We start from the raw sequence: 57,671 nt of genomic DNA on the forward strand, positions 1-57,671 counted from the left end.
AGAACGTCTTGCACTTCCCTCATACCGCATATCCAGCAGCTTTTTATCTTTATCTTTTTCAATTAGAACTTTTCCGCATGATTCACACAAAACGGTACCATGCGGATTGTGGTGACCGCATTCACAAATAACTTCTTTCATTGTAAAAACTCCCCATACACCCTTATGGTTTAATCTCTTCCATGTACCCCTTAATCATTGCTTCCGTCATTCCGCTTTCAAGTCTCTTGATAACGATTCCATCCTTATCAACTAAAAACGTTGTAGGCAGCGGACCAATTCCGTAAGCTTCCATTACTTCCCCTTTATCGATTACAATTGGAAAATCCAGATTATATCTTGAAGTGAATTTATTGACGGCAAAATCCGATTCGTTAATATTCACTGCAAGCACCTGTACCCCTTGCTCCTTAAATTGCTTATATTGGTTGTTCATATATGGCATTTCTTTCTCGCAAGGCTTGCACCATGTCCCCCAGAAGTTGAGGAATACCCCCTGTCCCTCATAATCGGAGAGCTGATGCTTATTTCCTTCCATATCTGTTAGTACAAAGTCAGGAGCCTTCTCATTAATAGCCACTTTTCTAATATCATCACTGCTGAAATTTGCATACAATGTATACGCTACTGCAGCTCCGAGCAGGAGCAGGATCACCGTTCGTATCACAAGCCGTTTTTTCTTCATCGTTTGCCCTCCCCATTCAACACAAAAAAACAGAGCGTTAAGGAAACATTTTGTATCTGATCACAAATACTCAGTAAAGCAATTTGTACATAATTATAACATTTTTTAGCATATAGACGTTGTTAACAATGTGAAGTAAATGTGACATTTACACAAAATCATTTCAATATTTTCTATTTTTTCCCTTTGTTTGCTAGTGTTCTAAGCTGTTTCACTTCATGAGCAGTTAACTCTCTTCCATCCCCAGGAGAAAGTCCTTCTAAAGTTAATGCAGCATATCGTTCTCTTTTTAATTTCAGGACATTATGGCCAATTGCTTCGAACATTCTGCGCACTTGACGATTCTTTCCTTCATGAATGACTAATTCAATGATCGAAGTTTGTTTCTTCTTGTCCATTGATAACAGCTTTGTTTTGGCTGGTGCTGTTTTCCCATCTTCTAGCCGAATGCCTTTTTGCAGACTTCTTAAACTCTCTTTTGATGGAATGCCTTTCACCTTTGCCACATATACCTTTTCAATCTCATTTCTTGGGTGCATTAACAAGTTGGCGAATTCTCCGTCATTTGTTAAGAGCAGCAAACCTGAAGTTTCATAATCTAATCGGCCAACAGGGTAGATTCGCTGTTCGATTTGCTGAAAATAATCTGTTACTACTTTTCTGCCTTTATCATCTGATACCGCGGAGAGAACTCCTCTTGGTTTATAAAATAAGAAATAAACAGGCTGCTCCCGTTCAATCGGGATGCCATCAACTTCTACTTTATCATTAGAGCCAACCTTAACTCCCAGCTCTTTGACGACTTGACCATTTACTCTCACATGCCCCTCGCTAATTAATTGTTCTGCTTTACGCCTTGACGCAATGCCAGCATGGGCTATTACTTTTTGCAATCTTTCCATTTTGTCACCTCATATATTTCGACAATACATTTTCTATCCTTATGAATTATGCCATATTCCAGCTTCTTTTCAAAGTAAGCTATACGATAAACTGTAAAAACTCGCAGAAAATTAGCATATGACGATGAAAATATGCTAATTTAAGCTCCATTTCACTATTTTAAAAATAATAAGAAACCCGGCCCATTAAACAGATTTAAACACCTGCTAATGGATCGGGTTTTTTGTTTTATATTATATAGTAATAATCATTTAAGCAAAAAGCAGGGTTACAACAATGATCGCTGCTCCAATACCGACAAGGTCAGCCAGCAGTCCAACCTTTAATGCATCTCCCATTTTCTTAATCCCAACAGCACCAAAATAGACTGTCAGCACATAAAAAGTAGTATCTGTACTCCCCTGCAGCACAGATGCAAGTCTTCCAATAAAGGAATCTGGTCCATATGAAGCAATTAAATCACTCGTCATTCCGAGTGCTGCCGTTCCGGAAATTGGCCGAATGATGGCTAGAGGTACAATCTCAGCTGGAATTCCTACTGCTTCTAATGCCGGTTTAATAAAGCCCATCATATATTCAAGGGCGCCAGAAGCTCTAAATACAGATATCGCTACAAGCATTCCAACTAGAAAGGGAATAATTGATACCGCAATTTTTATTCCTTCTTTACCGCCCTCAGTAAAGCTTTCATAGGTTGGAACTTTTTTTATCGTACCGTAGATAAGTATGATGCCAATTAAAACGGGTATAAACCACAAAGATATAAGTGAGACAATTTGCATACAACCTCATCCTTTTCGAGTTCTTCTATAATAAAAATAGCGGTCTATTAAAATAGCACCAAGAGCAGAGCAAAAGGTTGCAATCAGCGTTGGTCCGACTATATCGGTAGGATTGGCAGAATCATAATTCATTCGGATGGCAATGACCGTCGTTGGAATGAGGGTAATGCTTGAAGTATTTATTGCTAAAAATGTAATCATCGACCGGCTTGCATAATCTTTTCCGCCATTTAGCCTTTTCAATTCTTCCATCGCTTTAATGCCTAGCGGTGTAGCTGCATTGCCTAAGCCGAATAAATTGGCCATCATATTGGATAAAATATAGCCCATTGCAGGATGATCGTTAGGTACCTCAGGGAATAGCCTTTTGACAATCGGCTTAAACAAGTTTGCCAGCTTTTTCAATAGACCAGCATCCTCAGCAATTCTCATCATTCCGAGCCAAAAGACGAGAATGCTGATCAAACCAATACATAAAGTCACTGCCTCTTTCGCTCCATTAAAGACAGCTTCATTCACTTCACTCATTGTTCCATTGAACATCGCAAACACAATTCCAATCAACGTTAATAGAACCCAAATGATATTAACCATCTTGCTTCACACCCACAATAAAAGAGAATATACTGCGGAATTTATCAAAGAATGATTTTTCTTCTAATTCTTGTTCTTTTTCAAAATAAATGGGCATCGTTTTTATTTGTTCATTATTCAAATAGACAATGGCTTTCCCGACCACATCGGGTATGTCAGCACTTTCTTCCCAACCATCTTTAGGAGTGATTAATTGATACTCCACCTTAAAATTCTCTTTTTCCTCTGCTGTTGCTGGATAGCTATAATGACCTTTTAAATAAATTTTATTTTTATAAATTCCTTCATCTGCCTCTTCAATACTTCCTTCCGATAATATTTCTACCGGTTCGTATGTTTTAAAGGCTGTTTCATACATTTGAATATGGTCATTCCAGTCATCTGGACCATTGAGTGTAACAGCAATAAGCTCTAGCCCATCCTTCTCTGCTGTAGTCACTAAAGTCCGTTTAGCTCTTTTCGTATAGCCCGTTTTCCCTCCAGTTGTATGATCATACAGTTGTGTTAATAAGCGATTTTTATTATTCCAGACACGATCCCAGCTTTCATTTGGATTTGGTGCTTTATGTACCTTTGTTCCAGAGATCTTTTTATACATCTCATTTTCCATTGCATACCGAGTCAGGATTGCCATATCATATGCCGTTGAATAATGATTTTCATGATCATCGAGCCCGTGAGGATTTTCAAAATGAGTATTTATCATCCCAATTTCCTCTGCCTTCTGATTCATTAAAAAAACAAAACCTTCTAAACTGCCGCCTATATGCTCAGCAATCGCAACGGCCGCATCATTGCCGGAGCGGAGCATTAGCCCATAAACTAAATCTTCAAGCTTTATCTTTTCACCTTCCTGCAAATAGATGGAAGAACCTTCTGCCCTAATCGCATTTCCGCTTACCTTAACCGTCTCATCAAGCTTGTCAGATTCTACTGCAAGAATCGCGGTCATTATTTTGGTAATGCTGGCAATTCTTCGTTTCGTATTTGCCTCTTTTCCATATAGAACCCTTCCAGACTCTTGTTCCATTAAGATCGCGCTGCTGGCACTGACTGAAATGGCAGCGTCTGCTTTATGCGGGACATTCACCAAAAGAAATGTCAAAGTAATCGATAAAATGACGAGCTTTTTAAAGAGTTTCATTGCCAATCCCCGTTTCACATTATTGTTTGTACAAGTTTATGCAAAATGAAGATGGATATGCCTTGAATTGGAACAAGATGTTTTACATCGTCTTAAAAAAACAAAAAGAGCCTGAGACAAAACAAAAATGAATCTTTCTAAAACACGAATTTTCAATATCTTGGTTTGGGTATTTAAACAAGTCCGTTCCACCTGCGCTGCAGACCCTCGCTTTCCGTGGGGAGGAAGCTGAGCCTCCTCGTCGCGCGCTCCTGCGGGGTCTCACCCTTTCCTCTATTGTCCACAGGAGTCGAGTGTCCTCCGCTCCATTTCACTCATGTTAATAAAATATATTTTATAATCATAAAAAAAACCGAATGAATAGAAAGATGACTTCCTAACCATTCGGTTCTATGAGAGTGTTAAATACTTATGTCCCAGACTCTTCTTCAATTTGTTATTAATATGGCTTCCACTTTAATTCAGAAGCTTTTAAGTATCGGTCTTCAACGTCTTTCCAGTTGACTATATTCCACCATTGATCCACATAGTCTGCTTTCTTATTTTTATATTGTAAATAATAAGCATGCTCCCAAACATCTAGTGCAAGCAAGGGAATTGTGTCCCATTGAGTTAAGATCATATGTCTCTCTGATTGAAGGATTTCCAAGTGGCGCGACCTCGGTGACCATACTAGTATCGCCCAGCCTACGCCTTCTACCTGTTTTGCTGCTTCAGAGAATTGCTTTTTAAATTGATCAAAGCTGCCAAAGTATTTGTCTATTTCTTTTAAGAGTGAGCCAGCAGGTTTTCCTCCGCCATCAGGAGACATGTTATTCCAGAATATCGTATGCAAATAATGACCAGATCCATGAAAGGCCAGCTCTCTAGACCAATGCTTTATTAGTGAAAAGTCATTTGTTGTTCTCGCCTTCTCTAATTCTTTTTCTGCTTTGTTCAAGCCATCTACATAAGATTGATGATGCTTATCATGATGCAATCTCATAATTTCTTCTGAGATATAGGGCTCTAGGCTGTTATAAGCATATGGCAGCGGAGGCAGGGCATGTTTTCCTGCTGAAATAAAGGGCTCTTGAGTTGAGAATATATTGCCTAAGCTTGAACGCTCCCGAAAATAATTTTCCATATCCTCCTGCAAGCCCTCTACTTGTTCATGAATACCGTTGATTTCTTGCGCATTTAATGGCTGATTCATTCTGTTCATAATTTCAGTGAAACTGTCCAGCTTTTGCCATAGCTCGTTATTGCGATCCACATTTTCTGATTCCAGAAATTTCTTCATTTCATCATTCCATTTAAAAACATCCTGCACGTATTCATTCATTTTGCTCATCTGAACCTTCCTTTCTTTTCAATGACCTCCTACAATCGTATGAAAGATTGCTTGGCCGCTAGAATGAGAAAATGTCCTGATGAGCAAAAGAACTGACTATTAACCTAACCATCCATTTTGATAAGCTAGCATTCCAAAAATAGCGCCTATGATTGCCCATACAAACATAAGCGGTTTTCTATTTCTGACTGTCATCCACAGCACTCCATTCTTCATTTTGCTCATATATTTCTGGATAAAAAAAAGCCGAAAACAACTTTATATGATGGTTTCGGCTGGTTGTCTTGATTATATTCAGGATTTATCTTGATTGGATCATTTTTGTTCTATAATCCGTCTCATAGTATTCTAGTTCTTCTCTAATATGCTGAAAATCAGATTCTAGTCCTTGGAAAAGGTTTTGCACACTATGCGGCACTGGTTCATGAAAACGGATTGAATTTTTTCCAGTGTAAGCAGATCGGCTGTTCTCGAACCAAGTATCATTTTTAGGAGAGAAAAATTCTTCTACACATTGATGATAAATGCGATAAAGCGTCTTTTCTGCAGCTCCCTTCTGGAAGGGTTCACCTAAAATAATGATATTACAAGCATCTAAGCCTTCTTCACAATAAACGAGCAGCTTTCTTATATTAGAAAGAACCTGTTTATAATAATCCTTGTTGCCTTGCTCTTCCGATAATAACCCTGAAACGGTCGTTTCGTTCAGGAAATCTTCAAATACAGATACAGTATTCCCTAGGAAATTTTTAACATCCTCCATTTGCGTCTTAACAATGGCATTTCCCAATACTTACACCTCCAAATGATCAAACAGCACTCTTTTTTTATATTAGCTTATGACAAATTTCCAATTTCGGACATGTAATTGTCCTGAACAATGACGATTTTCCTGCTTGTCCTTCTCTACACTTTGCTAAATAGGATCGTCCCTCCTAGTCTCAATCTGAAGGATCGTACTTCCTATTTAATTTTACCACAAACAAGCTTTAAATGTTTCAGAAAAGTCAATTATCAATCGTTTCCTGGAATTTTTCAAAAAATAAATCTGCTTCGTCCAACAATGATTCATCCTCAACGTCATCTGGGAGCTGAGGAAGCTCATCAATGTGATTAAGGCCAAAATAATCCAGGAATTCTTTTGTAGTGCCATACAAATAGGCACGTCCTGTTCCTTCAGCTCTGCCTACTTCTTTAATCAGCACTTTAGAGGTTAGTGTCTGCAGGGGACGCTCTGTTTTAACTCCGCGGATTTCTTCTATCTCAGCTCTCGTAATGGGCTGTTTATAAGCAATGATGGCTAATGTTTCTAAAGCAGCCTGCGAGAGGGATGCGGTTGAAGGAGATTCGACCAGTTTTTTTAAGTATACGGCATTTTCCTTTTTTGTAGCGAGCTGATATGTTCCTGCCATTTCAACAAGCATAATACCTCTTGAAGTTTGCTCATCATATTCCTGCTTAAGCTTTTCAACGGTTTCAATTGCCTGCAATTCATCAATCTCAAGCACGTTCATAATTTGCTTTATCGATAAACCTTCATCTCCTGCAGCAAAAAGAAGACTTTCTAAGATGCCTTTCCAATTAATTAATTCCATTTACTGCTTCTCCTTCCGTTGCTTCTATAAATATTTCAGAAAAATTCCCCGCTTGACTTACAGCAATCTCCTGCCTTTTCATTAGCTCTAATACTGCTAAAAAGGTAACAACAAGATGCTCCTTGTCCTCTTTTGGGAATAAGCTGTAGAAGGTTGTACGGCCGCGAGAATTTTTAATAAATGAAATGATTTCTTCCATTCTTGTTTCAATGGGTATTTCCTGTCGGGTAATCTTTGTTGAGAGCGGCTTTTGCAGTTTTTTTCTTCGTAATAGCTTCTGAAAGGCTCCCAGCATGTCATATAAAGAAACATTTAGATCTTTTAAATCATTCTGCTCGCTTTCCGCATATACCGCAAGGTCGCTCGGAGGCTTGGTGTAAATCATGCCTCTTTCCTGTTCCATCTCTTTTAACTCTTCGGCTGCTTCTTTATACTTCTTATATTCTATTAATCTTTCAACAAGTTCATCCCGGGGATCGTCTTCCATTTCCAGTCCGTACTCATCCTCAAGCTCATCTTCTTCATGTTTAGGCAAGAGCATTTTGCTCTTAATTGCCAGAAGTGTCGCAGCCATTACTAAATATTCACTTGCCACATCAAGCTGCAGCTCCTTCATCGTGTGGATATATAGTAAATATTGTTCCGTTATCTTTGACACTGGAATATCATAAATATCAATTTCCAATCGATTGATTAAGTGCAGCAGCAAGTCCAATGGACCTTCAAAAGCATCTATCTTAACATTATATTGCATCATTCGTACCACCAAAATTTCTTCAAGAATCAAATAGAGAATTATTATGCATGAATATCCATTATGCCATATGATTGTCCTAATGGGTATTTTAATATCATAAGTATGAACAGATATGTCTTTTCTGTATTGACAGCAGAACCTAGTCACAAACAGATTTTCTATATTAGTATATAGGATTCATTGCGGTTATCCAATGCTAAAATTAGGTATGTATTTGTCTTTTTATGATAAAATAATTCAAATAAAGAAAAACTGTTTAAATTGCACGTCAGGATTTATGAAGGAGTGATGACTTGTACCCACTCGAATATATAAAATTTATCGTTCACTTTCACGGAGACCGTGATTATTTTGAATGTCATGAAATTTTAGAGGAATATTGGAAACAAACAGAGGATTACCATAAAAACTCTATTTGGGTCGGCTTTATTTTATTTGCCGTTTCCTGTTATCATCATCGCCGTTTAAACTATCACGGAGCAGAACGGACATTAAAAAAAGCGCTTGATATTTTTTATAACAAAAAAGAGAAAATAACTGGCCTTGGTCTGCAAACGAATGTTTTTCTTGCGGATTTACAGAAGAAGTATACAGAGATCGAAAATAGACAGCCGTATGAAAGCTATAATATGCCTATTAAGGATCCTGTTCTTATTCAGAGAGCGATGGAGGAGTGTACTTCATTAGGATTAGCGTGGTGCTGTGCAAGTGATTTAACAAACCTGGATTTAATCCACCGCCATTCAAGAAGAGACCGCAGTGAGGTAATTGCGGAAAGAGATGCCGCCTTACAGAATAAAAGGTAAACCTTCACTCGTATATGCTGCGGTCCTTACTCAGGATTGGTGGATACAGTTAAAGAAATGAACACATAGAAAAGGCAGTGATTATACACTGCCTTTTCCTGTTTCATTCGTTTGGCATCTATGCAAAAAAGCTTCCGTTTCTTCCGATGGTGTCATAATCTTCTCTGGATACATGTCCTGCAGAGCTTTGATCATCGCTTTTCCGATTCCCTGCTGCCTATGTGATGGATTAACAGATACATGAAGCAGTTCCATTGTATCTTCAGTAAAGGATAGACCTACAAGCCCAATAATATCCTCTTCTTCTTTCCACAAAAAAAGCTGCATATGCCGCTCTGTTTCATATAATTTCATAGTTTGCTGCAATTTTTTTAAATCTTTTTCATTAGGCATAAAAGATAAAAGGCCCATTGCAATCTTTTCAAATGTTTTTTTATATCGAATTAACATAATTATCCCTCATTAAATTTGTTTAAAGTCGGGCTTGATCAGTCAAGTGGAGAAATTAAAGTATAAGGATGAAACCCATTTTTCTATTTTCCCCATCTGAACAGCATTATAAACTGTTTGCATCATTATATGTAAGATAGTCTGTATGTTTCTTATATGCTATTGTTCTTCGGTATGCACGTTAGCCAAGAACGATAAAAAACCAATAATATAAACCCCAGAGCAGACCAAACATCAGAATGACGGTAAAAAGGATCCAATTGCTTTTTTTCATATACACCATACTCCTGCAAATCTGTAGTGAATGGAAACTATGATTCATTGTACACCATCTGCTCTGATTTTTCCATGTGCTTTTTAGCCGTGCAATTGAAGTCTCACAAAAATTAACAAAAGCTGCCGGTTCCGGCAGCTTTGCTGAAAAAGTATTTATAGGTTCATGTGATTCATTTTACGCTAAAGACATTAATTCTTGATTTTCGTTTGAATAGATAAATCTAAACGAATTAAGTCATCTAATGTTTCACGGCGGACGACTAGCTGAGCTTCACCATTTTCCACAAAGACAACTGGCGGGCGCGGCAGACGATTATAATTATTGGCCATTGAATAGCCATAAGCACCTGTACAAAAAACGGCCAGCACATCATTGTCATCACTCTCAGGCAAAGGCAAATCCCAAATGAGCATATCCCCGGATTCACAGCATTTCCCGGCAATTGAAACGACCTCATTTGCTTTTTCCAGAGGTCTTCCAGCCAAAACTGCTTCATACTTCGCCTGATAAAGAGCTGGTCTGATGTTATCGCTCATCCCTCCATCAACCGCCAAATACTTTCTTACTTCTGGCACTTCTTTACGTGATCCAATTTTATAAAGAGTTGTCCCTGCATCTCCAACAAGAGAGCGGCCAGGTTCAATCCAAATTTCGGGCATTTTCATGTTATAGTGCTGTGCAAGATTTTTCACTTCTGTAATGATATCTTCCACATATTGTGACGCAGCAATCGGCTCATCCTCATTCGTATAACGAATGCCAAATCCGCCGCCTAAATTTAAAACAGCAGGTTCAAACGATAAACGCTGTTTCCACTCATTTAGTTTTTCAAAGATTTTCTGAGCAGCTAAAATAAATCCAGTTGTCTCAAAAATCTGTGACCCGATATGACAATGGATGCCAAGCACTTCAAATGCTTGAGAATTTAAAGCATTCTGCAGAGCAGCTTCTGCTTGTCCATTTTGCAGATCAAAGCCAAATTTAGAATCTTCCTGGCCAGTTAAAATATAATCATGTGTATGTGCTTCAATTCCAGGTGTAACGCGCAATAAAATGTTAGCCTTCTGCTTTTTTTCTCCGCATATACGCTCTAATAATTGAAGTTCATAGGAGTTATCAACAACTATACAGCCGATTCCTTTTTCTAGAGCCATTTCCAGCTCTTCACGGCTTTTATTATTGCCATGGAAGTGAATGCGTTCCACTGGAAAATCTGCAGCCAAAGCTGTATACAGTTCACCTGCTGAAACGACATCAAGTGATAATCCCTCTTCTTCTACAAGCTGAACCATCGCAATCGTAGAAAAGGCTTTACTTGCATAGGCGACTTGTGCTTTTACGCCAAGCTTGTCAAACGTTTCCTTAAAGCCTCTTGCACGTTCTCTGATTAATGCAACATCATATACATAAAGCGGCGTTCCAAATTGACTTACTAAGTCAAGTGTATCTACTCCGCCAATTTGCAAGTGCCCTTTTTCATTTACCTGTGCTGTGCCATTAAAATACATCCACCCAATACCCCCAAAAGAAAAGCGCACGCACCATGCTCAGTCCATCTAACCATAAATGGCAACGTTGAACGTTGCTGTTTTTTAACCATTTATGACTTACGTGCATCCTAAGCGCTGGTGCTGAACTCTTTTATAAGCATAATAAAATATTCTGTATCCTTTAACGCTTTATTCAGTTGAAAATACTTTAACACAATTCAATCAATCCCGCAACGGAGCATGGGTGGCACACTATTTAACAGGCTGCTTATAACGATTTTTCGCATGTACAATACTTGGTCTGATCTTAGAACCCGGAACAGCTCTTCGGATAAGAATATGAACAAACGCACCAGGATTAAATGGTATAAACGGCCATAAATAAGGAACATTTAAAGATTTTATGCTCGCAAGCCAAAGAATAAAGGCCGTGGTGCCAATTACTAATCCAGGAGTATGGAAGATTGCAACGAGAATTAAAATTCCAAGTCTGACTAACTTATTGGCAATGCTTAGCTCATAGCTTGGGGTTGCAAATGTGCCAATTGCTGCCAAAGCAACATAAAGAATGACTTCCGGTACAAATAACCCAACATCTATTGCAATCTGACCGATTAAAACAGCCGCTATTAAACCCATTGCTGTCGATAAAGGGGTTGGCGTATGAATGGCTGCAATTCTTAAAAACTCAATCCCGACATCTGCTATAAAGAGCTGAATGATGACTGGAATATTTGTTTTTTCATTTGGTCCTATAAACGCTATAGCTTCAGGCAAAAGCGAAGGTTCTAATACAAATAAGAACCAAAGCGGCAATAAAAGAAGTGATGATAGTAGTCCTAAAAACCGAATCCACCTTACAAACGTACCGACTGCCGGTGACTGTCTATACTCCTCTGCATGCTGCAGATGGTGAAAGTAAGTTGTTGGTGTAATAATGACACTTGGGGATGTATCAACAAAAATGACAACATGCCCTTCCAGAAGATGTGTTGCAGATACGTCTGCACGCTCTGTATAACGGACCAGCGGAAACGGGTTATATCCTTGTTTTAACAAGAATTCTTCAATGGTTTTATCTGCCATTGTAATCCCGTCAATGTCAATCGCTTCAATTTCTTTTCTAATAATATCAATTAGATCCTGATCTGCTACATCTTTTATATAGCCAATGGCTACATCTGTTTTGGAGCGTTCTCCTACTTTAAGCATTTCAAAACGTAGACGTTCGTCTCGAATCCTTCTTCTCGTTAATGCTGTATTGATAATTATATTTTCTACATAGCCATCCCTTGAACCGCGCACCACTTTCTCTGTGTCCGGTTCTTGCGGTGTACGGCCTGGATAACTTCTGACATCAACGACTAAAGCTGTGTCTTCTCCTTCCATGACAACAACAATTAGACCGGATAGAACTTGATCAACAAGTTCATCAAGCGTCTTAATCTTATCCACAGATTGATGAACAAGGCGGTTTTCGATGACGCTGAACAATTTGGTTGAAAGTTTCTCATGGTCATTTATAGCCACTAATTCTTCAACAATCTCAATGATAAATTGGGTGTCTGTCAATCCATTAACGTAGTAAAAATGAACATCTTTGCGCAGAACCTTTAATTTTCGGACTCCCAGATCAAAACTCTCACCCAGTCCAACTCTATTTTTCATATAAGTTTCAATTTCGTTTACCGATATAGGGATGGGTTTCATATTATCCTTCTTTGCTGCTGTCATATTTTCCGCTCCTTTCCAGTATTAGCTTGATGGCTTTAATGGTAATAGGTGAACCAACTGTAAAGTGATCCATTTTCCCCATTTTTCCTATATCTCCAATACCAACGACAATTGGCAGATCCAATTCATCCAAGCAATATACCGTATCTCCTGTGATTCTGCCTTCCTCCATCTCTGGAATGCCATATTTATCTACACCATAGTGTGTAAGCTCTCCAAAGCGATCAATACAGACATCGACATGTGTCCATTCTTCATGCCTTGTTTTAGAGGCAACCGCAATGGCTCCTAATACCTGTATGCTTTCATGATGCGCCACGTATTTCATTGCATGTTCACCTGCCCCCTCACCAACAAACCCGCTATCATCAAACATGACAAGCACTGGATCACACTTTGCCTTATGAATGAGCTTTACAAGTTGAGGGCCGCTCAATACAGAGGGATTTCCTTGAGAAGAAGTTATACATCTGCAGCCAATTTCCTGTGCAGCAAGTTCAACCGCCTTACGGGCATAAACATCTCCATCTGTTATGAGAATGACATTTCGCTTTTCACTCATATCCAAAATCGATCCTTCCTTTTGTCATTCAATCTTTTTTCTACTTTCCTATAAAATAAAACCATTGGTAGAGGCTGCCGGCGATTTTGCCGAAAACAAGGGCCATCAGCAGAATAACAATCTGGCCATCAATGCCAATTCTTTTAGCTAAAATAGGCAGTACGTTCAGAACCTCTGTTAAAGCTGCAGCAAGCATGCCTACAAAAATGCCTGATGATGCACCAAGAGGGATTAATAACCATGGCGGAAAAGCAAAAGCAATATCCCAAAGAGTCGCAGCCGAACCCGAAATAACTCCTAATACTACCGACCATTCATAGTAACGGATCATTTTCATTGTTTTTGTGAGCTGTGTCAGGCGGGGAATAATCCCCAGTACTGTCAGAAAGGCCACAAATCCTGCTCCTACAGCCAAGCCGCTTGCAATTCCTAAGAAGATCACCGCGATGATCTTAATCGTCATCAATGTTTTTCATGCTCTCCTTGTTTTCATTCATAGCCACATAGTTATCTAAATCAAGCTGATAATTAAACATCTCTACCTCAAGCGGGCTTGGCTCCTCATTGAGGCGCTTCTTGAATAAATGATTAAAAAAGATAATCATCCCCGCTCCAAGGCCAATTGAATACGGCACTTGAAATACGAGCGGCTTTTCGTCTTCAATTCCAGTAATGATGGTGAAAATCTTCAGATGAACTTCTCTCATACTTACATCCTCATGAAAATTCATGATCGTTAAGGCAGCTCCAAAGAACAATAGGAGCCATACTAAAACAAATAACGACATGGACGTTTTTCTTTTTTTTCTGGCCACTTCTACAATCACCTGTGAAGGACCAATTGTTTGAATTTCAAGCATCTGAAATTGGTTTTTTATAAGTTTGATGACCTTCATGATGTCGATAATAATGATGTTATTATCTTCTTCAATGACCTGATGCATTTTTAATCTGCGCAATACAGAAAATAGTTCTTCATCCGCAATGATCTGCGCGATGTCCTCTAAGTGGATCGCCGTATTCGGCCTGACTTGGAGCCGATGGCGCAAACGAATATACACTGTGTGTTCCATTCTTTTCACTTCCCACGCGAGTGATTTCCTTACATATAGTATGAGTTGCAGGTATTATCTTCATGAAAGGCAATAATTTCATGAATTACCATTATGTTGAGACACGATAAAAAAACCGTATGGATTTACAAATCCATACGGTCCTTCATCTGCTGCAATATTTTCTTTTCCAGCCTGGAGACTTGTACTTGGGATATTCCGAGTCTTTCGGCTACTTCTGATTGAGTTTGATCCTTATAATAACGAAGATACACAATCAGCCTTTCGCGTTCATCCAGTTCTCTAATCGCTTCCTTTAAAGCAATCTTATCGAACCATTTGCCCTCATTGCCATCATCTATTTGGTCAAGCAATGTGATTGGATCTCCATCATTTTCATAAACCGTTTCATGAATAGACGATGGAATCCGGCTTGCTTCCTGTGCGAGAATGACATCCTCAGACGGAATATCCAGGTACTCTGAAATTTCCGAAACGGTTGGAATTCGTCCTAATGTTTTCGATAGTTCGTCTTTCGCTTTTCGGATTTTATTGCCGAGTTCCTTCAAGGATCGACTTACTTTAACGGTCCCATCATCACGAATAAACCGCTGAATCTCCCCAATAATCATTGGAACAGCATAAGTAGAGAACTTTACATCATAGCTCAAATCAAATTTATCTACAGACTTAAGCAATCCGATGCACCCGATTTGGAATAAATCATCAGGTTCATAGCCCCGATTTAAGAAACGCTGCACGACAGACCAGACGAGTCTCATATTCTTCTGAACAATTGTATCCCGGGCACTCTGATCACCGCTCTGGCTTTGCTGAATTAGTTCCTTGACTTCATGATCCTTTAAATACGTTTGGCCCTTACCTGATTTTACTTCCACATCCATAGCAAGACTCCCTTAATTACATAGCATTTTACTATTTGATAAATGCTTTTTTAAGCGGATTTCTGTGCCTTCCCCTGGGTGTGATACAACCGCTATTTCATCCATGAAATTCTCCATTATGGTAAAGCCCATGCCAGAACGTTCAAGCTCTGGCTTTGTCGTATAAAGCGGCTGTCTCGCTTCATCGACATCGCTAATGCCTAATCCTTCATCTCTAATCGATAGATCAACCAATCCATCTTCTATCGTGACAGAAATGTACACAAGACCATTCGGGTCATTCTCATAGCCATGAATAATAGAATTCGTAACAGCTTCTGATACAACTGTTTTAATTTCAGTAAGCTCATCCATCGTTGGATCAAGCTGAGCAATAAAAGCAGCCACCGTTACACGAGCAAAAGACTCGTTCTGGCTTAAAGCGCTGAATTGAATGTGCATTTCATTTTTCATGTTTAGGCAACCCCCAATCTTTGCAATGCATATTCTTCTGTCGGTTCCAAACGAATGATTTTGAATAAACCGGACATATCGAATAATCTTTGCACAGCTGGGGAGATGGCACAAACAACCATTTCTCCGTGTACTTGTTTTATTTGTTTGTATCTTCCAAGTATGACTCCCAGCCCCGAGCTATCCATAAATGAGAGATGCTCTAGGTTAAGAATGATATGACGGATATGAAATTCCTCAATTGCGGCTGTTGCTTGCTCACGCAATTCGTCTGCTGAATGGTGATCAAGCTCCCCGCTTAATCGAATGCATAAAATTTCATTTTTCACTTCCAGGTTAATGTTAAGACTCACTATTCATAGCCTCCTTATGTGGTATGAAGCCGCTAAATGAAATCGCAGCAGCATTCGGATGCAGAGTGCTTTAAACTGAAGCAGGCTCCTTTATCCGCCTTTAGTGAGTCAATTTCTATATTTCACTTCCGATATCCTTCAAGAAGACAAAACTAGTGTGCTTTCGCCAAAATTAGAAGGAAGCTTGGAACACTTCGACATATTCCTGCCTTCTTTATTCACCAGATTTTGTGAACATACCCATAGATCGTTTAAATAGTGTCCACCAGCTTGCATCAGCACTATCCTCTTTGGCGACAAGTTTGCTTTCTACAATCTGTTTGCCATCCTTTTCAAAAATGATCTTGCCGACTTCATCTCCTTTTTTCACCGGAGCCTTAATGTCTTCTGACAGCTCTATCTTCTGCTTAACGTTATCTATACTTTCTCCCTTTTTTGTTAACAGAGAAATAGGTTCACTCGTCACTGCATCGACAAATTTGTGCTCGCCTTTGCTAACCTTTACCTTGCCTAATGTATGATCTCTTTCAAACACTGAATGTGTTTTATATTGACTAAAAGCATAATCGAGCATTTTCGTTACTTGCGCGTTGCGGTCTTTAGAAGTTGGAGCTCCAAACACTACCGCAATCACACGCATTCCATCTACTTCAGCGGTTGCCGTTAAACAATATTTTGCTTCATTCGTAAACCCTGTTTTTAATCCATCAACACCAGGATAGAAACGAACAAGTTTATTCGTATTAACAAGCCAGAATTTTTTATCTGTACCTTCACGCAAATAGGATTCGTATGTTCCCGTAAAACTTGTTATATCTTCATATTTCAGCAGCTCTTTTGCCATTACTGACATATCATGTGCTGTACTGTAATGACCTTCTTCCGGCAAACCTGTTGGATTTTTAAAGAATGTATCTTTTAAACCAAGCTCCTTTGCCTTACTGTTCATCATTTCAACAAATTCATCCTCTGAACCGGCAAGCCGCTCTGCCATTGCCACGGATGCATCATTCCCAGATCCGATTGCAATGCCTTTAAGCATTTCCTTTGTTGTCATTTCTTCACCAGGCTCAAGAAAAATCTGCGATCCTCCCATAGATGCCGCATACTCACTCGTACGAATCTTCTCATCCCATGTAAGCTTGCCTTCATCAATTGCTTCCATAATCAGAAGCATTGTCATCACTTTTGTCATGCTGGCTGGCGGCAGCTGTTCTTTACTATTGTTTTCGTATAAGATCGTTCCTGTATCTCTTTCTATCAAAATGGCTGATTTTACTCCCTCAGCTAATTCTGCTTTCTGCTCTTCAGCGAATGCTGAAGGTAAGAAGCTTGTAAGCATAAGAAAAGAAAGCATCATTAATAAGACAATTTTCTTCATCATATAAACCCCTCCAAAAAATGACACCAGCATAGACTGATGATCGTTTCGTTTGCTACCATCATTTCCATTTGAGGAAAATCTATACCATTCCGGTAAAAATATTCATGAGGAGGAAGAGCACTTAGGAGAAACCTTGATAGGGAAAGATAGAGGCTATAAGAGACTAAGTTAGTGGGAGAGCGTTAGTGATTTGTAGCCTTTTGGGTTTGGGGGAAAGAACAAAACTAGAGTTTATAAATTTAAGGGGGGATTTATTATGGTTGAGCTGGGATAACTAGTAGTCTAAGTTTAGTTAATAGATGAAAAGGGACTCTATTAGCCAGTTTTTGGATTATCCTGGTGTGATTAGAGCATTTCCAGGACACCTTTTTCCATATAAAGGATTATACTGTCGTGTTTAGTGCCGGAACACACCTCTTTTATCCATTTTTTGGATTATTCTGTCGTGATTAGAGCATTTCCACGACACTATTTTCCATATATAGGATTTCATGGTCGCGTTTAGCTCCGAAACACACCTCTATTATCCATTTTTTGGATTATTCTGTCGTGATTAGAGCATTTCCATGACACTATTTTCCATATATAGGATTTTACTGTCGTGTTTAGCTCCGAAACACACCTCTGTTATCCATTTTTTGGATTATTCTGTCATGATTAGAGCATTTCCACGACACTATTTTCCATATATAGGATTTCACTGTCGCGTTTAGCTCCGAAACACACCTCTTTTATCCATTTTTTGGATTATTCTGTCGTAATTAGAGCATTTCCACGACACCTTTTTCCATATATAGGATTTTACTGTCGCGTTTAGCTCCGAAACACACCTCTATTATCCAGTTATTGGATTATTCTGTTGTGATTAGAGCAGAAACACGCATCAATTTACATATACTAGTATAACCAGTCCTATTCCCCCCGCAAATGCGTACATTATTACCCAAGATCTGTCCACTTTGCCCTACAGTCAGACCAAATAGTCTCCAAGATATATTTAAATGAAAAAAAGCTGCCATATATATCTCGGCAGCTCTTTCGTATATAGTAATTCATTTTTTTATTTCGTGATTTCACCATGAATTAAAACTGGTGCACTTACTTTTTCGCTTGTCAGCATGATATTTGCATATAATTTCTCTTTAACTTCGCTGACATCTTCAAAATTGCTATAGATGGTTACGAGTGAATCTCCTCTTTTCACTTCGTCTCCGATTTTTTTGCGCAGCATTAATCCAACTGCAAGGTCGATGGTGGATTCTTTTGTTGCACGCCCTGCCCCAAGAAGCATGGCTGCTGTTCCAATTTCATCAGCCACAATTTCTGACACAAAGCCATCTTCTTTTGCTTCAAGTTCAAATTGATATTTTGCTTGAGGCATTTTTTCTGGCTGATCCACAACAGACGCATCTCCGCCTTGAGAGCTTAAGAATGTTTTAAAGGTTTCAAGTGCACTGCCATCATTTATTACTTGCTGCAGCTTTTCACGTGCTTCCTCTACAGTTGCAGCTTTTTTCGCTAAAACAACCATATGGCTGCCAAGGGTTAGGCATAGCTCTGTTAAATCTTCCGGGCCTTCCCCTTTTAGCGTATCAATCGCTTCTTTCACTTCAAGCGCATTTCCGATGGCAAAACCAAGAGGCTGGCTCATGTCTGAAATAACAGCCATTGTGTTCCGGCCCACATTGTTTCCAATGCGAACCATTGCGCTCGCTAATTCTTTGGAATCCTCCAGCGTTTTCATAAAAGCACCAGCGCCTGTTTTTACATCAAGAACGATCGCATCAGCACCTGCTGCAATTTTTTTGCTCATAATGCTGCTGGCAATGAGCGGAATGCTGTCAACTGTAGCCGTAACATCGCGCAATGCATACAGCTTTTTATCTGCAGGCGTTAAGTTTCCGCTTTGGCCGATTACAGCAATTTTATTTTCATTCACAAGCTTAATAAATTCTTCATTTTCAATTTCTACATGAAATCCTTCAACAGCTTCCAATTTATCAATGGTGCCGCCCGTATGCCCTAATCCGCGTCCAGACATTTTTGCAACAGGCACGCCAACTGCCGCTACAAGCGGTCCTAAAACAAGTGTCGTTGTATCACCAACACCGCCTGTTGAGTGCTTATCTACTTTGATGCCTTCAATTTTCTTCAGGTCGATTTGATCCCCGGATTCTACCATAGCCATCGTCAAGTCAGCACGTTCGTTTTCTGTCATTCCTTTGAAGAAAATCGCCATTGTCAAAGCACTCACCTGATAATCAGGAATTGATCCATTTGTATACCCATTTACAAAGAATTGAATTTCTTCTTTTGCTAATTCAATCCCGTCACGCTTTTTTTCAATTATGTCAACCATTCTCATTGTGTGAATCCGCCCTTCTATTCTAAAAGTGCAAGCACCACTGCAAGGTTCATTAAATGGCGCTTTTAACCTAGTTTGCTTACGCCATATTTTTAACTAAAGCTTTTACATATTGAAGGAAATCTTTTTTCACTTTTTCTGTTGTTTCAATTACTTCTTCATGGTTAAGCGGCTGATCTAAGATCCCAGCAGCCATGTTGCTGATGCAGGAAATGCCAAGCACCTTTAATCCGGCATGGCGAGCAACAATAACCTCTGGTACTGTTGACATACCAACTGCATCTCCGCCTAATACCCGAAGCAATCTAACCTCTGCAGGTGTTTCATATGTAGGGCCCGTATTGCCGACGTAAACTCCTTCTTTTACATTGATGTTCAGCTGCTGTGCAATCTCTTTTGCTGCCTTACGAAGATCTTTTGCATATGCTTCTGACATATCAGGGAACCTTACGCCAAGCTTCGAATCATTCGGTCCGATCAGCGGGTTGCTTCCCATATTATTAATATGATCTGAAATCAGCATCAAATCGCCTGGTGTAAAGGATTCGTTAACACCGCCAGCTGCATTAGTAACAATGAGGATTTCAACCCCAAGCTCCTTCATCACGCGTACAGGAAATGTTACTTTATCAAAAGAATAGCCTTCATAATAATGAAAACGTCCTTGCATGGCAACGACATCCACACCATTTAGATCGCCGAAAACAAGCTGTCCTGCATGACCTTCAACCGTTGACACAGGAAAATCTGGAATTTCGTTATAAGGGATTTTAACTGGTTCAATAATTTCGTCTGCTAATACTCCTAAACCAGAGCCTAAAATTAATCCGATTTTAGGAACCTTCGAGTATTTTTCTTTTAAAAATGAGGCTGCGTTTACAATTTTGTTTACATCCATGATTTAATCTCCTTCGGTTCTATATTTAAAATAGGATAGTGAATAGATCTTTCCTTCTGTGAGAAAAACTCTCCTCTATTTAACTGTACGTTCTTCTATAAGCTCTTATTTTAATTCCTGCAGGAAGCTTTTCCCGAATGCCGGAAGTTTCACATTGAAATTTTCCGCAACAGTTGCACCAATGTCGGCAAATGTTTCTCTGATCGCCAATTCTTTTCCTCCTGTCATCCCTTTTGAGTAGACAAGCAATGGCACATATTCTCTTGTATGATCTGTACCGTGATGCACAGGATCATTTCCATGGTCAGCTGTTACAATAAGAAGGTCATCCTCATTCAGCTTCGCAAATACTTCATCTAAACGGGCATCATATTCCTCTAAAGCCTCACCATAGCCGATTGGATCTCTTCTGTGTCCAAATAATGCATCAAAATCGACAAGGTTTAAGAAGCTTAGACCTGTAAAGTCCATGTCCAATGTTTGAACAAGCTTATCCATTCCGTCCATGTTGGAAATGGTTCTTAATGATTCTGTAACACCTTCGCCATCATAAATATCTGAGATTTTACCAATGGCAATGACATCATATCCACCATCTTTTAACTCGTTCATCACTGTGCGATCAAACGGCTTTAATGCATAGTCATGACGGTTGGATGTTCGTTTAAAGGCACCAGGCTCACCGAGAAATGGGCGTGCAATAACACGTCCGACCATATACTTTTCATCTAATGTTAATTCTCTTGCTATTTCACAGATATTGTATTGTTCTTCGATAGGAATGATCTCTTCATGTGCTGCAATCTGCAATACAGAGTCTGCTGAAGTATAGACAATAAGTGCGCCGGTTTTCATATGTTCTTCGCCAAGTTCATCCAAAATTTCTGTTCCGCTTGCCGGTTTGTTGCCAATTACTTTTCTGCCTGTGCGATCTTCAAGTTCATCAATAAGCTCAGGCGGAAAACCGTCTGGAAACACTTTAAAAGGTGTTTGGATATTTAACCCCATGATCTCCCAGTGTCCTGTCATGGTGTCTTTTCCATTGGATGCCTCTTGCATTTTCGTATAGTAAGCAAGCGGTTTTTCCGCTTTCTGAATTCCTTTGATCTCACTGATATTGCTCAGTCCTAATTTCCCCATGTTTGGCATTTTCAAGCCGTTCATTTTTTCAGCTATATGGCCTAATGTGTCAGAACCCTTATCGCCAAATCTTTCTGCATCAGGAGCTTCCCCAATACCAACTGAGTCCATTACAACTAGAAAAATTCTTTTATATGTATGATTTGTCATTATTGTTCCTCCTATAAAATTGAATACCCTTACAAAATCAATTCTATTAATGTATATCTTTATTGCTTATATTACCCTTTTCAATTTGAAATACACATTTTCATACGTCAGAAGTCTGACATCTCTATTGTAACGAATAATCATAAAAAAACAAGAAAAAGCTGCCTTTTTTTCCGGGCAGCATTGTAAAACTTTTATTAAGCTCTTGGATGAAATTGGCTATAAACGTCCTTAAGCCTCGTTTTGGTAACATGTGTATAAATTTGCGTTGTGGATATGTCAGCATGGCCAAGCATTTCCTGAACAGCTCTAAGGTCCGCTCCATTTTCTAACAGGTGGGTTGCAAACGAATGCCTTAGTGTATGAGGAGTTAACTCTTTCTGGATTCCGGCTTCTTGCGCCAATCCCTTTAAGATCTTCCAGAATCCTTGTCTGGACAGCCTCCTGCCATGATGATTTAAAAATAAGGCATCGTCGCGATGCTTTTTGGATTGAAAGACGGGTCTTCCCTTTTGCAGATAGTCATCAAGTGCTTTAGCTGCAGTACGTCCGAGCGGAATAATTCTCTCTTTATTCCCTTTTCCGATGCATCTGACAAATCCCATCGTCAAATGTACGTCTTCTTGGTTAAGATTAATTAATTCACTGACACGGATTCCTGTTGCATATAAAAGCTCCAGCATGGCCTTATCACGCAGCCCATAATGGTTGTTTGTTTTCGGCGAATCCAAAAGTGTTTCAACATCTGCCATATTTAATACCTTTGGCAGAGACTTTTCCTGCTGCGGCGATTCAATATGAACGGACGGATCATGCTCCACTGCTCTTTCACGCAATAAAAATTGATGAAATGCTCGAATCGAGGCAATATGCCGTGCTAATGTTTTAGAAGATTTTCCTTCTTTTTTAAGCGAACCTAAAAACTGGATAATTTGTGCACGCTGCACATCATGCCAAGAAGTCAATTTCTCATTTTCTTTTAAAAAGCGAATATAAAACTTTAAGTCTCTTTCATATGATACAATCGTATTTTCTGCAAGACCCTTTTCCACTGTCAAATAGTGCACAAAGTCCTTTAACTGATCTTCCATTCTTTCATTACTCCCCATTTAGATAGAAAAGAAATAACCTATCCAAGAAATTGCTGTCATGATTTTCTCCGCTTGCCGAAACTTTGACAGCCGCTCCATCGGGCTCATCATAGCGATGATAGTCCTGATATTCTTCATTTAACCACATTATTCCGTAATAGAAAAGAATTGTGCAGCCTGTAAACAGCACAAATACTTTTGTTGTCTGAAAAATCATTTTTAATCCCGATCTCATATATAAATCCTCCAACCCTGTTGCATATTAGTAAAAGATATGCCAAATTGGACAAGAAATATACCTAAGGAAGGAATTCCATTCATTTATTTTAGAAAATGTTCCCCACGAGCTTCAGAATAGGAGATACAATAAAAAATCAATACAAAAAAACCCTTTCTATAGGAAGAAAAGGTTTTAGAATTATTCTTCTGTTTTTGTTTCATCTTCACTGTCCTTGTCCTGACAGCGATAGCAAATACCATGAAATGTTAAACGATGATCTTTGATTTTAAAGTTCCAGCGTCTCTCGACCACTTCTTCTACATCTTCAAGCAGATCCTCTTGAATTTCATCAACTGCACCACATTCTATGCATACTAAATGGTGATGGAAATGCGCAGCTCCTTCTTGACGCAAATCATATCTGGATACGCCATCACCAAAGTTAATTTTGTCCACTATTTTTAATTCTGTTAGTAGTTCAAGTGTTCTATATACAGTTGCTAAACCAATTTCAGGCGACTTCTCTTTTACAAGGAGGTAGACATCTTCCGCACTTAAATGATCCTCTTCATGTTCCAGCAGTACACTTACAGTAGCCTCACGCTGTGGAGTAAGCTTATAACTGGATGAATGCAACTGTTTTTTTATTCTATCAATTCTGCTTTCCATACCGAAAGTCCCTCCCTTGCCGCTAACATTCTCATTATAACAGATCACCCGATAGTGTCAAAATAAAATAATTACAAATAACTTTTTAGAATGATTATTATGTAATATATGTGAACAAAACGAGGAGGATCTTCCAGCAGGTCAGAGTTCCCTTAGGTACTGATAAGAAAAAACCAAGATTACGATTGTATCTTGGTTTTTTCTTTCTATTATTTCTATTGTATTGATTGTATAACCGATTTCATTAATGGCGGTGATATAAATGCTTCAACTCCAGCTGCGGCTGCTATAAAAACTAAAGCGATGGCAAACGATGCAGCATACCGTCCGAATAAAGGAAGCATGGGGTCGCCCATTCTTTTCATAAATTGCTTTTTTATCATTTTTAATGAAAAAGCAACGGCAAGTGTGGCAGCAATAATGAACACCGGGATGATGACTAAGTTTTGCGGCAGGATGGAAACAAAGGACAAGAGGAATCCGTCCCATGCCATCTGATTGACTAGGAAACCAACAGTAAAGCCTACAACCATTCCCTTTATAAATAACATAACCAGAATAACAGGCAAGCCGATAATTGAAATGCCCAAAAGCCAAATCAATCCTATATATTTAGCATTATGAAGCAAGCTTTGTTTAAACAAATCATTAGATGTAGCAACTTCTTCGGCTGAAACCTGTCCGAAAAATTGCGATAAGTAATAAAATAAATCTTCTTTTTGAGTAAAACTTAGGCTATTGACAACAATAGCTCCAAATATAACACCCATGAAAAACAAGACAATCACAAATAAATAGATCGAGGAATGCTCACGAAAATGGGTTGCGGCGACGTTCTGGTACATTTTTTTCTTCATTGCTAATCCTCCTGTACATATTCAGTTACTCCATTGTATGCCTGTCCTCACAGTGTCATGACTATTTCATTTAATTTCCAGAAAGTTATTGAAGATCAGCCCAATAGCGCCTATAATATTATCAATTTACTTAGGAGGGATACTCCATGAATCCTATACTATTTGATTTTCCGGAAAAAATTGAAACAGAACGGCTGCTGATTCGTCCGTGTCTGCCTGGTGATGGGCAGATCGTCCATGAAGCAATACAACATTCATTAGAGGAGTTGAAGCAATGGCTGCCCTTCGCTCATAAACAGCAAACACTTGAACAGACAGAAGAGAATATCCGCAATGCCTATGCTCTCTTTATTCAGCGCCAAGATATTAGGTTGCATATATTCAGAAAAGAGGATCAACATTCATTGGTGCAACAGGATTGCACCGTATATCGTGGGAAGCTGGCAGATTTGAAATTGGCTATTGGTGCGATACCCGTTGGACCAAAAGGGGGTATCTGACTGAAGCCGTACAAGGACTTACCGCTTTTGCGTTTGAGGAGCTTCATGCAAACCGGGTGGAAATTCGCTGCGACACACTGAACACAGCCAGCAGGAAGATTCCTGAGCGGCTCGGCTTTATGCTTGAAGGCATTCTCCGCAAAGACTCGATGAGTGCAGATGGAACACAATTGCGTGATACATGTGTGTTTGCGAAGGTAAAAGAGTAGAAGACTGCGAGGTTGCGAGGAATAATAGTTCGCATGACTAAAACAAAAAAATTCCGGCTGCTTTCCGCGCCGGAATTTTCATTCTGAGATTTTCCCGTATTTTCCGCCGCCGCCTGCAGCAAGCGACAGCTTTCCACTCCGTGCCTTTGCGATCAGATTTGCTATTTTTTCCGGGATGACTTGTCCCAGCTGCTCCTCTGACACATGATGCAGCACATTCATTTCTGTTCCAAAATGGTTCAAAAGTTTTTCAAGCATTTTCGGCCCTAATCCTGGTACAAACTCAAGCGGGATCTGATGAATATATGGTGGTCTGTCTGCTTTACCCGTTTCGGCTGTTTTCAGTTCTAGGATCCGCTCGGCCACACCTTTTACAAATGCATGGTGTCCGCAATTTGAACAAGTATCCTGTGCGTTTTGCCACCGTGTTGAACAGGAAGCACATACGGTTTCATGATACTTTCCAAGCAATGGATCCAAGCCGTAGTTAGCGGCAATTTTCCGCCCTTCCTCCCTATGGAGAGCCTTTTTCAATTCTTGAAAAGATGGATGCTGCAGATAAAGGGTTTGATACTCGCGTGCAATTTTACTTAATGAATGAGCATCAGAGTTCGTTAAAAAAGAGTAACGATGCAGTTCTCCTATTTGGTCTGCCATTTGCGTATTTGAACTCAAACCAAGTTCAATTCCATCAATTAAATTCGGATCAAATACTTCTGTTAAGCTTTTGTGAACCCCTTTTCCGAATAGACTTTTAAAAGGCGTAAACACATGAGCTGGCACAAATAAACCGCCAAGATCCTTTACTTTTTGCTGCAGTACTTTTCCGTCAGCATAAATTCTCTGTGAGCTGAGTGTAATATTCTTTAAATGCTGTGATAACCAATGCGAAAAACTCTTCATTTCCATTATTCCAGGAAAATAACATAAAACATGAATAGGGCCTTTACAGTTTTCATCATAAATTTCTATTTCAGAGCCAGGAATGATGGTTAAATCACCATAATCTAATCCGCCTTCTTTTGTTTCAGCCATCTCCCCAGCAGCAATCAGCATCTTCATCTCTTGAATGACTTCCGGTGAATGACAATCAATAATACCGATCATATTCAGCCCTTTTTCATCACGGGCATGATCAATGATATTTGAAAAGGTCAGCGATTTTGAGCCTGTAATTTTGACTGGCTTCCCTGTATAGGTTCTTCCGATGTGAATATGCAAGTCGGCATAATAATTTCTCATTTCGATGTTTTCAGCGCCTCTTGAAGTTTTAAATATAATACAGCATAAGCCGTTTTGGCATCATAGATTCTCTGCTCATCCACAAGCTGCTCTGCTTCTGCAAGTGTTAATTCCATCAGATTCACAAATTCATCTTCATCTAGTTCTGCACTATTTTCTTTTTGGCTAAGACCTTTCGCTATGTATAAATGAACAATTTCATCCGCGAATCCCGGTGAAGTATAGAAAGAGGTTAATAGGGACCATTCCGCCGCTTCATATCCTGTTTCTTCCTCCAGTTCTCTTTTCGCACATTCTTGTGGATCTTCTCCCTGTTCAAGCTTGCCTGCCGGAATTTCTACAATCGTTTTTTCAAGTGCTTTGCGATATTGCTCAACCATGATGATTTTCTGTTCATCTGTCACTGCTAAAATAGCAACCGCACCAGGGTGCTTAATTAGTTCTCTTTTCGCGTGCTTTCCATTTGGAAGTTCAACATCATCAACTTGCAGACTGATGATTCTCCCTTTAAAAATAGATTCCGATTTTATTGTTTTTTCTTCAAGACTGCTCATTTCCTGCCACTCCCTTTTATGTACATTACCTGCTCTATTTTATCATACCCATTTTTTAAATGAAGTGTTATGATTTGGCGTCTTGGATTGTCTCCGTTAAAATAAAAGAAAAAACTGGTGGTGGAATGATGGAGAAGAGACAAATTGGCACTTCTGAGCTTCATGCGAGTGTGTTGGGTTTAGGCTGCATGTCACTGGGCACAGATCTGAACATAGGGAAGAACATTATTGAAGCAGCTCTTGATGCCGGCATTAATTATTTTGATACAGCAGATTTATATGATTTTGGCGAAAATGAAAAGATTGTCGGCCAAGCTTTGAAGCCGGTTCGCGATAAAGTGATCATTGCGACAAAAGCAGGCAACCGCTGGAATGAAAACAAAGATGGCTGGAGCTGGGATCCTTCCAAAAAACACATAAAGGAAGCAGTCAAACATAGTCTGCAGAGGCTTCAGACAGATTATATTGATTTGTATCAGCTGCATGGCGGTACAATCGAAGACAATATAGAGGAAACGATTGAAGCATTTGAGGAGCTTGTAACGGAAGGCTATATCCGCTATTATGGCATCTCTTCCATTCGCCCAAATGTGATTCGCGAATATGCGGAAAAATCAAATATCGTCTCGGTTATGATGCAATACAGCATGCTTGACCGCCGTCCAAAGGAGCAGGCGTTTCCGCTTTTAGAGCAGAAAAAAATAAGTGTAGTTACACGCGGTCCGCTTGCAAAAGGAATCTTAAACGGCAATCTGGCCAAAGCACAAAAAAACGGCTATTTAAGCTACAGCTATGAAGATTTGCAGCAGCTAATCCCAAGCCTTGAAGAGAAGCTTGGCGATCGCTCTCCAGGTGAAATCGCTATGCAATTTAATCTGGCACAGCCTGCAGTCGCTTCTGTCATTGCTGGAGCAAGCTCGGTTGAACAAGTTCAGCAAAATGCTGCCGCAGTCCGCAAACCGGCCCTATCACTGGAAGAATTGAAAGTGATTCAACAACTAACAACCAGTACCGGATATTCGGAACACAGATAATAAAAAAAGGTCATCTTAGCAAATTAAGATGACCTTTTTCTATAAGATTTTTACTTGTATTCACGCCAATTCATATTGCTTTCCCCAAGCAGCTCCTCAAAGCTTTTATTCTTTTCGCGCTGTTTACGTTCTTCTTTTTTGCGGCGCTCTTCTTCTTCCCGTTTTTGATCGGCTTCTGCTTTAAGTTCCTGCTTTTTATTTTTCAGCTGATCCATTAAGCTTTCGTTTAACATATCTCCGAGCGTAACGGGCTTATCTTCTTGTTTACGGGCCGGCTGCTGTTTTCTCTTCATTGCTTGAATCCTCCGCTTAATTTTTTGCTCATTATAGCAAAAAACTTGTCTCTTGGCGATGTTAAAATCTGAATTAAAAAGCTTCGGTTTTAACAGAGTCATCTACATGTAGCTCCGCTTCTGTTGCCTGTACAACCTCTTCAACTGTATAGCCTTTTGCCACTTCGGCGAGTTTTAAGCCTGTTTCAGTCACATCAATCACGGCCATTTCGGTGATGATTCGGTTGACGACCTGCTTTCCCGTCAGCGGCAGCGTGCATTTTTTCAGGATTTTCGATTCTCCGTTTTTATTCACATGATCCATTATGACAATGATGTTATTGGCTCCATGCACTAAATCCATCGCACCGCCCATACCTTTAATCATTTTTCCGGGGATCATCCAATTGGCAAGATCGCCTTCCTGTGATACCTCCATTCCGCCGAGTATGGCAATATCGACATGTCCGCCGCGGATCATGGCAAATGATTCGGCACTATCAAAATAAGAAGACCCAGGGATTGCGGTGACGGTTTCTTTACCTGCATTGATTAGATCCGCATCCTCTCCGCCTGCTTGCGGATATGGGCCGATTCCAAGTAAACCGTTCTCGGATTGAAGAACCACTTGTTTATTTTCTCCGATATAATTTGCCACTAATGTCGGCATTCCGATCCCTAAGTTTACATAATAGCCGTCTTTAATTTCCTTTTCTGCCCTTCTTGCAATTTTTTCACGGATTGCTGCTTTATCGTTCTTCATATGTACAACTCCTTTCACTTTATTTGCTTACCGTCAAACGCTCAATCCGTTTTTCTTGGGTACCTTGGATCATTCCCTGTACATAAATGCTTGGTGTATGAATGCTATTCGGATCCAGCTCACCGATTTCCTTTAACTCTTCGACCTCCGCAATCGTTACTGTCCCTGCGGCAGCTATCATTGGGTTAAAATTGCGTGCCGTTTTCAGATAGATTAAGTTGCCCATTTTATCTCCCTGCCACGCCCGCACTAAGCTGAAATCTGCTTTCAATGCCTCTTCGAGTAAATATTCTTTGCCATTGAAGATCTTTATTTCTTTTCCTTCTGCTATCGGTGTGCCAACGCCTGCCGGTGTATAAAAAGCGGGAATGCCTGCTCCTCCTGCTCTGATTTTTTCAGCAAGCGTCCCTTGCGGCAGCAATTCTACCTGCAATTCCCCAGACAGCACCTGTCTTTCAAACTCTTTGTTTTCTCCCACATAGGAACCGATCATCTTTTTGATTTGATTGTTTTTTAACAGCAATCCAAGTCCCCAATCATCAACTCCGCAATTGTTAGAGATCACTGTTAAATCTTTTACACCCTTCTCCATTAATGCAAGGATAAGATTTTCAGGTATTCCGCATAAGCCGAAGCCTCCAACCATAATGGTGGCGCCATCGTGTATCTCTTCTACCGCTTCACTAAACGAGCTATAGATAGTTTTCATATTTTCTGCTCCTTTCTTCCTAATAAAGCAAACGCTTACATTTCATTTCTCATTTAAAAAAGATTCATGCTATATCCATATTATTACTTCGTGAAAATCTGCAAAAATCCTTTTATTTTGTCAAAATTCCTATTATTCTTGCATTTACTAAAAAGCCTGCCATACAATGGAGAAAACGCTTTCTTAAAGCGTGCAGAAATGCGCTATTTTCTATGTTAAAGACTATACTTTTTTACTTTATGAAAAAGGAGCTGAAAACATGACGGACAGTCTTCCTGCCGAAGTGACAATTATTGAAGTTGGCCCGCGGGACGGTTTGCAAAATGAGAAGGAATTTGTTCCAACAGACGTCAAAAAGGAATTTATTGCTAGATTAAAAGAGGCTGGCATTACAGAAATGGAGATCACTTCATTTGTCTCTCCAAAATGGGTGCCGCAAATGCAGGATGCTGATGACATTGCTTTCTCCTGTCTGACAGACCATACGCGGGAGATCATCCTTGTGCCAAATACAAAGGGAATCCTCAGGCTCTATCAAACATCCTGCAAGGCTGCTGCTGTATTTGTTGGAGTCAGCAATTCGTTTAATCAAAAAAACATAAACAAAACAACAGAACAAAGCATGACCGAACTTGTTCCGCTGATTTCTGAATTAAAGGAAAAGGGATATTTTGTGCGCGCCTGTATTTCCACCGCCTTTTATTGTCCATATGAGGGAAAGATCGACTTTCAGGATACGCTAAAGCTTTGCCGCCAATTTGCTGAAGCCGGCGCTGATGAGCTCAGTGTGGCAGATACAATTGGCATGGCTGTTCCTTCAGAGTCCTATCAGCTCTTTTCCATGCTGGTCAAGGAATTTCCGAATACATTATTGACTGCTCATTTTCATGATACCCGCAAAATGGCTCTCGCCAATATCTACGCTGCCCTTCAGGCAGGCATCAGCCGCTTTGATACATCTGCAGGCGGTCTTGGCGGCTGCCCGTTTGCACCTGGAGCTTCTGGAAATGCAGCCACCGAGGATGTTGTTTACATGCTCGAGCGCATGAATATTCAAACGAATATAGATTTAAATAAGCTGCTTCGTGCTGTTGACGCCGTCAAGCCCTATCTTACTCGGCCGATTGAAAGCATGTATTATAAACTTCATACTTAAACTTATTTTAAATACTTCCATGAATAAGTGCCGCACATTTTATCCATCTTAAAAGAAGACCTTATTTAGGAAGGAGCTTATGAAATGAGCCAAAAGCGCGATAAAGGAAACAGCCAAAAAGGAAAACCAAACAGCGATACAGTTAATAACACTATAGCCGCTGAAGAATTAGAAAAGGCAATTCATCCCACCAAAAGACAAAATTCACAACAGTGATTTGTTCTTTAACAAGTTAGGGCCGCTGCTTTAGCAGACGGCTTTTTTTATCATATACCTTTGTTTCTAAACCTTGCTCTTTATGAGAAAATGGAAACTCCTATGCACTTCTTCAGTTGCTTTCCAACATATTCAGCCTGGTTCCTATCAAAATTTTCATTTTTCTATCAAATAAAACTGCTTTCCTATCAAAAATTTTCGTTTTCCTATCAAACAAAACCGCTTTCCTATCAAAATTTTTCGTTTTCCTATCAAACAAAATCGCTTTCCTATCAAAATTTTTCGTTTTCCTATCAAACGACCCCTTCTTCCTATCAGGCATAAATTTATGTTAAGTTTTTTCCTTTTCTACATATCTGTTATCCCTTTGCATAAGACTATATGTGAAGAGATCACATGCCTTTATTAGTATGAATATATTGTGTAATTTTACATTTTTAGGCTAATCGATAGTTTATTTTTTCTTGGTAATGGTAAAATAAAAGAAAAAAACATTAAGGGGAAATGAATATGAGACGACTTCTCCGTTTTTTACTTTCTTTCATTCTCTTTTTGACTACTCTGGGGGTTTATTTTTCAAATCGCCTAATGTATATGAAGAAGAAGGATGAAAATTTTATTTTAAATCGTGAAAAAGAGGCTGGCCGATTTGATCCCCTTGCCTTCGAAAATCTTCCTAAAAGAGAAGTTTCCATCTCTTCCCCTTTCGGCTATCCATTAAAAACGATTATAGCTGAACCACATGACCGGAAAAAGTACATCATTATTGCACACGGAGTGACCGAAAATAAGATGAACTCGGTTAAATATATGAATATCTTTCTGAAGCGCGGCTATAATGCGGTCATTTATGACCATCGGCGCCACGGTGAATCAGGAGGAAAAACAACGAGCTATGGACATTACGAAAAGTTCGACCTTCAGGCTGTTGTTCAGTGGCTGAAAGCGGAGAAGGGACCAGATGTTCAAATCGGCATACATGGTGAATCGATGGGAGCTGCAACTATGCTGCTATACGCGGGTATGCTTGAGGACGGGGCGGACTTTTATATCGCTGATTGCCCTTTTTCCGACTTTGAGGAACAGCTTTCTCATAGACTGAAAACGGAAATGAAGCTGCTGCCGCCGAAATTGTTCATTCCGCTTGCGGATTTATTTATACGAGTGCGCCAGCGGTATTCCATAAAGGATGTCTCTCCAATATCGGTGATTGAAAATATTCAAAAGCCTATCCTTTTCATTCACAGCCAACTGGATGACTTTATCCTTCCAACAATGACTGAAGAACTCTTTCAGCGCAAACAAGGACCCAAAAAACTCTATTTGGCGACAAACGGCATCCATGCCCAATCGTATAATGAAAATAAGGAAGACTATGAGCGTGTTATTGATGAATTCTTGGATGAGTATGTCGGTGAAAAAAAAGTAAGAGATGAAGCATTTGCACAGGCAGATATATAAAAAACGGCATGAAGAGTTCCTTCATGCCGGTCTTTTTATACACTTGCTTTTTTCGTTTGATCAATCAGACTCATACGCGGGTTTAAATACTGATTAGGACTTTTCAGCTGAAAGCAGTTAGCTGCTTCAGAAAAATCAATGATGAGTTTTTCATCAAGAAAGACAATTTTAGACTTTTCTATATATATACTGCCTGAAGAAGTTATAACCTCAAGATCATCGCTATCGAGTTCGTCTACAAGCCATAATGCTGCCACACCGCTGACAACACAGCCGCATCCCTCTGTATCATATTTCAGTTTCAAAAACCCTTCTTTTCCCTCTAGTCGCTCTTTTAATTTAACGGCTGCTGTTTCTGTAATTTTAATTTCCATGAATTCTTCTCTCCTTTCATGGCTGAATACGTTATTTTAACATATTTCTTGCCGCTGCTTCTGCTATTTTGCTTTTGCCTGTTGCTTTCTGTCTCTCTTCCTTATACCATTATTGCGAGGGGGATGAGAAAGTATGCAAAAAGTACAAATTAAAGTAAATGATAATGGTTCGCTCCGCATTACTGGTGACGTGGAGTTAGTTGACGCAGAAGGAAATCCGTTTGAGACAAAGCCAGCATTTTCGCTTTGCCGCTGCGGGTTAAGCGCAAAAGCTCCGTTTTGTGACGGAAGCCATAAAGGTAAGTTTGAATCTGCCGTTCGCGCACCAAAGCCAGAAGGCTCAGAAGAATAAGATTCCACATGCATATGTTTTCAGTATTCTTTCTGAAGGCATATGCATTTTTTCATACGATCAGGCAGCTAATATCTTGTCTTAAGCTGGTCGTCCCTGGGCAAGCACCTTCCGCTTTTCTATTTGTCTAGCTCCGGCGACTAGCCGCTCGAGGTCATAAGTCAATCCGTTCAGAAGGTTAAAGAACAACCTTCCGCCCGGCTCGCCTTATGCTTGTCGCGGCTGGGCAAGCCGCCTCCGCTTTTCTAGTCATCCGCTAATCGCACGTCAACTACACTGCTTAGATCGATGCGGTGAATTTCATGAAACCGGTCAGCAATGTGAAGGCGTTTGTTCATTTCATCCCAGAAGTGGATGGTTCCCATCGTCAGCTCATACTTCTGGCGCCGATAATGCGTGATTACCACATTGCTGTTAAATTCCATCGCTTCCGCCAGCACTTCATTCAGCCTTTCCACTTCTTGTTCATCAAGCTCTTTCTTTTGTTCGTATTGATCCTCATCTGCCCAGTCACGCAGCATCTTCACATGTTCTGGCAGCATCATGGCTGTCCATTTAATTCTTCCCCGATCCCGAATCATGTCAAACACCCCTTGTCCTTGTTACATTTTATGCCCGCCTACGAGTTTTGCGCGATGCCTTGCTGTGCCAGCCTCTGTATAGGAAACCGCCCGAAGAAGAGAAGCCGATCCAAAGCGCCTGCGGATTCCATCCATTGTGTAGCCAAGCTTTTTTCTGCGCCATTCATCCAAATCAAATAAGCTCAGCTGCAATTCATGATCATCCTCAATATTGCTTAGTGACATCGTAATCTTCCGCACCGTTTTCCCTTCATAAAACTGCTGAAATAGCTCCAGACAAACATGATAAACATCCATCGTGATATTTGTCGGCCGCTCAATCGTCTTTGAACGATAAAAGCCACCTCCGAGTTCATCCTTGCTATAGCTAACTCCAAAGCTGATCGTCCGGGCTGTTTTGCGGTGTGCACGTGCCCGTCTTGTTACTTCTTCGCACATTTCCAGTATCACATTTTTAATTTCATGCTCTTCTTTATAATCTCTTAATAAAATTTGACCTTTGCCAAAGCTAATCTGCCCTTCCATAATCGGAGCCCCAATCTCAGACAAATCAACACCCCATGCATGAAAATAAAGCTGATTGCCCATAACACCAAATTTCTTCTCAAGCTTTTTCAAATCATAGCGAGCCAGCTGGCCGACTGAAAAAATCCCCATGCTGTTCAGTGTTTTTTCTACTTGGCGGCCAATTCCCCACATTTCTCTTAAAGGAGAGACATTCCAAAGCTTCGTTTGCACATCATCGTACGTCCACTCTGCTATGCCTTTTCCTTTTGCTTCGAGATCAAGGCATAGCTTTGCCATCAGCATATTGGGACCAATCCCAATTGCGGATGGAAGCTGAAATTCCCGTTCAATGTCATCCTTGATCTTTTCCGCAATGGTGATTGCGTCTCCCCATAAATGCAAGACACTGTCAACCTTCAAAAAGCTTTCATCCACACTGTACGTATGAATGTCCTCCTTTGGCACATAACGGTTAAATACACGTGTAATTTCAGTCGAAACCCGCAGGTACGTTGCCATCTTCGGCTCTTCAATCCTGATGCGCGGATCGTTCGGAACTTCAAAAAGTCTCGAACCCGTCTTGATGCCGAATTCCTTCTTGACCTTTGGAGATGCGGCAAGTACAACACTTCCCTTGCGCTCATGGTTGCCGGCAATCACAAGATAGCAGTTCAGCGGATCAAGCCCCAGCATGACAGCCGTACAGCTTGCATAAAAGCTCTTCATATCAATGCATAAGATTTGCCCTTGCGGCAATGAACGATAATCCACCATAGAGGTCCCTCCACCTTGCTTACACATATAATACTTTTTAAAACGAACACTCGTTCTGTTTATATATACCCATTATGATAAGCGAATATACGTTCGTTTTCAATGGAAATTTTACGACGAATTTCTTATATCCCCCTCTGCTGCCAGACAGAAAGCCGTTATAATAAACAAGAGGTGACACAAAGTGGAAAGACGGTATGTATATAAAATGGTGCAAAGCTGCCTTGGACAATATAACTGGGAGAAGGATTCAATTCCCTGCGAAAGCACAGAATTTGCGGAGATTTATGAGAAGGTTATGACAGTAAAAAAAGATGAACCTGAAACGGATTTGCATGATATTGTCAGCGATATTGTGTATGGATATGTAACGGGTTCGCCGTATTTTTAAGATCTGATGCATTTTAATGCGGGTGGGATTTTAAACAAAATTAGGGAAACCATGAATAAGGTTTCCCCTTCACTTATAGACTTATCTTTTTGCATCTGCCTGAATGTCTATAACAAATGTGTAGGAAACCGTTCCGTTAGCCCATTCTGCTAAGGCTTCATAGATATACTTCCCTTTACTTGAGGGCACAATTATCTGATTAGCATTTTGTTCGATTTCTTTTTCTCTTCCATTTTCATTCCATAAATAAACTGTAATAGTTGGATTTTCCTCAATCATAATCTCCACTTTTTCATTAGGGTTAACGCTAATTGGTTTCATGTGGTCTGCGATTTGATAAGGCGAGGCGTGGTCTGTTGCCACTACTTCTGTTTCTAAACCTTTTTTTCTTTCCCAGTGATAACCTCCCTCTTCCATCTGATGCTCTATCCCGTTAATGATAATTAGCCCTGTCATAGTTGGAGGAAATTCACTGTTTAAGTCTTCAGTTCCTATATCTGCAACATTATTTGAACAACCCATTATTAAAATGATAAATAATGCTAAAATCATTTTTAATCTCAAAATATCCCTCCTTTACTGATTTGACGAATGTTACTTTTTAAAGTTTCACTTATTTTTCATGCGTCTCCACTTGCAACACCAACCTAGAATGTTGATTAAATATCGAACATTCAGCGCAATGATTAAAAAATCACTTTTCTATTAAATCACGCAAGATAAAAAGCACTGCTTTGTGTGCAGTACTTTTTTCAAATTCTACTCTTCATTAATCCATAACCCATTGAATTTGATGGGCATCTATAAATTTAGTACTCTCTCTTGTCGATAGATCCAATATATAAGTATTGCCCACAGAGTCAGCAAAGATCCCTTCTAAAATGGTCCCGATTGGCGTAAAGTGTTCCATCGAACGATAGACTAAATAGTTTCCATTTGGTGAAAATCCAATAGAGTCATAGCCTGTAAATTTTTCATCATAAATTCCGTTAAATTTCTTAAGTATGCTTTCGTTTCCGTTCTCAGAAAGATAAAGGGACCCTTTTTTGGAAGCAACAGAAAGATCCTGATTCTCGTTCTGCAGATAGTCCGTGTCCATTTCCATTACATCTGCTTGGAGTACAGTCGGATTGCTTTCTCCTTCTTTTAGGGAAAACAAGCTCCAAGAGCCGTTATTCATTGCAATAAAAGTAAACGTTTCACTTATACGATCATAATAAAAATCGATAATATTATGATTAAAATCTCCGTAACCATCATTTCCTTTCCCGTTATGGCTATATACTAAGGCTTTGTGTTGTAAAGAGGCATCCGATTTAAATAATGTTAATACACCATCAACTCTTTCGGTAAAGTAAATCGTCCCTTCTAAATCAGACAATAAATCTGAATTGGCGCTGCGTGTAAAAAATTGAAAAGCATTCAAGAAAATAACCAAAATTAAAATAAGCAATAAACTTCCTAAAACCACCTTTTTCTTCACGAGTTCACCTCTTATAAATTCCAAATATCATGTCAAAATCCTTATAATCATTTTACTATAAATACTAATTTCTTCACTATATAATTCTAAATGTGAAAAGACCACATATAAATGCGGTCTTTTCAGGTGGAGTTTATGAGATCTTATTTACCTTCATGATTAGTGCTGCTTATTCGGAAGCTTTTCGCTAGCGTGCTTCTTACCTTGACGCTCTTCGTTCTTTTTGGCTTTTTCCTGTCTTTCGTGCAGTTTTTCAACAAATTCGTGTGTATTATCCATATGAAAGTCCCCCTTTTCAGAATTCATTTTTAATGTATCCTGATTAGTGAAGTTCATACAGATGCATTACTTTTTATTAAAGGCACGCCTGCCGGCTTTTTCAAATAATCCCGGAAAGAGCGCAAATATTTTACTGCCGAGATTCATCCAGCCTGGCAGATTAATTTCACGGACAGGCATTTCCATTGCGGCTACAATTCTTTGTGCAACATACTCAGGCTTCAGCATATATCTTTGGACATTTTTTACATATGTGCCCTCTGTATCAGCTGTTGCAAAAAAATCGGTTGCAATCGGTCCAGGATTAACAGCTGTGACATGGATGCCAGCTTCCGCTACTTCCATCCGCAGACTGTTTGTAAACCCTAAGACTGCGTGTTTCGTTGCAGAATAAACACTGGATTTTGGTGTCGCAATTTTGCCGGCCTGTGATGCAATATTGATAATATGCCCGCTTCTCCTTGCCCGCATGGCAGGAAGCACTGCGTTTGTGCAAGAGATCAGTCCAAAGACATTTACAGCAAACATGGTCTTTACTTCATCCATCGGCACTTCATGCGCATGGCGAAAAACGCCAAATCCAGCATTGTTTACAAGAATGTCTACATGGCCAATTTCCTTATGTATTTGCTCAAAAACAGCCTGAACTTGATCTGTATCGGAAACATCTAAAGCAAAAACAGATATAGCTGCACCATATTTCGCTTCCCAATCTGCCTTCATTTGCTCAAGCTTGCTGACAGTTCGGGCAAGTAAAACAAGACGGGCTCCCTGCTCTGCACAAAGCTCAGCCATTTTAGCGCCGATGCCGCCAGAAGCTCCTGTTATGACAATATGTTTATGTTTTAAACTCAAAAGTAAATCACCTCAATTAGCATAGTAAAGAAACAAGCCAGCAAAACCACAGGCTTAGTTAGCCAATGCACTGATTTTTTTCCTTGTGCAGCTAAATTATCCTTTCACACAAGTATAAAGAAATGCTGCTGCTTCTTTATTAATACTAATTTCCCCTAATGCTTGCAAATAGTCAAGCTGGGCAATGGTTTCGGAAAGAGTTAGGGCAAGCTCTCTTTCATAAACAGAAGGAAAAAGCCGTTTACACACTTGAAAAACCGTAAGCGCTTCCTCTTCAAGCCATTCTTTTACCGTCATAGCACGCTCATGCTGACGTCTTAGGCGTTTATCAACTAATTCATTTACATTCTCAATATTTTCACCGTGACCAGGATAGACCAATGAAATCGGCTGCTGCTTCAATTTTTCAAGAGATTCATTAAACTGAAGCTGTGGCTTGGGGCGCTCATTGCTGCCCAGAAGCGGAGGCTCTAATAATGGATTGGCTGAAATATGTGCAAGCAAGTGGTCACCGCCAATAAAAATTCCATCTTTTTCGCGGATTAAGCCAATATGGCTTTGTGCATGGCCTGGTGTTTCAATGACAGTCCAGCCTTCAAGTCCCGGAATGGAATCTCCCTCTTCCAGCACGCCTGTTAAAGAGCGGCTGCATGCAAAGCGCAATGATCTTTTTAATAAAGGAATCACCATTTTATATTTCTCAGGAATTCCAAACTCTGCAAATAATTTAAAATAAAAATCATCATGTGCCTGTAAAAATTCATCTGTGCGATTAAGCCATCTTTCATTTAAAAAGTGCCCATAGACCGGGAGTTCCTTAGGGAAATAATCAAGCAGACCTGCATGATCGGGATGGTGATGTGTCAGTATCACTTGTTCAATATCATCCGGTGTAAGACCCAGTTCCCACAGCTGGCTTTTCAAAACCTGCCATGCCTCTTCTGTCTTTGGGCCGGCATCAACTAAAGTCATCCTCTCTCCCCTAATAGCATAAACATGAACATCACCAACAGGAAAAGGTGTTGGCACTGTAAGTTTAGCCACTCCATTTTTCCATCCTATCACGATCATCACCCTTTATTATGGTTATATAATTTGGTTCATTTGGGGAACCATGCGCAGAATCTCTATGTCTTGTTTCTGGTCCAAATACATTACAACATATTTACTCTTATAAATTTTATGTATGAAATTAGTTTACCTTTCTTCCGAGTAATTGTCATTATTTTCACATAATAATAAAAGGTATGAAGTAAGCATTTACATTTAATTAACCATTTATCCCTTGACAACTTAAGTGGTTTCTTAGATAATCACTGTAAAAATCCACAATATTATAAAAATTAAACACTCCAAAACAGAAGCTAAATAAAAAACTTCTGAAGAACTTCTATAAAGAATACCTGCAGAATACACTAACACCCTAAAACTAAATAACAAAAGCAATGAATAAGACTAGTAAATGGAAAAGCGCAAAAGAGAGTGGAGCCCACCGGCTGAAAGGCTTCATTGCCCCCTTGACCATTGAACCTGCTTATGAGCTGTCAGGGAAACCTGCTACCGTGTTTCGGCGTTAACGAAATTGAGATGCTTTTTACATGCTGCATGGTAAAAAGCAAATGAAGGTGGTACCACGGAAGATCAGTCCTTTCGTCCTTTACAGGATGAAGGGACTTTTTATTTTTATCAAGCAAACGAAAGGAGCAAAAATTATGAAAAAGCTTGCTGTTGTAGGTGCTGGATCAATGGCAGAAGCCATTATCGCGGGCATTTTGGAAAGTAACCTTTTAAAGAGTTCGCAAATCTATGTAACGAATAAATGCAATCAGGAAAAGTTAGAGGAATTGAGTTCAAACTACCATGTAAAGACAGGGTATGACATGCAGCAGATCTTTACAGATGCTGACGCTATCATGTTAGCCATGAAACCAAAGGATGCGGCAGACGCAATTCGTGCGATTAAAGACCATTTAACCTCTGATACGCTGATTATCTCTGTTTTAGCAGGTGTATCCATCAGCAGCATCGAGCAGCTGGCCGAAAAAGAACTGGCTGTTATAAGAACCATGCCAAATACATCTGCTGCCATCGGAAAATCAGCAAGCGCATTGGCCATCAATGAACGGGTATCAGAGCAGCAAATGCAAAAATGCAAGAAAATCTTTGAGACCATTGGCTTCACTGCGATCGTGGAAGAAGAACAGCTGGATGCTGTTACAGGGTTATCAGGAAGCGGTCCAGCTTATGTTTATTATCTTGCTGAGGCCATGGAAAAAAGCGCAAAAGAAATTGGACTTGATGATGAAATGGCAAAAGGACTCATTATCCAAACGCTGATCGGCGCAGCCGAAATGCTGAAAAAGTCACACAAAACACCAGAAGAATTGCGCAAAGCCGTTACAAGTCCAGGAGGCACAACAGAAGCTGGCATACGGGTGCTAGAGGCAAATGAGGTGCAGCAATCGGTTATTGATTGTATTAAAACAGCTGCGGAGCGGTCAAAGCAGCTTGGTGAAAACTTTAGCAGCAAAGTAAAAGTGTAGACGGCAGAGCTGAATTTTTTCCAATTGCACGCCCTCCTGCTATACTTGGATTATTGAATGAAAAAGGAGGCAAAGCAATGAGCACAAAGCTTTTTTCACCAATTACAATTAAAAATGTCACGATGAAAAACCGGATTGTCATGGCACCAATGTGCATGTATTCAAGCCATAATGAAGACGGCAAGGTAGAAAACTGGCACCGTACTCACTATACAACGAGAGCAGTCGGCGGGGTTGGCTTAATCATTATTGAAGCAACAGCCGTAACGGCGCAAGGCAGAATTTCTCAGCAGGATTTAGGCATCTGGAATGATGAACAGGTCGAAGGATTGCGGGAGCTAACATCATTAATGAAGGAAAATGGTGCTGTTTCAGGCATTCAGCTAGCACATGCAGGCAGAAAAGCTGTCATTGATGGGGACATTATTGCTCCATCACCGCTTGCCTTTAATGATCAAATGAAGCAGCCGCTGGAAATGTCAAAAGAAGATATTGTTGAGACTGTTGACGCGTTCCGCAAGGGTGCAGAGCGCGCCAAGCAAGCTGGATTTGATGTGATTGAAATTCATGCAGCACATGGATATTTAATTAACCAGTTCCTTTCTCCTCTATCCAACAAAAGAACAGATGAATATGGCGGCAGTGCTGAAAACCGCTACCGATTCCTGAAGGAAATTATGGAAGCTGTTAATACAGTCTGGGATGGACCTCTCTTCGTCCGTATTTCCGCTTCTGATTACCATGAGGAAGGGCTGAAACCTGAAGATTATGTCACATTCTGTACATGGCTAAAAGAGCAAGGGGCAGATCTAATTGATGTCAGCTCAGGTGCAGTGGTTCCTGCAAGGATACATAGCTATCCAGGTTATCAGGTGAAATTTGCTGAAACGGTTAAAAACGGTGCAAACATTGCAACTGGAGCAGTCGGCCTAATCACGACCGGCATCCAAGCTGAAGAAATCCTGCAAAACGACCGTGCAGACATGATCTTTATTGCACGGGAATTGCTGCGCGACCCCTATTGGCCGCGTACAGCAGCCAAAGAACTTGGCGCAGAGATTGAATCGCCGAAGCAGTATGAGCGAGGCTGGCTGTAAAATAATTTATCAGTAAAATAGTTGATTACATAGATAAACGCACAGTATAACATTGCTGTGCGTTTATCTTATTTCACAAAAATGGTATTACAGTAGCTTTTTTAAGATTTCCAGGTTTTCCTCATAAAAAACAGCATTCTTCTTCATTCCGCGACGTTTGCACCAGCCGATACTATTAAACGCATCTGTAAAACGATAAAAAGGCAATACTGCCTCTAAATCAATCAAGGTTCTGACACTATTGTAGCCGTCTTTATATGCTTTGTATTTCTCAGAATCCAAACTTAAAAAATCACGGTATAGTTTAGTAAAATCAATTTCGGTGGAACCAAATCGTACACTTTCAAAATCGAGTATGCCTGAAACCTTATCATGATCTACTATAATATTAGCTGGGCGAAAGTCCATATGTATAAAGCTTGGTCCATCTGCTGAAGGAAGTTCCTGCTTCATCTTCAGAAACTTTGATATAGCTTTATTGTATAAATCCTTATCCAGCACTTCTCTTACATCCTCGGCAAAACTATTAAATTGCTTTTCAATAAAAATCGGCCAGTCTGGAAATTCATTTTTCAAACCAGTCAGCACTTTCCAAGCGGGAGGCTGTACGGAATGCATTTTGGCATGAATGACTCCCACCTGAAAGGCAACTTGTGTTGAAGCTTCCTCAGTTAATACATTCCCTTTTAATTGTGATAATAGAAAAGCGCCAGGACATTCCTCATCTCCAGACCAATAATCGAGCATTTCAGGAATAGCTACTTGACCTTTCAGAATTTCATAGGCCTCCAATTCCCGCTGAAATTTCAATTGGGTATAAGGAATTTTTATAAAAACAGTCTCTCCATTAAGCAGTGTACATTTATATACGGCCGAACTAAAAGAATCAGCAGCTTCATTAACAGACAATAGTTGCACACCAAATTGGCTGATTATTTTGTCTAACATTCAGATCACCTCTATTCCCTCAACAGGCGTACTGCTATATGGTTCTGTTTTTAAAAGTTTCGAAACAGCACCTCAGCCGCAAAAACTATAACAGCCGGCTACATTTAGATTCCTTTACCGCCCATTGTCTTTAACGTGCTGATCCTCTCCATTCCGGTAATAATTGGTTTCGCTCTGCTTATTAACGTTTGAGTTGCTTCAAGCTTTAGAGAGGCTTGATGAGCGTTTTCGCTACTCCACACTTCATACACGTATACACAATCAGGTTCGCCGTCAGCGGTGTTCACTAGATAGATTTCGCAATCATCCAAATCCCTCATGGAATCTGCTGCTTCCAGCAAAATTTCCACCATCGTATTACGCTCGCCTTCTTTTACAGTAAACTTGCCAAACAAACTGTATTTGCTCATAATGTGCCTCCTTATTTTGACTATCGCAGTTTGTTTCTCCAAACAAATCAAATATCCTTTAAAATATTTTTATCTTTTTCGTAAACTTCGTTGCTTTAATTACAATCAGTATGTTTCAGGAAACCAGATAAATCAAAAAGCGCACCAATTCTACAGAATTGGTACGCCGTAATGTGGATAAACGTATTAAATGACTCCTAGCACATCCAAAAATACAATAATAATAACGAGTGGAACAACATATCGAATAAGGATAAACCAAACCTTAAACAGGCCATGTAAAGATTTTGATCCTTGAACGACTTCGCTAGTCAAAAGATCTTTCTTCATTTTAAAAGATACAAAAATAGAGATAAGGAAAGCACCAATTGGCATAAGTATATTGCTGACAAGGAAATCAGCACCGTCAAAAATAGTTTTTCCAAAAATCATAAAGTCTGATAACACACTATAAGATAGCGCTGACGGAATACCGACAATAAAAATTGCTGCTCCCATCAACCAGGCCATTTTCCCTCTCGACTTGCCAGGGTTCTTGCTTGTGATAGCCGCGACGACGATTTCCAGCATGGAGAACGCAGAGGTAAGCGTAGCAAACAAGAATAATAGAAGGAATAAAAGTAAAAATACTTGTCCAAACATCAGTTCATTAAAGACAGACGGCAGAACTATAAACAATAATCCTGGACCTTGTGCGGGTTCGAAGCCTAACGAAAAGACCGCTGGAAAAATCGCTAAACCAGATAGAATTGAAATAAATAAATTCATCCCTACTACAGAAACAGCCGGCTGTACAAGGCTCTCTTTTTTCGATAAGTACGAACTATACGTCACCATAACCGATACCCCGACACTTAAAGAGAAGAATGATTGACCCATTGCATAGAGAACACTTTCAGACGTAATACTTGAAAAGTCTGGCTTTAAAAAGAAAGACACACCTTCCATTGCATTCTCTAATGTTAAAGAGCGTACAATCAAAATGACAAATAAAATAAATAAAGCAGGCATAAACACTTTATTCATTTTTTCAATTCCATTTTGCACTCCTCTTGAAATAACAAGAACGGTTAAGATTAGAAACAGAGCTTGAGCTCCGATCGCTGTGTATGGATTTGAAACAGCTTGATTAAACAATTCCTCATACCCATTCTCATAGCTGCTTCCCACTCCGGTCACTGCATAATACAAATATTGAACAATCCAGCCGCCAATTACACTATAAAAGGACAAAAGAAGAAAACAGGCAAACACTCCTAAATAGCCAATCCAATGCCATTTCGTATTTGGTGCAATTTGCTTATATGCTGAAATGGCTTCCTTGCCAGTGCTTCGTCCAACGATAAACTCTGCAAGCAGCAGCGGCAAACCGATTAAAACAGAAAACAATACAAATAAAAGAATAAATGCGCCTCCACCGCTCATTCCCGTTACATACGGAAGCTTCCATATCGCTCCAAGCCCGATGGCTGATCCTGCAGAAGCTAAAATAAATCCAATTCTTGATGACCATTGCTCATTTTGCTGCATGTGTGTTCCTCCTTAATTATTCCTCTATCTTTTTTAAACCTGCCTCTGGCTAGCCTAAAAGGGCCATGCTAGTGACCTAGTTGTATTTATACTTCTGAAAACACAAAAAAGCCACATGCATCATGAAAGGGACGTGCAAACTGCACGCGGTACCACCCTTTTTGAAAGCATGTGACTTTCCACTCGAAAATATAACGGTTAAAACCGCCTTGTCAGAAATAACACGCGCGTAATAGACAAGGAAAGCTCAAAGAGTGAAATTCATCTTATTTATGTGCCGGTCTTTCACCAAACGCCGGCTCTCTATAACAGGGAAATAAGACTTAATAGGATTCTTATCATCGCTTAAATCATATGGTGTTTTAAAGTATAAGTGTGATTATAGTATGGAGTGCAGTAAGAGTCAATGATAAAATTTTGAAAATATTCGATTCTTTTAATAAAAATACAAACAAGCTTGATGCCCATTTATGAATACAGATACAATAATAGGTTTATTTCAGAATCATTTTTTATAAAATATATTTGGCAATCAGCTTATCGAGCTTTCGAATATCTACTTTTTTGTTTAAATTCAATTTAAAATGCCCCGCTCTGGTCCACAGCTCAAGCTCGGCATTAAAGTCAAGCCTGCCAGCGTTTTCGGTGGAATACATGACAATTGATTTAAAAGGAATGGTATATATCTCTGTTTTCTTGCCTGTGATTCCTTGGCGATCTGCAATTATCAGCCGTTTGTTTGTGATAACGGCAACATCGCGGATGGTTTTATACGCCGTCTCTGCATATTCACCCTCAACTAATAGATGCTGGACATCTTCGGGCACCGGCACTTCTTCATGAAAGGTCCAAGCCATAATTGTATTCATTTCTGCCATAAATCAAGATCACTCCCGTAACTGTCATATTTAGGCGGCATAGGTTATTGACTATCGCTGTTCCTCCCACAGTCTGCGCAGTGCCGTTTTCTCATTCTCTACAGTAATTTCAAATACATCTGGATTGCTCATCTTCATTAGATCTTTAAAACCAATTTTTTGGTCAAAATACCGAAGCAGCAAGGTGCTTAGATTGCCATGACTAACAAGGACAATGCTGTTTACTTGCAGTTTTAAAACATGTTGAATCATCTCTTGAGCCCTTTTCATGCCAGAGGTTTGTGATTCTCCCCCTTCATACACAAGCTCAAAATCATCAAAACTCTTTTGTAATTTGTCCTGCCAATCCGGAAACATTTCGGAACTAAGCACCCGCTCTCCCAGCCTCGCATCCTCCACGATCTGCAATCCGCGTTCTTGTGCCAGTGGCTTAATCGTTTCGATTGCACGTATAAAAGGACTGCTGTAAATGATCTCAATCTGTTTATCCTTGAAAAAACTTTTAAGCAAATGAGCCTGCTCCTTGCCGCTTTCTGTAAGCTTTGCATCAAAGTGCTGACCATCTGCCTTTGCATGTCTCACAACATAAATGGTTTTCATAGGATCTGCTCCTTTTTCGCTTCGATATGGATTTCTTTAAAATCTTCAGAAATGACCGTGTTTGGGAAGAGTTCCTGAGATTCTTTTTCGAGTGTTCTCCATTCACTGCGTTCATAACGGGAACTAATATGTGTTAAACATAACATTGAGACATTAGCACGCTCGGCGATTTCGGCTGCCTGGGTGGTAGTTGAATGAAAATAGTCATATGCCAGCTGCTCTTCTCCGGCAGAAAACGTGGCTTCATGAATTAATAAATCTGCATTTTGCGCCAGCCGAACTGCTGCATCGCATTTTCTTGTATCACCCAAGATGGCGATGACTCTTCCTTTTTGATCCGGGCCAATATAATCATGTGGATTAATAAGGCGGCCATCCTCCAGCTCAACGCTCTCTTTTGCTTTAATTTTTTTATAAATCGGACCAGGCTTTATTCCGTCCTCTAACAGCTTATCCGCCAGCAATGTGCCCGGGCGATCCTTTTCCGTTACCCGGTAACCGTAGGAGGGTATTCCATGTTCCAATAGCTCTGCTTCCACTTTAAACTCATCATCTTCGAACACGGTTCCCTGCTCGATTTCAACAACGGAAAGCGGATATTTCAAATATGTTTGACTGATCGCAAGTGATATTTGTATGTATTCCTTCAAACCCTTAGGACCATATACAACGACTTCCGTTTCTCCGCCTTGAAAAGATCTGCTCGAAAGCAGTCCAGGAAGGCCGTAGATATGATCACCATGCAGATGCGTGATGAAAATCTTTTCAATTCTGCGCGGCTTTATGCTTGTATGCAGGATCTGGTGCTGTGTCGCTTCTCCACAGTCAAAAAGCCAGATGGCTCCCCTTTCCTCGAGAAGCTTTAAGGCAATGGCCGTCACATTTCGGGGCTTTGCAGGGACTCCTGCTCCAGTACCCAAGAAAAAAATGTCCAAATAAACTCCTCCCTTGTACCTTTCTTTATAATTATCATACTATAATTGCAAAGGCATTTCACGGCAGTGACACGGATAGTTCATCAGATTATGCAAAAACTAAGATCATAATGGTTGCTGTTTTTGCAAGAAAAGGCTAAAATTTTATACTTGAGTGGGTACATTATTTTAGGCTACTAAATTGTCATACATATACCACAGCCAATTTTAATGAAAAGAGGTACGGCCTAAATGAAACATACGGAAAAACCAGCCGGGTTAATTATGATTTTCGGGGCAACAGGTGACTTGGCGAAACGAAAGCTGTTTCCTTCACTATACAGGCTATATAAAAAAGGGAATCTCTCCGAGCAATTTGCAGTCGTTGGTGTTGCCCGCCGGCCGCTTACGAACGAGGAGTTTCAAGCTAGCGTCAAAACATCAGTAGAGAATGCAATAGAAGATCACAAAGATCTCGATGACTTTGTCTCTCATTTTTATTACCATTCACATGATGTGACAGATTCAAGTTCCTACCAGACATTAAAAGGAATCGCATCTGATTTAGATCGCCACTATTCGTTAGAAGGAAATCGGATCTTTTACTTGGCAATGGCTCCTGAATTTTTCGGGACAATTGCTGAGCATTTAAAAACAGATGGCCTGACAGATGTTTCTGGTTTTAAAAGACTGGTGATCGAGAAGCCGTTTGGACATGATTTAGAATCAGCCAAAGAGCTTAATGAGCGTATTCGAAAAGCATTCTCTGAGGACGAGATCTATCGGATTGACCATTATTTAGGAAAAGAAATGGTGCAAAATATTGAAGTTATCCGATTTGCTAACGCCATCTTTGAACCGCTCTGGAATAACCGTTATATTTCCAATATCCAGGTAACATCAAGCGAAGTGCTTGGGGTAGAGGAACGCGGCAGATATTATGAAACGAGCGGAGCGCTCCGCGATATGGTGCAAAACCATATGCTGCAAATGGTTGCCTTGCTGGCAATGGAGCCGCCAATTCGCCTCAATACAGATGAAATCCGTTCTGAAAAAGTAAAGGTGCTTAGAGCCATGCGCACCATTAAGGGCGACGAAGTTAAGGATGCTTTTGTGCGCGGACAATATGGAGCAGGAGAAATGGATGGAAATGCTGTCCCTGCTTACCGTAAAGAGACAATGGTAAATCCAGAGTCTAACACAGAAACATTTGTAGCAGGCAAGCTCTTAATTGATAATTTCCGCTGGGCTGGCGTCCCATTCTATATCCGAACAGGAAAAAGAATGGCTGCCAAGTCAACGAAGATTGTCATCCAGTTTAAAGATATACCAATGAATTTGTACTACGGAACAGAACAAACATTAAATCCAAATTTGCTTGTCATTCATATTCAGCCTGAAGAAGGCATTACCTTATATTTAAATGCACAAAAATCAGGACAGAACATGGAAGCAACACCTGTTAAGCTTAACTTTGCGAACAAAGGCACTGCAGGCATGAACACACCTGAGGCATATGAGCGTCTTCTTTATGACTGTATGCGCGGTGATGCCACAAACTTCACACATTGGAACGAGGTTGCCCTTTCCTGGAGCTTCGTTGATAACATTTCTGAGGTTTGGGAAAACACAAAAGCAGAAAACTTCCCGAATTATGAATCAGGCACAATGGGCCCGCGCGGAGCGGATCTCCTTCTCGAAAAAGACGGGTTCTTCTGGTGGCCAGTGACAGATTTAGATGTGGAGAATTGTTAAATTTTTTATCGGCACAATTGGAACAGCACGCTTATTTACTGAAGCGTGCTGTTTTTTTAATGCATATTTTTTCTCAGGAGATCATAGCAGCCCATTTGAAATGAAGAAACTTAAAAAAGATACGCAGATTAGTTTGCGTATCTTTTTATATCTAGAAATTAACAATTATTCAATCAAAAGAAATAAAAAAAACCCCGATAATGAACATAAATAGTTCTTATCGGGGGTCTGAGTGATTATTCCATCCAATTTGTATGGAATACTCCTTCTTTATCAACACGCTGATATGTGTGTGCACCAAAGTAGTCACGCTGTGCTTGAAGCAGGTTGGCAGGCAATGTTTCTGTGCGGTAGCTGTCATAATAAGCTAGAGCAGCCGAGAAACTTGGTACTGGAATACCGTTCTGGATTGCAACACCAATGATTTCACGAGTTGCTGATTGATAGCCTTCTACAATTTCCTTGAAGTAAGGATCAAGAAGAAGATTTTTCAAGCCAGCATCACGATCATAAGCATCCTTAATCTTTTGCAGGAATTGTGCACGGATGATACAGCCTCCGCGGAAGATCATCGCGATCTCACCATACTGCAGATCCCAGTTGTATTCTTCAGAAGCTGCACGCATTTGGGCAAATCCTTGGGCATATGAACAAATTTTGCTCATGTATAGTGCTTTTCTAACTGCTTCAATGAACGCTTTTTTATCGCCTTTAAATTCCTGTTGCTCAGGACCAGAAAGGATTTTGCTTGCATGTACACGTTCTTCTTTCATAGCAGAAATGAAACGGGCAAATACAGACTCTGTAATGATTGGAAGCGGCACACCAAGATCTAGAGCACTTTGGCTTGTCCATTTTCCTGTTCCCTTTTGACCAGCTGTATCTAAAATAACATCTACAAGCGGCTTGCCTGTTTCTTCATCTTTTTTCGTAAAAATGTCAGCTGTAATTTCGATTAAATAGCTGTCAAGTTCGCCTTTATTCCAGTCAGCAAATACTTCATGCAATTCATCCGCATTTAGACCAAGAACATTTTTTAAAAGGAAATATGCTTCAGAAATCAGCTGCATATCGCCATATTCGATCCCATTATGGACCATTTTCACATAGTGTCCCGCACCATCTGGACCGATGTATGTTGTACAAGGCTCTCCGTTTACTTTAGCAGAAATATCCTTGAAAATAGGAGCCACAAGTTCATATGCTTCCTTTTGACCGCCAGGCATGATGGATGGACCTTTTAAAGCTCCTTCTTCACCGCCGGATACACCTGTGCCGATAAAATGAATGCCAAGCTCGCTCAGCTCTTGATTACGGCGCTGTGTATCTGCAAAAAACGTGTTTCCGCCATCGATTAAGATATCTCCTTTATCTAAAAGAGGTTTTAGTTGTTCAATTGTTGCATCTGTTGGTCCGCCTGCTTTGACCATAAGCATGATTTTACGAGGCTTCTCAAGAGAACCTACAAATTCTTCCATTGAATATGTACCAGTGAACTGTCTGCCTTCAACTTCACGCAGCATTTCATCTGTTTTTTCTGATGAACGATTATAAACAGAAACCGTATAGCCTCTGCTTTCAATATTCATTGCGAGATTTTTTCCCATTACAGCTAAACCTATGACACCAAATTGTGATTTTGCCATATTTTATATCTTCCCTTCTTACATTATCAATAATGTATTAATCCCACTTTACTTTAGCAATAAGACATGTAATGTGCAAATAAAAAAGAGCGAAACAGGAGTCATTCTAGATATTCACCAAATGAAAGCGGACACAAACTTGTGCTTAATCTTAAAAAAGTTAATATTGTTTGTTTCTTAACGTTTACTAATCTATAGAGAAAAACTCATAAAATAGATTTTTTTCTGTGATAAGAATGATTTTTTATTCTGAACTGAACTATTAAAAACCCTTTAAACTGATTGCAGAAGTTTAAAGGGTTTTTGAGTAAATCTCTATGAAAAAGATATTATATTCATTGCTCTAGTTCCCGCTGTTAAGGACGTTATATTTGTAAATGTTTGAGGTGCGATCCTAAGCTGGTATGTGTAGGTTCCAGCTGCACCTGGCTGATCTGTAAAGGTTGTATTTGGCAGATATATATCTGTCCCAGCTCCACCCTGAAACGATCTTGACACCTCAAAAGCTGCGAGTAGTGTAGTATTTCTGTAAAGACGAATGGAAAAACTAAGTGCTTTAGTTCCTGATGTTGTAACTGCATTTAATTGGGCTGCAGTATCAATTTTCAGTCTAGTAGAAGGGGCAGTTACAGTGACAGGGATCGTTAATATCGGTGTTTCCGTCCCCTGTGTAAGAGTAATTGGAGCTGCAGTTGAAGCTTGGGTGAAATTGAATTGGGAACCTGTTCCTGGGATACCCGTTGCTCCGGTTGGACCGGTTACTCCTGGTAGTCCCGTCGCTCCTGTTGGACCGGTTACCCCTGGTGTTCCCGTCGCTCCTGTTGAACCGGTTACTCCTGGCGTTCCGGTTGCCCCTGTTGGGCCTGTTACTCCTGGCGTTCCGGTTGCCCCTGTTGGGCCTGTTACTCCTGCTGTTCCCGTCGCTCCTGTTGGACCTGTCACTCCTGGCGTTCCCGTCGCTCCTGTTGGACCCGTTACTCCTGGTGTTCCCGTTACTCCTGTTGGACCCGTTATTCCTGGTGTTCCCGTTGGACCGGTTACTCCCGGTGTTCCCGTTGCCCCTGTTGAACCGGTTACTCCTGGTGTTCCGGTCGCTCCCGTTGGACCGGTTACTCCTGCTGTTCCGGTTGGGCCTGTCACTCCTGGTAGTCCTGTTGCTCCCGTTGGACCCGTTATTCCTGGCGTTCCCGTCGCTCCCGTTGGGCCGGTTACTCCTGGTGTTCCCGTTGCCCCCGTTGGACCCGTTACTCCTGGTACTCCCGTCGTTCCTGTTGCTCCCGTTGGACCGGTTACTCCTGGCGTTCCCGTCGCTCCTGTTGCTCCCGTTACTCCTGGTGTTCCCGTCGCTCCTGTTGGACCCGTTATTCCTGGCGTTCCCGTCGCTCCTGTTAAACCGGTTACTCCTGGCGTTCCGGTTGCCCCTGTTGGGCCCGTTACTCCTGCTGTTCCCGTCGCTCCTGTTGGACCTGTCACTCCTGGCGTTCCGGTTGCCCCTGTTGGGCCCGTTACTCCTGCTGTTCCCGTCGCTCCTGTTGGACCTGTCACTCCTGGCGTTCCGGTTGCCCCTGTTGGGCCCGTTACTCCTGCTGTTCCCGTCGCTCCTGTTGGACCTGTCACTCCTGGCGTTCCCGTCGCTCCTGTTGGACCTGTCACTCCTGGCGTTCCCGTCGCTCCTGTTGGACCCGTTACTCCTGGTACTCCCGTCGCTCCTGTTGCTCCCGTTACTCCTGCTGTTCCCGTCGCTCCTGTTGGACCTGTCACTCCTGGCGTTCCCGTCGCTCCTGTTGGACCCGTTACTCCTGGTACTCCCGTCGCTCCTGTTGCTCCCGTTACTCCTGGTGTTCCCGTCGCTCCTGTTGGACCCGTTACTCCTGGCGTTCCCGTCGCTCCCGTTGGACCGGTTACTCCTGGTACTCCTGTCGCTCCTGTTGGGCCCGTCACTCCTGGTGTTCCGGTCGCCCCCGTTGAACCCGTCAACCCAGGTGTTCCTGTTGCCCCTGTTGGGCCGGTCACTCCGGATATTCCCGTCGCTCCTGTTGGACCGGTTACTCCCGTTGTTCCCGTTGCTCCCGTTGGACCGGTTACTCCGGGTGTTCCGGGTGTTCCGGGTGTTCCTGTTGCTCCTGTTGGACCGGTTACTCCTGGTATTCCTGTCGCTCCCGTTGGACCGGTTACTCCCGTTGTTCCTGTTGCTCCCGTTGGACCGGTTACTCCGGGTGTTCCTGTTGCTCCTGTTGGACCGGTTACTCCTGGTATTCCTGTCGCTCCCGTTGGACCGGTTACTCCTGGTATTCCTGTCGCTCCCGTTGGACCGGTTACTCCCGTTGTTCCCCTTGGACCGGTTACTCCGGGTGTTCCCGTTGCTCCCGTTGGACCGGTTGCTCCTGGGATTCCTGTCGCTCCCGTTGGACCGGTTACCCCTGATATTCCCGTTGCTCCTGGTGGGCCGGTTACCCCTGGTGCTCCCGTTGCACCCGTCACTCCGGGTGTTCCTGTTGCTCCCGCTGGACCGGTTACTCCGGATGTTCCCGTCGCTCCTGTTGGACCTGCTGCTCCCGTTGGACCCGTCGCCCCGAATGGACCCGGTACTCCGGGTATGCCTGGTATTCCCATTGGACCGGTAGCCCCAATTGGACCCCTTGGACCTGGTGGACCTGTTTGCCCTCTTATTTGCGTAACCTCTTCAACGATTTCAAAAACATCTGACAAAATGATTTCAATTAAAGTCAATATAAAGCGTACCATTTTACTGTCTAACCCTCCTCTTAAGCAGCCTGCTTATAAACAAGCTATTAAAAATAGAAAAAAAGAGTGAGTGAATTAGGTATAACACACTCGCCCTTTTTCTTAGGAGAATAAAATATAAACTATCGCTCAGTATGATTTCTCATCTGCAAAAAATCCTTATTAAAACTAGTCGCTGTTCCAACATCATCTTTTTTATTCTTCATTTCATTGATTGCACCTGCATGATCAATAATATCCGCTCCGAATTTAAGCTTAAGCTCCTCCATTGCTTTTAAGAGAGGCTCCTTCTTGGCTTCTTTTTCAAAATTAAATAAATTCAGCTGCATAACCGCAGAACCTTGTTCTACTAAATCTCCGCCAGTTATTCCAAGTAATCTGACGGCGTTGCCGTTCCAATGCTTTCTGAATAACGCTTTGGCCTGATCTGTGATATCCTCCACTTGTACTATAGGCTGGTCCAGCTGCTTGCTTCTTGTAATCGTTTTTCGATCCTTGTAGCGGATCATAATGGAGATGCTTGTGGCTAAAACCTTTTTCCTTTTAAGACGCACAGACACTTTTTCAGCTAAACCGGCAAACACGGTAAACAACTCCTGCTGATTGGTTGTATCTCTCGGTAGTGTTGTTGAGTTCCCAACACTTTTAAATTCTGCTGCAGCTTCTGGATCTACCCGCCGTCTATCTTCCCCATTCGCCTTTTCCTTAAGCCTCGGCCCATTAATGCCTAATTTCGCCTTCAGCTGTATGGAATCCGCCTTTGCAAGGTCTCCGATCGTCTGAATGCCAAAACTCCGCAGCTTTTCACCTGTTTTCTTGCCGACTCCATGCATCTCTTCCACTTCCAGCGGCCATAAAATCTGCGGAACATCCCGTTTTCGCAAAATCGTTATGCCTAGCGGTTTTTTCATATCAGATGCCATCTTTGCCAAAAACTTATTTGGTGCGATTCCAATACTGCACGGCAAGTCCAGCTGTTCATATATTCTCTTTTGAATGGTTTCGGCAATCTGCACAGGACTTCCATATTCCTGACTATCGGTTATATCAACATAGCCTTCATCAATGGATACGGGTTCTACAAGATCAGAATATTGTCCAAGAATTTCAAACATGCCAATAGATGCCGCACGATAACGCTCAAAATTGGGTCTCATAATGATAAGCTGCGGACAAAGCTTTTTAGCCTCCCAAAGTGGCATCGTCGTTTTTACGCCATATTTACGAGCTTCATAGCTACATGTTACAATAATGCCCCGCCTTTCCTCTGGATTGCCCGCAATCGCCAATGGCTTTCCCTTTAATGAAGGGTCAAAAGCCATTTCAACAGAGGCATAGAAACTATTCATATCGACATGCAAAATGACCCTTCCGTTTTTTGGATACATCTATCACACTTCCCAGTTTCTTGTTTATCATTATTTTATCAAATAGCAGACCTCTTTACATACAAACTAAAGCGTTTAAGGATAGAAAAAGAGGAGATATCAACTGATCTCCTCCACTTCACCTTATTGCAATTGTGTTTGGCTATTCATATATTCCTTAATATCCTTAATCCCTTCTAGTGATTCAACAAGTACAGAAGGATCAATCAAGGTAATCAGCTTGCTGTTTAGGTTCGCCACACCTGAAAAATAGGATGTTTTTTGGTAGGCTGCAAGCCCTAAAGGTTTCACAGCTTCATTGGGAATATCAATAATTTCTTTCGCCTCGTCGACAATGATTCCAACAGACAATTCCTCTGTCTGCAAAACTATTTTCCTTGAAGCTTCTTCAAGATTTGTGCCTTGATGGTAGAGAACTTGCTTTAAGTCAATGACTGGGATCAGCTCGTCTCTTACCTTCGCAATTCCATTCACATAATGAGGCAAATGGGGAATTGGCGTAATCCCTGCTATTTTCTCAATAGATATGACAAATTCAATAGGAATAGCATACTCTTCCCCTTGAATTCGAAACACAACAACTTTTCTGTTTTCAGCCATTTCATATCCCCCTGCTTGAATGATGTTACTTCCAATATACCATATTTCACACCTAAAGCAGCACAAATAGGGTCGTCACTTTTAGGTAAAAATACCTAAAAGCAAGTTTATAAGAATACTCATTTTTTCATGTGAGATCTTAATATACCGTTTATTCCCTTACGCTGCAAATCCTAAGAAGCTTTCCTGTACTTCTCTGCAAAAGATGAATACCCTCTCCAAAACTCAAAAAAACCGAACAATTAGACAGATAGTCGAATATCTGCTGATTGTTCGGGTTTTTATCGGCTGGATCTTTATCTTTTATGCGGATACTTCTTCAATAATCGCAATGACCATCTCTGCCAATTTGTTTAATTCTTCAACTGGCATGCGCTCATTTGTTGTATGAATTTCTTCATAGCCTACAGCCAGATTTACTGTTGGAACACCAAAGCCTGCAATGACATTGGCATCACTTCCGCCGCCGCTATGAAGCAGTTCACAGCTTCTGCCGATCTTTTCTGCAGCTTTGCGTGCCACTTCAACTACATGATCACCAGCAGCAAATTTAAAGCCAGGATACATAACCTCGATTTCCACTTCCGCTTTTCCGCCCATTTCCTCAGCAACACTTTCGAAAGCTTCCTTCATCTTAGCAACCTGCTGCTCCATCTTTTCACCAATTAAGGAACGAGCTTCCGCTAAAATATCAACACGGTCACATACGATGTTTGTCTGCTGTCCGCCTTCAAAGCGACCGATGTTTGCAGTTGTTTCTTCATCAATTCTGCCAAGCGGCATTCTTGCAATCGCCTTAGACGCAATGGTAATCGCAGAAATTCCTTTTTCGGGAGCAACTCCAGCATGTGCTGTTTTCCCAATAATTCTTGCTTTTACCTTTGCTTGTGTAGGAGCAGCAACAACGATATTGCCGACTTTTCCATCGCTATCAAGCGCATAGCCAAACTTCGCTTTTAAAAGAGCTGGGTCCAGCACTTTTGCACCGACTAAACCAGACTCTTCCCCAACAGTTATAATGAATTGGATCGTACCATGCTCAATGTTTTGCTCTTTCAGCACTTTTACAATCTCAAGCATAACAGCAAGTCCTGCCTTATCATCCGCTCCAAGGATTGTGGTACCATCTGTTACCACATAACCATCCTTAATGGCTGGCTTGATCCCGTTGCCAGGGACGACAGTATCCATATGAGAAGTGAAGTAAATGGGATCTACTCCTTCTTTTGTTCCTTGAAGCGTACAAATTAAGTTTCCTGCTCCATGACCGGTTTGATCTGTTGTATCATCTTCGTACACTTCTACCCCAAGGTCACGAAACTTCTTCTTTAATTCCTTTGCTATTTGCGTTTCAAATTTTGTTTCTGAATCAATTTGAACAAGCTCCAAAAATTCATTTAACAATCTTTCCTCGTTAATCATTCTCCAACCTCCAAGTAAGCTTATGATTATGTAAAGATGAATCTAAAAAAAGAGATTCAAGCTTCTTATCTATTAAGTATACTCTTATCAAAACATGTCAGCAAATAGATTTACAGGCAAAACCCTTTTTAACTCCTATACAAAATTCCAGTTTTCATACAATTCTTGTAATAAAGTTTATAATGGGATATTCCCATGCTTTTTATTTTGTCTCTGTATTTTCTTATGCTGAAGCATTTCCAAGGACTGAATGAGCTTAATCCGCGTTTCTCGAGGGTCAATCACGTCATCAATCATTCCTCTTTTTGCTGCAATATATGGATTAGCAAACGTCTCCCGATATTCTTCAATTTTTTGTTCTCTTGTTTCTGCCTGGTTCTTACTTTCATATATTTCTTTAGAGAAAATGATATTAGCTGCCCCCTGAGGACCCATAACAGCTACCTCAGCATTTGGCCATGCAAAAACCAAATCTGCACCAATGGACTTGCTGTTTAGAGCTACATAGGCTCCGCCATAGGCTTTTCTCAGGATCACCGTTATTTTCGGAACCGTAGCTTCTGCATATGCATATAGAATTTTTGCGCCATGGCGAATAATGCCTGCGTGTTCCTGTTTAACTCCTGGAAAAAATCCTGTTACATCTTCAAGTGTGATAATCGGGATATTAAACGAATCACAAAAACGGATAAATCTTGCTGCTTTATCAGAGGAATCATTATCAAGACTCCCAGCCATTACTTTCGGCTGATTACATACCATCCCCACTGCTTGCCCTTTAATTCGTGCAAAGCCAATGACCAAGTTCTTGGCGAAACCGCATTGTACTTCGAA

The 57,671-nt window shown here is 40.6% G+C and carries 62 protein-coding genes, 1 pseudogene and 2 other annotated features (2 of these 65 cut by a window edge); of the genes and pseudogenes, 11 read left to right on the plus strand and 52 right to left on the minus strand.

The window, feature by feature from the left end; all coding sequences use genetic code 11:
• The 10 genes from resB to J1899_RS14440 form a co-directional block, all read right to left on the minus strand.
• On the minus strand, positions 1-141 hold the start of the coding sequence (gene resB / locus J1899_RS14395) for a cytochrome c biogenesis protein ResB (RefSeq protein WP_214474815.1). 1,479 nt of this gene lie to the left of the window's left edge; the window shows 141 of its 1,620 coding nt (coding positions 1-141); the start codon lies at positions 139-141; the stop codon falls past the left edge of the window.
• Between the two features lie 22 nt (positions 142-163).
• Positions 164-685 carry a thiol-disulfide oxidoreductase ResA gene (gene resA, locus J1899_RS14400; protein ID WP_066444029.1) on the minus strand — a complete coding sequence of 174 codons (522 nt, stop codon included), beginning with the start codon at positions 683-685 and terminating at the stop codon, positions 164-166.
• Positions 686-858: 173 nt separating this feature from the next.
• Positions 859-1,587: a 23S rRNA pseudouridine(2605) synthase RluB gene (gene rluB, locus J1899_RS14405; protein WP_214474817.1), complete on the minus strand. Its 729-nt coding sequence runs from the start codon at positions 1,585-1,587 to the stop codon at positions 859-861.
• A 252-nt stretch (positions 1,588-1,839) separates the two neighbouring features.
• Positions 1,840-2,370, minus strand: a complete 531-nt coding sequence (locus J1899_RS14410) for a spore maturation protein (protein WP_151573127.1) — start codon at positions 2,368-2,370, stop codon at positions 1,840-1,842.
• Between the two features lie 6 nt (positions 2,371-2,376).
• The gene (locus tag J1899_RS14415; protein WP_066444016.1) at positions 2,377-2,964 is read right to left on the minus strand and encodes a nucleoside recognition domain-containing protein; all 588 of its coding nucleotides are present in this window, start codon (positions 2,962-2,964) and stop codon (positions 2,377-2,379) included.
• Entirely contained in the window at positions 2,957-4,108 is a 1,152-nt protein-coding gene (locus J1899_RS14420) for a D-alanyl-D-alanine carboxypeptidase family protein (RefSeq protein WP_214474819.1), read from the minus strand. Before J1899_RS14420 ends, J1899_RS14415 begins: the two co-directional genes overlap by 8 nt.
• A gap of 439 nt (positions 4,109-4,547) precedes the next feature.
• Complete coding sequence (locus J1899_RS14425; protein ID WP_214474821.1) at positions 4,548-5,441, minus strand: superoxide dismutase; 894 nt, start codon at positions 5,439-5,441, stop codon at positions 4,548-4,550.
• Positions 5,442-5,742: 301 nt separating this feature from the next.
• Positions 5,743-6,231 (minus strand): YpuI family protein, encoded by a 489-nt coding sequence (locus J1899_RS14430; RefSeq protein ID WP_066444008.1) that lies wholly within the window; start codon positions 6,229-6,231, stop codon positions 5,743-5,745.
• 217 nt (positions 6,232-6,448) lie between these two features.
• Positions 6,449-7,036, minus strand: a complete 588-nt coding sequence (gene scpB / locus J1899_RS14435) for an SMC-Scp complex subunit ScpB (RefSeq protein WP_066444006.1) — start codon at positions 7,034-7,036, stop codon at positions 6,449-6,451.
• Positions 7,023-7,790 (minus strand): segregation/condensation protein A, encoded by a 768-nt coding sequence (locus J1899_RS14440; RefSeq protein ID WP_214478853.1) that lies wholly within the window; start codon positions 7,788-7,790, stop codon positions 7,023-7,025. Before J1899_RS14440 ends, scpB begins: the two co-directional genes overlap by 14 nt.
• Before the next feature lie 296 nt (positions 7,791-8,086).
• Between J1899_RS14440 and J1899_RS14445 the strand changes: the two genes are divergently transcribed.
• Positions 8,087-8,599, plus strand: coding sequence for a DUF309 domain-containing protein (locus J1899_RS14445; protein ID WP_066443999.1), 513 nt, complete (start codon positions 8,087-8,089; stop codon positions 8,597-8,599).
• Positions 8,600-8,680: 81 nt separating this feature from the next.
• Here the strand turns inward: J1899_RS14445 and J1899_RS14450 are convergent, their stop codons facing one another.
• The 17 genes from J1899_RS14450 to spoIIM form a co-directional block, all read right to left on the minus strand.
• Complete coding sequence (locus J1899_RS14450) at positions 8,681-9,049, minus strand: GNAT family N-acetyltransferase (RefSeq protein WP_214474823.1); 369 nt, start codon at positions 9,047-9,049, stop codon at positions 8,681-8,683.
• 465 nt (positions 9,050-9,514) lie between these two features.
• A complete protein-coding gene (gene lysA / locus J1899_RS14455) occupies positions 9,515-10,834 on the minus strand; it encodes a diaminopimelate decarboxylase (RefSeq protein ID WP_214474825.1) in 1,320 nt (439 codons plus the stop codon).
• 234 nt (positions 10,835-11,068) lie between these two features.
• Positions 11,069-12,550 carry a spore germination protein gene (locus J1899_RS14460; RefSeq protein ID WP_066443991.1) on the minus strand — a complete coding sequence of 494 codons (1,482 nt, stop codon included), beginning with the start codon at positions 12,548-12,550 and terminating at the stop codon, positions 11,069-11,071.
• Positions 12,528-13,112 (minus strand): stage V sporulation protein SpoVABEA, encoded by a 585-nt coding sequence (gene spoVAEA / locus J1899_RS14465; RefSeq protein ID WP_066451530.1) that lies wholly within the window; start codon positions 13,110-13,112, stop codon positions 12,528-12,530. The genes J1899_RS14460 and spoVAEA overlap by 23 nt, the downstream gene beginning before the upstream one ends.
• Before the next feature lie 40 nt (positions 13,113-13,152).
• Positions 13,153-13,575 carry a stage V sporulation protein AB gene (locus J1899_RS14470; protein WP_214478854.1) on the minus strand — a complete coding sequence of 141 codons (423 nt, stop codon included), beginning with the start codon at positions 13,573-13,575 and terminating at the stop codon, positions 13,153-13,155.
• Positions 13,565-14,185: a stage V sporulation protein AA gene (locus tag J1899_RS14475; protein ID WP_066443989.1), complete on the minus strand. Its 621-nt coding sequence runs from the start codon at positions 14,183-14,185 to the stop codon at positions 13,565-13,567. Before J1899_RS14475 ends, J1899_RS14470 begins: the two co-directional genes overlap by 11 nt.
• 125 nt (positions 14,186-14,310) lie before the next feature.
• Positions 14,311-15,069, minus strand: coding sequence for an RNA polymerase sporulation sigma factor SigF (sigF, locus tag J1899_RS14480; protein ID WP_066443987.1), 759 nt, complete (start codon positions 15,067-15,069; stop codon positions 14,311-14,313).
• 12 nt (positions 15,070-15,081) lie between these two features.
• A complete protein-coding gene (spoIIAB, locus tag J1899_RS14485) occupies positions 15,082-15,522 on the minus strand; it encodes an anti-sigma F factor (RefSeq protein WP_066443984.1) in 441 nt (146 codons plus the stop codon).
• 2 nt (positions 15,523-15,524) lie between these two features.
• Positions 15,525-15,875 (minus strand): anti-sigma F factor antagonist, encoded by a 351-nt coding sequence (gene spoIIAA, locus J1899_RS14490; protein WP_066443982.1) that lies wholly within the window; start codon positions 15,873-15,875, stop codon positions 15,525-15,527.
• A 214-nt stretch (positions 15,876-16,089) separates the two neighbouring features.
• Positions 16,090-17,256 (minus strand): D-alanyl-D-alanine carboxypeptidase family protein, encoded by a 1,167-nt coding sequence (locus tag J1899_RS14495; protein WP_214478855.1) that lies wholly within the window; start codon positions 17,254-17,256, stop codon positions 16,090-16,092.
• A 1,063-nt stretch (positions 17,257-18,319) separates the two neighbouring features.
• The gene (locus J1899_RS14500) at positions 18,320-19,624 is read right to left on the minus strand and encodes a pyrimidine-nucleoside phosphorylase (protein WP_214474828.1); all 1,305 of its coding nucleotides are present in this window, start codon (positions 19,622-19,624) and stop codon (positions 18,320-18,322) included.
• Positions 19,625-19,703: 79 nt separating this feature from the next.
• The gene (locus tag J1899_RS14505) at positions 19,704-20,522 is read right to left on the minus strand and encodes a purine-nucleoside phosphorylase (protein WP_066443976.1); all 819 of its coding nucleotides are present in this window, start codon (positions 20,520-20,522) and stop codon (positions 19,704-19,706) included.
• Positions 20,523-20,627: 105 nt separating this feature from the next.
• Positions 20,628-21,812, minus strand: coding sequence for a phosphopentomutase (gene deoB / locus J1899_RS14510; RefSeq protein ID WP_214474830.1), 1,185 nt, complete (start codon positions 21,810-21,812; stop codon positions 20,628-20,630).
• A gap of 197 nt (positions 21,813-22,009) precedes the next feature.
• Positions 22,010-22,903, minus strand: coding sequence for a site-specific tyrosine recombinase XerD (xerD, locus tag J1899_RS14515; RefSeq protein WP_214474832.1), 894 nt, complete (start codon positions 22,901-22,903; stop codon positions 22,010-22,012).
• Positions 22,904-22,910: 7 nt separating this feature from the next.
• Positions 22,911-23,138 carry a YqzK family protein gene (locus tag J1899_RS14520; protein ID WP_066443968.1) on the minus strand — a complete coding sequence of 76 codons (228 nt, stop codon included), beginning with the start codon at positions 23,136-23,138 and terminating at the stop codon, positions 22,911-22,913.
• 183 nt (positions 23,139-23,321) lie between these two features.
• Complete coding sequence (gene fur / locus J1899_RS14525) at positions 23,322-23,792, minus strand: ferric iron uptake transcriptional regulator (RefSeq protein WP_151573142.1); 471 nt, start codon at positions 23,790-23,792, stop codon at positions 23,322-23,324.
• A gap of 215 nt (positions 23,793-24,007) precedes the next feature.
• The gene (spoIIM, locus tag J1899_RS14530) at positions 24,008-24,649 is read right to left on the minus strand and encodes a stage II sporulation protein M (RefSeq protein WP_214474835.1); all 642 of its coding nucleotides are present in this window, start codon (positions 24,647-24,649) and stop codon (positions 24,008-24,010) included.
• A 146-nt stretch (positions 24,650-24,795) separates the two neighbouring features.
• Here spoIIM and J1899_RS14535 point away from each other — a divergent pair.
• Positions 24,796-25,358 (plus strand): annotated as a pseudogene (locus J1899_RS14535) (GNAT family N-acetyltransferase).
• A gap of 78 nt (positions 25,359-25,436) precedes the next feature.
• Here the strand turns inward: J1899_RS14535 and J1899_RS14540 are convergent.
• Both J1899_RS14540 and J1899_RS14545 read right to left on the minus strand, forming a co-directional pair.
• Complete coding sequence (locus J1899_RS14540; RefSeq protein WP_214474843.1) at positions 25,437-26,600, minus strand: endonuclease Q family protein; 1,164 nt, start codon at positions 26,598-26,600, stop codon at positions 25,437-25,439.
• The gene (locus J1899_RS14545; RefSeq protein WP_066443954.1) at positions 26,597-27,154 is read right to left on the minus strand and encodes an NUDIX domain-containing protein; all 558 of its coding nucleotides are present in this window, start codon (positions 27,152-27,154) and stop codon (positions 26,597-26,599) included. Before J1899_RS14545 ends, J1899_RS14540 begins: the two co-directional genes overlap by 4 nt.
• A 128-nt stretch (positions 27,155-27,282) precedes the next feature.
• Here J1899_RS14545 and J1899_RS14550 point away from each other — a divergent pair, with 128 nt between their 5' ends.
• On the plus strand, positions 27,283-28,188 hold the full coding sequence (locus tag J1899_RS14550; protein ID WP_214474845.1) for an aldo/keto reductase: 906 nt from the start codon (positions 27,283-27,285) through the stop codon (positions 28,186-28,188).
• A 50-nt stretch (positions 28,189-28,238) separates the two neighbouring features.
• On the opposite strand, the gene J1899_RS14555 is transcribed toward J1899_RS14550, so the two are convergent.
• From J1899_RS14555 to J1899_RS14565, 3 genes are all read right to left on the minus strand, one after another.
• Complete coding sequence (locus J1899_RS14555) at positions 28,239-28,481, minus strand: YqkE family protein (RefSeq protein WP_066451526.1); 243 nt, start codon at positions 28,479-28,481, stop codon at positions 28,239-28,241.
• Positions 28,482-28,554: 73 nt separating this feature from the next.
• Entirely contained in the window at positions 28,555-29,223 is a 669-nt protein-coding gene (locus J1899_RS14560; protein WP_214474847.1) for a CoA transferase subunit B, read from the minus strand.
• 19 nt (positions 29,224-29,242) lie between these two features.
• Complete coding sequence (locus tag J1899_RS14565; RefSeq protein ID WP_214474850.1) at positions 29,243-29,932, minus strand: CoA transferase subunit A; 690 nt, start codon at positions 29,930-29,932, stop codon at positions 29,243-29,245.
• 259 nt (positions 29,933-30,191) lie between these two features.
• On the opposite strand from J1899_RS14565, the gene J1899_RS14570 reads away from it, so the two are divergent.
• The 3 genes from J1899_RS14570 to J1899_RS14575 all read left to right on the plus strand — a co-directional run bounded on the left by J1899_RS14570 (position 30,192) and on the right by J1899_RS14575 (position 32,765).
• Positions 30,192-31,088, plus strand: a complete 897-nt coding sequence (locus J1899_RS14570) for a hydroxymethylglutaryl-CoA lyase (RefSeq protein ID WP_214474852.1) — start codon at positions 30,192-30,194, stop codon at positions 31,086-31,088.
• A gap of 84 nt (positions 31,089-31,172) precedes the next feature.
• Positions 31,173-31,304, plus strand: a complete 132-nt coding sequence (locus J1899_RS22755; protein ID WP_257297433.1) for a hypothetical protein — start codon at positions 31,173-31,175, stop codon at positions 31,302-31,304.
• Between the two features lie 510 nt (positions 31,305-31,814).
• Positions 31,815-32,765 (plus strand): alpha/beta hydrolase, encoded by a 951-nt coding sequence (locus tag J1899_RS14575; protein WP_066443929.1) that lies wholly within the window; start codon positions 31,815-31,817, stop codon positions 32,763-32,765.
• Positions 32,766-32,800: 35 nt separating this feature from the next.
• Here the strand turns inward: J1899_RS14575 and J1899_RS14580 are convergent, their stop codons facing one another.
• A complete protein-coding gene (locus J1899_RS14580) occupies positions 32,801-33,139 on the minus strand; it encodes an iron-sulfur cluster biosynthesis family protein (RefSeq protein ID WP_066443927.1) in 339 nt (112 codons plus the stop codon).
• A gap of 133 nt (positions 33,140-33,272) precedes the next feature.
• Between J1899_RS14580 and J1899_RS14585 the strand changes: the two genes are divergently transcribed.
• On the plus strand, positions 33,273-33,491 hold the full coding sequence (locus J1899_RS14585) for a CDGSH iron-sulfur domain-containing protein (protein WP_066443925.1): 219 nt from the start codon (positions 33,273-33,275) through the stop codon (positions 33,489-33,491).
• 245 nt (positions 33,492-33,736) lie between these two features.
• Here J1899_RS14585 and J1899_RS14590 read toward each other — a convergent pair whose 3' ends face one another.
• Both J1899_RS14590 and J1899_RS14595 read right to left on the minus strand, forming a co-directional pair.
• Positions 33,737-34,072 carry a YolD-like family protein gene (locus tag J1899_RS14590; protein ID WP_066443920.1) on the minus strand — a complete coding sequence of 112 codons (336 nt, stop codon included), beginning with the start codon at positions 34,070-34,072 and terminating at the stop codon, positions 33,737-33,739.
• A gap of 21 nt (positions 34,073-34,093) precedes the next feature.
• Positions 34,094-35,353 carry a Y-family DNA polymerase gene (locus J1899_RS14595; RefSeq protein ID WP_066443917.1) on the minus strand — a complete coding sequence of 420 codons (1,260 nt, stop codon included), beginning with the start codon at positions 35,351-35,353 and terminating at the stop codon, positions 34,094-34,096.
• Between the two features lie 184 nt (positions 35,354-35,537).
• Between J1899_RS14595 and J1899_RS14600 the strand changes: the two genes are divergently transcribed.
• Complete coding sequence (locus J1899_RS14600) at positions 35,538-35,744, plus strand: YqzH family protein (RefSeq protein WP_066443912.1); 207 nt, start codon at positions 35,538-35,540, stop codon at positions 35,742-35,744.
• 81 nt (positions 35,745-35,825) lie between these two features.
• Here the strand turns inward: J1899_RS14600 and J1899_RS14605 are convergent, their stop codons facing one another.
• The 5 genes from J1899_RS14605 to J1899_RS14625 form a co-directional block, all read right to left on the minus strand.
• Entirely contained in the window at positions 35,826-36,308 is a 483-nt protein-coding gene (locus tag J1899_RS14605) for a hypothetical protein (RefSeq protein ID WP_246586493.1), read from the minus strand.
• Positions 36,309-36,513: 205 nt separating this feature from the next.
• A complete protein-coding gene (locus J1899_RS14610) occupies positions 36,514-37,227 on the minus strand; it encodes a hypothetical protein (protein ID WP_214474854.1) in 714 nt (237 codons plus the stop codon).
• Between the two features lie 159 nt (positions 37,228-37,386).
• The gene (locus J1899_RS14615) at positions 37,387-37,506 is read right to left on the minus strand and encodes a DUF4023 domain-containing protein (protein WP_066443905.1); all 120 of its coding nucleotides are present in this window, start codon (positions 37,504-37,506) and stop codon (positions 37,387-37,389) included.
• 66 nt (positions 37,507-37,572) lie between these two features.
• A complete protein-coding gene (locus tag J1899_RS14620; protein ID WP_066443896.1) occupies positions 37,573-38,361 on the minus strand; it encodes an SDR family NAD(P)-dependent oxidoreductase in 789 nt (262 codons plus the stop codon).
• Positions 38,362-38,457: 96 nt separating this feature from the next.
• A complete protein-coding gene (locus J1899_RS14625; protein ID WP_214474857.1) occupies positions 38,458-39,426 on the minus strand; it encodes an MBL fold metallo-hydrolase in 969 nt (322 codons plus the stop codon).
• Between the two features lie 371 nt (positions 39,427-39,797).
• Positions 39,798-40,022 (plus strand) — a binding site (T-box leader).
• A gap of 51 nt (positions 40,023-40,073) precedes the next feature.
• Between J1899_RS14625 and proC the strand changes: the two genes are divergently transcribed.
• Complete coding sequence (gene proC / locus J1899_RS14630) at positions 40,074-40,904, plus strand: pyrroline-5-carboxylate reductase (protein ID WP_214474860.1); 831 nt, start codon at positions 40,074-40,076, stop codon at positions 40,902-40,904.
• Positions 40,905-40,981: 77 nt separating this feature from the next.
• The gene (gene namA, locus J1899_RS14635) at positions 40,982-42,001 is read left to right on the plus strand and encodes an NADPH dehydrogenase NamA (RefSeq protein ID WP_214474864.1); all 1,020 of its coding nucleotides are present in this window, start codon (positions 40,982-40,984) and stop codon (positions 41,999-42,001) included.
• A gap of 87 nt (positions 42,002-42,088) precedes the next feature.
• On the opposite strand, the gene J1899_RS14640 is transcribed toward namA, so the two are convergent.
• The 6 genes from J1899_RS14640 to rnz form a co-directional block, all read right to left on the minus strand.
• Complete coding sequence (locus J1899_RS14640) at positions 42,089-42,949, minus strand: phosphotransferase family protein (RefSeq protein ID WP_214474866.1); 861 nt, start codon at positions 42,947-42,949, stop codon at positions 42,089-42,091.
• Positions 42,950-43,053: 104 nt separating this feature from the next.
• Positions 43,054-43,359 (minus strand): putative quinol monooxygenase, encoded by a 306-nt coding sequence (locus J1899_RS14645; RefSeq protein WP_214474868.1) that lies wholly within the window; start codon positions 43,357-43,359, stop codon positions 43,054-43,056.
• 186 nt (positions 43,360-43,545) lie between these two features.
• Positions 43,546-44,889 carry a sodium-dependent transporter gene (locus tag J1899_RS14650; RefSeq protein ID WP_214474870.1) on the minus strand — a complete coding sequence of 448 codons (1,344 nt, stop codon included), beginning with the start codon at positions 44,887-44,889 and terminating at the stop codon, positions 43,546-43,548.
• A 124-nt stretch (positions 44,890-45,013) separates the two neighbouring features.
• Positions 45,014-45,240, minus strand: a binding site (T-box leader).
• 161 nt (positions 45,241-45,401) lie between these two features.
• Positions 45,402-45,767, minus strand: coding sequence for a PH domain-containing protein (locus J1899_RS14655; protein WP_151573167.1), 366 nt, complete (start codon positions 45,765-45,767; stop codon positions 45,402-45,404).
• A gap of 51 nt (positions 45,768-45,818) precedes the next feature.
• Complete coding sequence (locus J1899_RS14660; protein WP_214474872.1) at positions 45,819-46,367, minus strand: histidine phosphatase family protein; 549 nt, start codon at positions 46,365-46,367, stop codon at positions 45,819-45,821.
• A complete protein-coding gene (gene rnz, locus J1899_RS14665; RefSeq protein ID WP_214474874.1) occupies positions 46,364-47,302 on the minus strand; it encodes a ribonuclease Z in 939 nt (312 codons plus the stop codon). The genes J1899_RS14660 and rnz overlap by 4 nt, the downstream gene beginning before the upstream one ends.
• A gap of 231 nt (positions 47,303-47,533) precedes the next feature.
• On the opposite strand from rnz, the gene zwf reads away from it, so the two are divergent.
• A complete protein-coding gene (gene zwf, locus J1899_RS14670; protein WP_066443866.1) occupies positions 47,534-49,036 on the plus strand; it encodes a glucose-6-phosphate dehydrogenase in 1,503 nt (500 codons plus the stop codon).
• Positions 49,037-49,272: 236 nt separating this feature from the next.
• On the opposite strand, the gene gndA is transcribed toward zwf, so the two are convergent.
• The 6 genes from gndA to J1899_RS14705 form a co-directional block, all read right to left on the minus strand.
• Entirely contained in the window at positions 49,273-50,682 is a 1,410-nt protein-coding gene (gene gndA / locus J1899_RS14675; RefSeq protein ID WP_214474876.1) for an NADP-dependent phosphogluconate dehydrogenase, read from the minus strand.
• A gap of 315 nt (positions 50,683-50,997) precedes the next feature.
• Positions 50,998-53,427 (minus strand): beta strand repeat-containing protein, encoded by a 2,430-nt coding sequence (locus J1899_RS14685; protein WP_214474878.1) that lies wholly within the window; start codon positions 53,425-53,427, stop codon positions 50,998-51,000.
• Between the two features lie 122 nt (positions 53,428-53,549).
• On the minus strand, positions 53,550-54,815 hold the full coding sequence (locus J1899_RS14690; RefSeq protein ID WP_214474879.1) for a DNA polymerase IV: 1,266 nt from the start codon (positions 54,813-54,815) through the stop codon (positions 53,550-53,552).
• 123 nt (positions 54,816-54,938) lie between these two features.
• Positions 54,939-55,415 (minus strand): chemotaxis protein CheW, encoded by a 477-nt coding sequence (locus J1899_RS14695; RefSeq protein ID WP_066443850.1) that lies wholly within the window; start codon positions 55,413-55,415, stop codon positions 54,939-54,941.
• 303 nt (positions 55,416-55,718) lie between these two features.
• Complete coding sequence (locus tag J1899_RS14700) at positions 55,719-56,837, minus strand: M20/M25/M40 family metallo-hydrolase (protein ID WP_214474882.1); 1,119 nt, start codon at positions 56,835-56,837, stop codon at positions 55,719-55,721.
• A 177-nt stretch (positions 56,838-57,014) separates the two neighbouring features.
• Positions 57,015-57,671 carry the end of an acyl-CoA carboxylase subunit beta gene (locus tag J1899_RS14705; RefSeq protein WP_214474884.1) on the minus strand. Its footprint extends 894 nt past the window's final position, so only the last 657 of its 1,551 coding nucleotides appear in the window; the start codon falls outside the window, past its right edge; it ends in the stop codon at positions 57,015-57,017.

The organism is Cytobacillus gottheilii (assembly GCF_018582665.1).
GTDB classification, from domain to species: Bacteria; Bacillota; Bacilli; order Bacillales; family Cytobacillaceae; genus Cytobacillus; species Cytobacillus gottheilii.

Bases quoted from the DNA above. Each gene is read 5' to 3' on its own strand.
- resA (WP_066444029.1), bottom strand. From the start codon at position 685: ATGAAGAAAAAACGGCTTGTGATACGAACGGTGATCCTGCTCCTGCTC.
- rluB (WP_214474817.1), bottom strand. From the start codon at position 1,587: ATGGAAAGATTGCAAAAAGTAATAGCCCATGCTGGCATTGCGTCAAGG.
- J1899_RS14410 (WP_151573127.1), bottom strand. From the start codon at position 2,370: ATGCAAATTGTCTCACTTATATCTTTGTGGTTTATACCCGTTTTAATT.
- J1899_RS14415 (WP_066444016.1), bottom strand. From the start codon at position 2,964: ATGGTTAATATCATTTGGGTTCTATTAACGTTGATTGGAATTGTGTTT.
- J1899_RS14420 (WP_214474819.1), bottom strand. From the start codon at position 4,108: ATGAAACTCTTTAAAAAGCTCGTCATTTTATCGATTACTTTGACATTT.
- J1899_RS14425 (WP_214474821.1), bottom strand. From the start codon at position 5,441: ATGAGCAAAATGAATGAATACGTGCAGGATGTTTTTAAATGGAATGAT.
- scpB (WP_066444006.1), bottom strand. From the start codon at position 7,036: ATGGAATTAATTAATTGGAAAGGCATCTTAGAAAGTCTTCTTTTTGCT.
- J1899_RS14440 (WP_214478853.1), bottom strand. From the start codon at position 7,790: ATGCAATATAATGTTAAGATAGATGCTTTTGAAGGTCCATTGGACTTG.
- J1899_RS14450 (WP_214474823.1), bottom strand. From the start codon at position 9,049: ATGTTAATTCGATATAAAAAAACATTTGAAAAGATTGCAATGGGCCTT.
- lysA (WP_214474825.1), bottom strand. From the start codon at position 10,834: ATGTATTTTAATGGCACAGCACAGGTAAATGAAAAAGGGCACTTGCAA.
- J1899_RS14460 (WP_066443991.1), bottom strand. From the start codon at position 12,550: ATGACAGCAGCAAAGAAGGATAATATGAAACCCATCCCTATATCGGTA.
- spoVAEA (WP_066451530.1), bottom strand. From the start codon at position 13,112: ATGAGTGAAAAGCGAAATGTCATTCTCATAACAGATGGAGATGTTTAT.
- J1899_RS14470 (WP_214478854.1), bottom strand. From the start codon at position 13,575: ATGACGATTAAGATCATCGCGGTGATCTTCTTAGGAATTGCAAGCGGC.
- J1899_RS14475 (WP_066443989.1), bottom strand. From the start codon at position 14,185: ATGGAACACACAGTGTATATTCGTTTGCGCCATCGGCTCCAAGTCAGG.
- sigF (WP_066443987.1), bottom strand. From the start codon at position 15,069: ATGGATGTGGAAGTAAAATCAGGTAAGGGCCAAACGTATTTAAAGGAT.
- spoIIAB (WP_066443984.1), bottom strand. From the start codon at position 15,522: ATGAAAAATGAAATGCACATTCAATTCAGCGCTTTAAGCCAGAACGAG.
- J1899_RS14495 (WP_214478855.1), bottom strand. From the start codon at position 17,256: ATGAAGAAAATTGTCTTATTAATGATGCTTTCTTTTCTTATGCTTACA.
- J1899_RS14500 (WP_214474828.1), bottom strand. From the start codon at position 19,624: ATGAGAATGGTTGACATAATTGAAAAAAAGCGTGACGGGATTGAATTA.
- J1899_RS14505 (WP_066443976.1), bottom strand. From the start codon at position 20,522: ATGGATGTAAACAAAATTGTAAACGCAGCCTCATTTTTAAAAGAAAAA.
- deoB (WP_214474830.1), bottom strand. From the start codon at position 21,812: ATGACAAATCATACATATAAAAGAATTTTTCTAGTTGTAATGGACTCA.
- xerD (WP_214474832.1), bottom strand. From the start codon at position 22,903: ATGGAAGATCAGTTAAAGGACTTTGTGCACTATTTGACAGTGGAAAAG.
- J1899_RS14520 (WP_066443968.1), bottom strand. From the start codon at position 23,138: ATGAGATCGGGATTAAAAATGATTTTTCAGACAACAAAAGTATTTGTG.
- fur (WP_151573142.1), bottom strand. From the start codon at position 23,792: ATGGAAAGCAGAATTGATAGAATAAAAAAACAGTTGCATTCATCCAGT.
- spoIIM (WP_214474835.1), bottom strand. From the start codon at position 24,649: ATGAAGAAAAAAATGTACCAGAACGTCGCCGCAACCCATTTTCGTGAG.
- J1899_RS14540 (WP_214474843.1), bottom strand. From the start codon at position 26,600: ATGAGAAATTATTATGCCGACTTGCATATTCACATCGGAAGAACCTAT.
- J1899_RS14545 (WP_066443954.1), bottom strand. From the start codon at position 27,154: ATGAGCAGTCTTGAAGAAAAAACAATAAAATCGGAATCTATTTTTAAA.
- J1899_RS14550 (WP_214474845.1), top strand. From the start codon at position 27,283: ATGGAGAAGAGACAAATTGGCACTTCTGAGCTTCATGCGAGTGTGTTG.
- J1899_RS14555 (WP_066451526.1), bottom strand. From the start codon at position 28,481: ATGAAGAGAAAACAGCAGCCGGCCCGTAAACAAGAAGATAAGCCCGTT.
- J1899_RS14560 (WP_214474847.1), bottom strand. From the start codon at position 29,223: ATGAAGAACGATAAAGCAGCAATCCGTGAAAAAATTGCAAGAAGGGCA.
- J1899_RS14565 (WP_214474850.1), bottom strand. From the start codon at position 29,932: ATGAAAACTATCTATAGCTCGTTTAGTGAAGCGGTAGAAGAGATACAC.
- J1899_RS14570 (WP_214474852.1), top strand. From the start codon at position 30,192: ATGACGGACAGTCTTCCTGCCGAAGTGACAATTATTGAAGTTGGCCCG.
- J1899_RS22755 (WP_257297433.1), top strand. From the start codon at position 31,173: ATGAGCCAAAAGCGCGATAAAGGAAACAGCCAAAAAGGAAAACCAAAC.
- J1899_RS14575 (WP_066443929.1), top strand. From the start codon at position 31,815: ATGAGACGACTTCTCCGTTTTTTACTTTCTTTCATTCTCTTTTTGACT.
- J1899_RS14580 (WP_066443927.1), bottom strand. From the start codon at position 33,139: ATGGAAATTAAAATTACAGAAACAGCAGCCGTTAAATTAAAAGAGCGA.
- J1899_RS14585 (WP_066443925.1), top strand. From the start codon at position 33,273: ATGCAAAAAGTACAAATTAAAGTAAATGATAATGGTTCGCTCCGCATT.
- J1899_RS14590 (WP_066443920.1), bottom strand. From the start codon at position 34,072: ATGATTCGGGATCGGGGAAGAATTAAATGGACAGCCATGATGCTGCCA.
- J1899_RS14595 (WP_066443917.1), bottom strand. From the start codon at position 35,353: ATGGTGGATTATCGTTCATTGCCGCAAGGGCAAATCTTATGCATTGAT.
- J1899_RS14615 (WP_066443905.1), bottom strand. From the start codon at position 37,506: ATGGATAATACACACGAATTTGTTGAAAAACTGCACGAAAGACAGGAA.
- proC (WP_214474860.1), top strand. From the start codon at position 40,074: ATGAAAAAGCTTGCTGTTGTAGGTGCTGGATCAATGGCAGAAGCCATT.
- namA (WP_214474864.1), top strand. From the start codon at position 40,982: ATGAGCACAAAGCTTTTTTCACCAATTACAATTAAAAATGTCACGATG.
- J1899_RS14640 (WP_214474866.1), bottom strand. From the start codon at position 42,949: ATGTTAGACAAAATAATCAGCCAATTTGGTGTGCAACTATTGTCTGTT.
- J1899_RS14645 (WP_214474868.1), bottom strand. From the start codon at position 43,359: ATGAGCAAATACAGTTTGTTTGGCAAGTTTACTGTAAAAGAAGGCGAG.
- J1899_RS14650 (WP_214474870.1), bottom strand. From the start codon at position 44,889: ATGCAGCAAAATGAGCAATGGTCATCAAGAATTGGATTTATTTTAGCT.
- J1899_RS14655 (WP_151573167.1), bottom strand. From the start codon at position 45,767: ATGGCAGAAATGAATACAATTATGGCTTGGACCTTTCATGAAGAAGTG.
- J1899_RS14660 (WP_214474872.1), bottom strand. From the start codon at position 46,367: ATGAAAACCATTTATGTTGTGAGACATGCAAAGGCAGATGGTCAGCAC.
- zwf (WP_066443866.1), top strand. From the start codon at position 47,534: ATGAAACATACGGAAAAACCAGCCGGGTTAATTATGATTTTCGGGGCA.
- gndA (WP_214474876.1), bottom strand. From the start codon at position 50,682: ATGGCAAAATCACAATTTGGTGTCATAGGTTTAGCTGTAATGGGAAAA.
- J1899_RS14685 (WP_214474878.1), bottom strand. From the start codon at position 53,427: ATGGTACGCTTTATATTGACTTTAATTGAAATCATTTTGTCAGATGTT.
- J1899_RS14690 (WP_214474879.1), bottom strand. From the start codon at position 54,815: ATGTATCCAAAAAACGGAAGGGTCATTTTGCATGTCGATATGAATAGT.
- J1899_RS14695 (WP_066443850.1), bottom strand. From the start codon at position 55,415: ATGGCTGAAAACAGAAAAGTTGTTGTGTTTCGAATTCAAGGGGAAGAG.
- J1899_RS14700 (WP_214474882.1), bottom strand. From the start codon at position 56,837: ATGATTAACGAGGAAAGATTGTTAAATGAATTTTTGGAGCTTGTTCAA.